The sequence below is a fragment of the Vibrio sp. JZG120 genome, assembly GCF_053890955.1.
Genome location: NZ_JBSRRK010000001.1, coordinates 519,041 through 576,711, shown reverse-complemented (window position 1 = coordinate 576,711; position 57,671 = coordinate 519,041). Strand labels below are relative to the sequence as shown.

General features: G+C 46.4%; 51 protein-coding genes and 2 pseudogenes (2 of these 53 running past the window's edge). 20 read left to right on the top strand and 33 right to left on the bottom strand.

Going from position 1 to position 57,671, the window contains the following annotated elements; genetic code table 11:
• Window positions 1-142 (bottom strand): annotated as a pseudogene (locus ACWPOD_RS02490) (globin); it reaches 264 nt to the left of the window's first position.
• A gap of 238 nt (window positions 143-380) precedes the next feature.
• On the opposite strand from ACWPOD_RS02490, the gene ACWPOD_RS02485 reads away from it, so the two are divergent.
• Entirely contained in the window at window positions 381-1,037 is a 657-nt protein-coding gene (locus tag ACWPOD_RS02485) for an NAD(P)H-dependent oxidoreductase (RefSeq protein WP_031780265.1), read from the top strand.
• A 103-nt stretch (window positions 1,038-1,140) separates the two neighbouring features.
• Here the strand turns inward: ACWPOD_RS02485 and choV are convergent, their stop codons facing one another.
• From choV to ACWPOD_RS02415, 14 genes are all read right to left on the bottom strand, one after another.
• Window positions 1,141-2,319 carry a choline ABC transporter ATP-binding protein gene (gene choV, locus ACWPOD_RS02480; RefSeq protein ID WP_237310926.1) on the bottom strand — a complete coding sequence of 393 codons (1,179 nt, stop codon included), beginning with the start codon at window positions 2,317-2,319 and terminating at the stop codon, window positions 1,141-1,143.
• A 2-nt stretch (window positions 2,320-2,321) separates the two neighbouring features.
• Window positions 2,322-3,164: a choline ABC transporter permease subunit gene (gene choW, locus ACWPOD_RS02475; protein ID WP_005392552.1), complete on the bottom strand. Its 843-nt coding sequence runs from the start codon at window positions 3,162-3,164 to the stop codon at window positions 2,322-2,324.
• A gap of 78 nt (window positions 3,165-3,242) precedes the next feature.
• A complete protein-coding gene (locus ACWPOD_RS02470; protein WP_253644590.1) occupies window positions 3,243-4,181 on the bottom strand; it encodes a choline ABC transporter substrate-binding protein in 939 nt (312 codons plus the stop codon).
• A gap of 38 nt (window positions 4,182-4,219) precedes the next feature.
• A complete protein-coding gene (betA, locus tag ACWPOD_RS02465; RefSeq protein WP_048624935.1) occupies window positions 4,220-5,935 on the bottom strand; it encodes a choline dehydrogenase in 1,716 nt (571 codons plus the stop codon).
• Between the two features lie 180 nt (window positions 5,936-6,115).
• Complete coding sequence (gene betB / locus ACWPOD_RS02460; protein WP_256965092.1) at window positions 6,116-7,576, bottom strand: betaine-aldehyde dehydrogenase; 1,461 nt, start codon at window positions 7,574-7,576, stop codon at window positions 6,116-6,118.
• 18 nt (window positions 7,577-7,594) lie between these two features.
• Window positions 7,595-8,194 carry a transcriptional regulator BetI gene (gene betI, locus ACWPOD_RS02455; protein ID WP_005392557.1) on the bottom strand — a complete coding sequence of 200 codons (600 nt, stop codon included), beginning with the start codon at window positions 8,192-8,194 and terminating at the stop codon, window positions 7,595-7,597.
• 530 nt (window positions 8,195-8,724) lie between these two features.
• Window positions 8,725-10,746 (bottom strand): diguanylate cyclase, encoded by a 2,022-nt coding sequence (locus ACWPOD_RS02450; protein WP_395213703.1) that lies wholly within the window; start codon window positions 10,744-10,746, stop codon window positions 8,725-8,727.
• Window positions 10,747-11,202: 456 nt separating this feature from the next.
• The gene (locus tag ACWPOD_RS02445; RefSeq protein WP_005392559.1) at window positions 11,203-11,961 is read right to left on the bottom strand and encodes an SDR family oxidoreductase; all 759 of its coding nucleotides are present in this window, start codon (window positions 11,959-11,961) and stop codon (window positions 11,203-11,205) included.
• Window positions 11,962-11,970: 9 nt separating this feature from the next.
• Window positions 11,971-12,867, bottom strand: coding sequence for a 3-hydroxyisobutyrate dehydrogenase (gene mmsB / locus ACWPOD_RS02440; protein ID WP_456231532.1), 897 nt, complete (start codon window positions 12,865-12,867; stop codon window positions 11,971-11,973).
• A gap of 18 nt (window positions 12,868-12,885) precedes the next feature.
• Window positions 12,886-14,016 (bottom strand): enoyl-CoA hydratase/isomerase family protein, encoded by a 1,131-nt coding sequence (locus ACWPOD_RS02435; RefSeq protein ID WP_456231531.1) that lies wholly within the window; start codon window positions 14,014-14,016, stop codon window positions 12,886-12,888.
• Window positions 14,017-14,026: 10 nt separating this feature from the next.
• Window positions 14,027-14,803, bottom strand: a complete 777-nt coding sequence (locus tag ACWPOD_RS02430) for an enoyl-CoA hydratase (protein ID WP_456231530.1) — start codon at window positions 14,801-14,803, stop codon at window positions 14,027-14,029.
• A 49-nt stretch (window positions 14,804-14,852) separates the two neighbouring features.
• Window positions 14,853-16,007 carry an acyl-CoA dehydrogenase family protein gene (locus ACWPOD_RS02425; protein WP_005373226.1) on the bottom strand — a complete coding sequence of 385 codons (1,155 nt, stop codon included), beginning with the start codon at window positions 16,005-16,007 and terminating at the stop codon, window positions 14,853-14,855.
• A gap of 93 nt (window positions 16,008-16,100) precedes the next feature.
• Entirely contained in the window at window positions 16,101-17,594 is a 1,494-nt protein-coding gene (locus ACWPOD_RS02420) for a CoA-acylating methylmalonate-semialdehyde dehydrogenase (protein ID WP_456231529.1), read from the bottom strand.
• A gap of 70 nt (window positions 17,595-17,664) precedes the next feature.
• Window positions 17,665-18,843, bottom strand: a complete 1,179-nt coding sequence (locus ACWPOD_RS02415) for a thiolase family protein (protein ID WP_456231528.1) — start codon at window positions 18,841-18,843, stop codon at window positions 17,665-17,667.
• A gap of 209 nt (window positions 18,844-19,052) precedes the next feature.
• On the opposite strand from ACWPOD_RS02415, the gene ACWPOD_RS02410 reads away from it, so the two are divergent.
• The 6 genes from ACWPOD_RS02410 (at window position 19,053) to ACWPOD_RS02385 (ending at window position 26,190) form a co-directional block, all read left to right on the top strand.
• Complete coding sequence (locus ACWPOD_RS02410; RefSeq protein ID WP_005373242.1) at window positions 19,053-19,439, top strand: MerR family transcriptional regulator; 387 nt, start codon at window positions 19,053-19,055, stop codon at window positions 19,437-19,439.
• Window positions 19,440-19,484: 45 nt separating this feature from the next.
• Window positions 19,485-20,654 (top strand): isovaleryl-CoA dehydrogenase, encoded by a 1,170-nt coding sequence (locus ACWPOD_RS02405; protein ID WP_456231527.1) that lies wholly within the window; start codon window positions 19,485-19,487, stop codon window positions 20,652-20,654.
• A 113-nt stretch (window positions 20,655-20,767) separates the two neighbouring features.
• Complete coding sequence (locus ACWPOD_RS02400) at window positions 20,768-22,375, top strand: carboxyl transferase domain-containing protein (RefSeq protein WP_456231526.1); 1,608 nt, start codon at window positions 20,768-20,770, stop codon at window positions 22,373-22,375.
• Between the two features lie 108 nt (window positions 22,376-22,483).
• Complete coding sequence (locus ACWPOD_RS02395; RefSeq protein ID WP_456231525.1) at window positions 22,484-23,266, top strand: enoyl-CoA hydratase/isomerase family protein; 783 nt, start codon at window positions 22,484-22,486, stop codon at window positions 23,264-23,266.
• Window positions 23,259-25,307: an acetyl/propionyl/methylcrotonyl-CoA carboxylase subunit alpha gene (locus ACWPOD_RS02390; protein WP_456231524.1), complete on the top strand. Its 2,049-nt coding sequence runs from the start codon at window positions 23,259-23,261 to the stop codon at window positions 25,305-25,307. Before ACWPOD_RS02395 ends, ACWPOD_RS02390 begins: the two co-directional genes overlap by 8 nt.
• Window positions 25,288-26,190: a hydroxymethylglutaryl-CoA lyase gene (locus ACWPOD_RS02385; RefSeq protein WP_456231523.1), complete on the top strand. Its 903-nt coding sequence runs from the start codon at window positions 25,288-25,290 to the stop codon at window positions 26,188-26,190. Before ACWPOD_RS02390 ends, ACWPOD_RS02385 begins: the two co-directional genes overlap by 20 nt.
• 87 nt (window positions 26,191-26,277) lie before the next feature.
• Here the strand turns inward: ACWPOD_RS02385 and ACWPOD_RS02380 are convergent, their stop codons facing one another.
• Together ACWPOD_RS02380 and ACWPOD_RS02375 are read right to left on the bottom strand one after the other, a co-directional pair.
• A complete protein-coding gene (locus ACWPOD_RS02380; RefSeq protein WP_456231522.1) occupies window positions 26,278-28,899 on the bottom strand; it encodes an ATP-binding protein in 2,622 nt (873 codons plus the stop codon).
• A gap of 11 nt (window positions 28,900-28,910) precedes the next feature.
• Complete coding sequence (locus tag ACWPOD_RS02375) at window positions 28,911-29,747, bottom strand: phosphate/phosphite/phosphonate ABC transporter substrate-binding protein (protein WP_456231521.1); 837 nt, start codon at window positions 29,745-29,747, stop codon at window positions 28,911-28,913.
• Window positions 29,748-29,879: 132 nt separating this feature from the next.
• On the opposite strand from ACWPOD_RS02375, the gene ACWPOD_RS02370 reads away from it, so the two are divergent.
• The gene (locus ACWPOD_RS02370; protein WP_104972442.1) at window positions 29,880-30,200 is read left to right on the top strand and encodes a DUF1840 domain-containing protein; all 321 of its coding nucleotides are present in this window, start codon (window positions 29,880-29,882) and stop codon (window positions 30,198-30,200) included.
• Between the two features lie 248 nt (window positions 30,201-30,448).
• On the top strand, window positions 30,449-30,997 hold the full coding sequence (locus ACWPOD_RS02365) for a sugar O-acetyltransferase (protein ID WP_456231520.1): 549 nt from the start codon (window positions 30,449-30,451) through the stop codon (window positions 30,995-30,997).
• Between the two features lie 9 nt (window positions 30,998-31,006).
• Here the strand turns inward: ACWPOD_RS02365 and ACWPOD_RS02360 are convergent, their stop codons facing one another.
• The gene (locus ACWPOD_RS02360) at window positions 31,007-32,422 is read right to left on the bottom strand and encodes an aminotransferase-like domain-containing protein (RefSeq protein ID WP_455722162.1); all 1,416 of its coding nucleotides are present in this window, start codon (window positions 32,420-32,422) and stop codon (window positions 31,007-31,009) included.
• Window positions 32,423-32,576: 154 nt separating this feature from the next.
• On the opposite strand from ACWPOD_RS02360, the gene ACWPOD_RS02355 reads away from it, so the two are divergent.
• From ACWPOD_RS02355 to ACWPOD_RS02345, 3 genes are read left to right on the top strand one after another with little or no spacing between them, the layout of a single operon-like run.
• Window positions 32,577-33,941, top strand: a complete 1,365-nt coding sequence (locus ACWPOD_RS02355) for a cytochrome ubiquinol oxidase subunit I (protein WP_045545446.1) — start codon at window positions 32,577-32,579, stop codon at window positions 33,939-33,941.
• A gap of 28 nt (window positions 33,942-33,969) precedes the next feature.
• Complete coding sequence (cydB, locus tag ACWPOD_RS02350) at window positions 33,970-34,977, top strand: cytochrome d ubiquinol oxidase subunit II (protein WP_150916824.1); 1,008 nt, start codon at window positions 33,970-33,972, stop codon at window positions 34,975-34,977.
• A gap of 20 nt (window positions 34,978-34,997) precedes the next feature.
• Window positions 34,998-35,126, top strand: coding sequence for a DUF2474 domain-containing protein (locus tag ACWPOD_RS02345; RefSeq protein ID WP_150916826.1), 129 nt, complete (start codon window positions 34,998-35,000; stop codon window positions 35,124-35,126).
• 70 nt (window positions 35,127-35,196) lie between these two features.
• Here ACWPOD_RS02345 and ACWPOD_RS02340 read toward each other — a convergent pair whose 3' ends face one another.
• The 4 genes from ACWPOD_RS02340 to ACWPOD_RS02325 form a co-directional block, all read right to left on the bottom strand.
• Window positions 35,197-35,952: a PhzF family phenazine biosynthesis protein gene (locus ACWPOD_RS02340; protein ID WP_456231519.1), complete on the bottom strand. Its 756-nt coding sequence runs from the start codon at window positions 35,950-35,952 to the stop codon at window positions 35,197-35,199.
• A 112-nt stretch (window positions 35,953-36,064) separates the two neighbouring features.
• Window positions 36,065-36,133 carry a hypothetical protein gene (locus ACWPOD_RS02335; protein ID WP_318652618.1) on the bottom strand — a complete coding sequence of 23 codons (69 nt, stop codon included), beginning with the start codon at window positions 36,131-36,133 and terminating at the stop codon, window positions 36,065-36,067.
• A 219-nt stretch (window positions 36,134-36,352) separates the two neighbouring features.
• On the bottom strand, window positions 36,353-37,009 hold the full coding sequence (hxpB, locus tag ACWPOD_RS02330) for a hexitol phosphatase HxpB (protein ID WP_456231518.1): 657 nt from the start codon (window positions 37,007-37,009) through the stop codon (window positions 36,353-36,355).
• A gap of 129 nt (window positions 37,010-37,138) precedes the next feature.
• Entirely contained in the window at window positions 37,139-38,020 is an 882-nt protein-coding gene (locus ACWPOD_RS02325) for a LysR family transcriptional regulator (RefSeq protein WP_048624919.1), read from the bottom strand.
• Between the two features lie 97 nt (window positions 38,021-38,117).
• Here ACWPOD_RS02325 and budA point away from each other — a divergent pair, with 97 nt between their 5' ends.
• From budA to ACWPOD_RS02310, 3 genes are read left to right on the top strand one after another with little or no spacing between them, the layout of a single operon-like run.
• On the top strand, window positions 38,118-38,903 hold the full coding sequence (gene budA / locus ACWPOD_RS02320; protein WP_456231517.1) for an acetolactate decarboxylase: 786 nt from the start codon (window positions 38,118-38,120) through the stop codon (window positions 38,901-38,903).
• Window positions 38,904-38,932: 29 nt separating this feature from the next.
• Window positions 38,933-40,636, top strand: a complete 1,704-nt coding sequence (gene alsS, locus ACWPOD_RS02315) for an acetolactate synthase AlsS (protein WP_456231516.1) — start codon at window positions 38,933-38,935, stop codon at window positions 40,634-40,636.
• Window positions 40,633-41,391 carry an SDR family NAD(P)-dependent oxidoreductase gene (locus ACWPOD_RS02310; RefSeq protein WP_005392589.1) on the top strand — a complete coding sequence of 253 codons (759 nt, stop codon included), beginning with the start codon at window positions 40,633-40,635 and terminating at the stop codon, window positions 41,389-41,391. The genes alsS and ACWPOD_RS02310 overlap by 4 nt, the downstream gene beginning before the upstream one ends.
• A gap of 89 nt (window positions 41,392-41,480) precedes the next feature.
• On the opposite strand, the gene ACWPOD_RS02305 is transcribed toward ACWPOD_RS02310, so the two are convergent.
• Both ACWPOD_RS02305 and ACWPOD_RS02300 read right to left on the bottom strand, forming a co-directional pair.
• Window positions 41,481-43,394, bottom strand: coding sequence for a BCCT family transporter (locus ACWPOD_RS02305; RefSeq protein ID WP_456231515.1), 1,914 nt, complete (start codon window positions 43,392-43,394; stop codon window positions 41,481-41,483).
• Window positions 43,395-43,544: 150 nt separating this feature from the next.
• Window positions 43,545-43,835: a hypothetical protein gene (locus ACWPOD_RS02300; RefSeq protein WP_456231514.1), complete on the bottom strand. Its 291-nt coding sequence runs from the start codon at window positions 43,833-43,835 to the stop codon at window positions 43,545-43,547.
• Here ACWPOD_RS02300 and ACWPOD_RS02295 point away from each other — a divergent pair.
• From ACWPOD_RS02295 to ACWPOD_RS02285, 3 genes and pseudogenes are all read left to right on the top strand, one after another.
• Window positions 43,820-44,044: pseudogene (locus ACWPOD_RS02295) on the top strand (molybdopterin containing oxidoreductase); the annotation flags it as partial. The gene ACWPOD_RS02300 and the pseudogene ACWPOD_RS02295 overlap by 16 nt on opposite strands.
• A gap of 43 nt (window positions 44,045-44,087) precedes the next feature.
• Entirely contained in the window at window positions 44,088-44,762 is a 675-nt protein-coding gene (locus ACWPOD_RS02290) for a c-type cytochrome (protein ID WP_253651040.1), read from the top strand.
• A gap of 117 nt (window positions 44,763-44,879) precedes the next feature.
• Window positions 44,880-45,362: a hypothetical protein gene (locus tag ACWPOD_RS02285; RefSeq protein ID WP_456231513.1), complete on the top strand. Its 483-nt coding sequence runs from the start codon at window positions 44,880-44,882 to the stop codon at window positions 45,360-45,362.
• On the opposite strand, the gene ACWPOD_RS02280 is transcribed toward ACWPOD_RS02285, so the two are convergent.
• The 9 genes from ACWPOD_RS02280 to ACWPOD_RS02240 form a co-directional block, all read right to left on the bottom strand.
• Window positions 45,359-45,955, bottom strand: a complete 597-nt coding sequence (locus ACWPOD_RS02280) for a methyltransferase domain-containing protein (protein ID WP_456231512.1) — start codon at window positions 45,953-45,955, stop codon at window positions 45,359-45,361. The two genes, ACWPOD_RS02285 and ACWPOD_RS02280, sit on opposite strands and share 4 nt — an antisense overlap.
• Window positions 45,956-46,079: 124 nt before the next feature.
• The gene (locus tag ACWPOD_RS02275) at window positions 46,080-47,282 is read right to left on the bottom strand and encodes a phenylacetate--CoA ligase family protein (RefSeq protein ID WP_456231511.1); all 1,203 of its coding nucleotides are present in this window, start codon (window positions 47,280-47,282) and stop codon (window positions 46,080-46,082) included.
• Window positions 47,283-47,291: 9 nt separating this feature from the next.
• Window positions 47,292-48,113 carry an ABC transporter ATP-binding protein gene (locus ACWPOD_RS02270; RefSeq protein ID WP_005392594.1) on the bottom strand — a complete coding sequence of 274 codons (822 nt, stop codon included), beginning with the start codon at window positions 48,111-48,113 and terminating at the stop codon, window positions 47,292-47,294.
• A gap of 80 nt (window positions 48,114-48,193) precedes the next feature.
• Window positions 48,194-49,438, bottom strand: a complete 1,245-nt coding sequence (locus tag ACWPOD_RS02265) for an ABC transporter substrate-binding protein (RefSeq protein ID WP_006741059.1) — start codon at window positions 49,436-49,438, stop codon at window positions 48,194-48,196.
• 45 nt (window positions 49,439-49,483) lie between these two features.
• The gene (locus tag ACWPOD_RS02260; RefSeq protein WP_104973556.1) at window positions 49,484-50,551 is read right to left on the bottom strand and encodes a branched-chain amino acid ABC transporter permease; all 1,068 of its coding nucleotides are present in this window, start codon (window positions 50,549-50,551) and stop codon (window positions 49,484-49,486) included.
• 11 nt (window positions 50,552-50,562) lie between these two features.
• The gene (locus ACWPOD_RS02255; protein ID WP_005392598.1) at window positions 50,563-51,456 is read right to left on the bottom strand and encodes a branched-chain amino acid ABC transporter permease; all 894 of its coding nucleotides are present in this window, start codon (window positions 51,454-51,456) and stop codon (window positions 50,563-50,565) included.
• Window positions 51,456-53,408 (bottom strand): AMP-binding protein, encoded by a 1,953-nt coding sequence (locus ACWPOD_RS02250; protein ID WP_456231510.1) that lies wholly within the window; start codon window positions 53,406-53,408, stop codon window positions 51,456-51,458. Before ACWPOD_RS02250 ends, ACWPOD_RS02255 begins: the two co-directional genes overlap by 1 nt.
• A complete protein-coding gene (locus ACWPOD_RS02245; RefSeq protein WP_005392600.1) occupies window positions 53,408-54,208 on the bottom strand; it encodes an ABC transporter ATP-binding protein in 801 nt (266 codons plus the stop codon). Before ACWPOD_RS02245 ends, ACWPOD_RS02250 begins: the two co-directional genes overlap by 1 nt.
• A gap of 241 nt (window positions 54,209-54,449) precedes the next feature.
• Window positions 54,450-56,087 (bottom strand): electron transfer flavoprotein-ubiquinone oxidoreductase, encoded by a 1,638-nt coding sequence (locus ACWPOD_RS02240; protein WP_256950470.1) that lies wholly within the window; start codon window positions 56,085-56,087, stop codon window positions 54,450-54,452.
• Window positions 56,088-56,243: 156 nt separating this feature from the next.
• Here ACWPOD_RS02240 and ACWPOD_RS02235 point away from each other — a divergent pair, with 156 nt between their 5' ends.
• Complete coding sequence (locus ACWPOD_RS02235) at window positions 56,244-56,996, top strand: electron transfer flavoprotein subunit beta/FixA family protein (RefSeq protein ID WP_005392602.1); 753 nt, start codon at window positions 56,244-56,246, stop codon at window positions 56,994-56,996.
• Window positions 56,993-57,671 carry the 5' portion of an electron transfer flavoprotein subunit alpha/FixB family protein gene (locus ACWPOD_RS02230; protein ID WP_005392603.1) on the top strand. The gene runs 248 nt beyond the window's last position, so the window shows 679 of its 927 coding nt (coding positions 1-679); it begins with the start codon at window positions 56,993-56,995; the stop codon falls past the right edge of the window. The genes ACWPOD_RS02235 and ACWPOD_RS02230 overlap by 4 nt, the downstream gene beginning before the upstream one ends.

Genomic DNA, 57,671 nt, shown 5'->3' with positions numbered 1-57,671 from the left:
CCTGTTGGTGCATGTCGACACCATCAAACTTTTGTCTGAAGCTTGTACTTTTTGACCATAAATTCTTGTAAAACAAGTCGAAAAAGCCTTGGTTCGCGATACAACGTTCATAACTATCGTTGAAAACTTGAATCACGTTCATGTTGCTCTCCATCACTCTCTTAATATGAGTGTAATTTAATAATCATCAAAAGCATCTAAATGATGATGCCCAACCCTATGAAGCACGCCAATTTTCAATAAAAAGTAAAAAGTGATTCAAATAAACACCCTCTTATCAATAAAAAAATATCCCGTATTATGAATCCATATTCGAGGTACGCATGGTTGTCGATGCTAAGCGCATCCTCATTTGTCACAAAAATAAAAAGGATACAAACGTGTCTCATCAAATCATTACTGATCTAAACAGCCGCTACACTGCTAAAAAATACGACGAAACCAAACGCGTTTCTCAAGAAGACATGGCAATCATCAAAGAAGCACTCCGTCTTTCAGCGTCTTCGATTAACTCGCAACCTTGGAAATTCATCGTGATTGAAAGTGATGAGGCCAAGCAACGTTTCCACGATACATTTGCAAATATGCACCAATTTAACCAGCCACATGCTAAAGCCGCGTCACATACGATTCTTTTTGCGTACGATCCAAACTTCACCAAAGAGAAGTTCGCGAAACGTGTGGATGCCGAAGTAACGTCTGGCCACCTACCGGCGGAAATGTACAACAACTTTATGGGCGCCTACGCTTTTGCCGATGCAAATACGGATGAAAATGGCTTTAACGGGAACTGGACAAAAGCACAAGTCTATTTAGCGCTAGGCAATCTACTACACACCTTGGCTCGTCTGGGTATTGACTCAACTCCGATGGAAGGCGTAGATCCAACACTGATTGGAGAAGTATTCAAAGAAGAATTAGAAGGCCATGTCTGTGAAGTTGCACTGGCGATTGGCTACCACAAAGACGGGGAAGATTATAATCATGGTCTACCAAAAGCTCGCCTTGCGATGGATGATGTAATTACGACTCTATAATCGGCCGTTTCCTTAGCTTAACTATTTATATCATTGTTTAAACCAAAAAGAGCCGCACTAATATGCGGCTCTTTTTTAGCTTGGCTCCAACTCTACTCTAACTTTACGCCACTTGCTCAGACTTAAAATTACCAAGCAATGCATCGTAAAGCTCGTGGTCGCTTAACACACCAACTAACTGGTTGTCCTCCACCATAAGCAGAGGCTGATTGCTGCGCTGCTTAAGCTCAATCGCTTCTCGCATACTGATTTCCGGGCTAACCTGAACCAGCGAATTTTCGTTTACCTCATCAAGGTTCGAAGAATCGCTCTTCCATTGAACCAACGACTTATCTGTACCCGCTAAGCTTAAGCCTTTGCTCTCTTGGGTCACCCAAATATCTTTGTCAGGGCAAATTAGAACACGCTCATCTTCACGAACTAAGTCGTCACGCATCAAAGAGCGTCCCTTAAGTACGTTCAATGGATTAGTGTGGGCAACAAAGTCAGCCACATAATCGTTTTCTGGAGCAAGAATGATCTGTTCTGGCTTGCCGTGTTGAATCAACTTTCCTGATTCCATAATGGCGATGTTGTTACCGATTTTAAGCGCTTCATCCAAGTCGTGGCTCACAAAAAGAATGGTTTTGTTTAGCTTTTCTTGAAGCAGAATCAATTCATCTTGAAGCTGAGCACGAATCAATGGGTCAAGCGCTGAAAACGGCTCATCCATTAACAAGATATCTGTGTCCATCGCGAACGCTCGCGCTAGGCCAACACGCTGCTGCATACCACCAGAGAGCTCGTGCGGGAATTTCGTTTCCCACTCAGACAAACCGACCATTTCGAGCTGTTCACGCGCTTTTTTACGGCGCTCTGCTTTGCCAATGCCTTGCATTTCTAGACCAAACGCAACGTTATCTAATACCGTTAACCATGGCATCAATGCAAACTTCTGAAACACCATGGATACGCGGTGAGTACGAAGGTGGCGCAACTTCTGTTCGTCACAGTTAGAGAGCTCAACCATGTCGTCGCCGTCTTTAATTTTCAGAGAGCCACGAGAAATTTCGTTCAACCCGTTAACTGTTCGCAGCAAACTTGATTTACCCGAGCCTGAAAGCCCCATCAAAACACAGATCTCACCCTGTTTCACGTTCAGCGAAACATTATCAACCCCAACCACTTGGCCAGTTTCGTCGATGATTTCTTGTCGAGACTTGCCTTGGTCTAGTAGTGCTAACGCTTGTGACTGCTGCTGACCAAAAACCACATCAAGATTTTGAATAGTAATTGCGTCCATGATTAAGCCTCCTTCTGGTTTGGTGCTTTACACAAGCGGTCAAGAATGATGGCGACGAGTACAATCGCTAAACCCGCTTCAAAACCTTGCGAGATGTTTACGGTATTCAGTGCACGTACGACTGGCTTACCAAGTCCATCTGCACCAACAAGAGCCGCAATAACTACCATAGAAAGAGACAACATAATACATTGTGTAACACCGGCCATAATACTTGGTAATGCCGCAGGTAACTCTACCTTAAACAGCAACTTCATGCGGCTTGCACCAAATGCTTTGCCCGCTTCAAGTAGCTCCTCCGGCACTTTAATAATACCGAGGTACGTCAATCGAATTGGCGCAGCGATAGCGAAAATGATGGTCGAGATTAGGCCAGGGACAATACCTAAGCCAAACAGAACCAAGGTTGGAATTAGGTAAACGAATGTCGGCACGGTCTGCATCAAATCGAGGATTGGTCTCAACAAGGTATATAACCAAGGACGGTGTGCCGCCATAATGCCCAACGGCACGCCAATTAATACGGAAATCGTTGTCGCTGCAAACACAAGGACAAAGGTTTCCAGCATTTCTTGCCAGTAACCAAGGTTGAGAATTGCGAGCAAGGCCAACACGATGAATACAACTAGCGGAATGCTGCGGTGTAAGAACCAAGCAATTGCCGCCGTCATAATGATTGGCGCTGCAGGTGGCATCCATTTAAAAATGTCCACCACGAAAAGAATGATCGTTTCAAGTGTAATAGAGATTGCATCGAAGAAACCCGATGCATTGATGGTTAACCAATCGACGCCAGTTTCCATCCATTGGCCCAACGGTAGTTTGTTGTCCGTAATAAAATTCAAAATAAAACCTTTGTGTTAATGAAGCGGGCATGACTGCCCACTTTCTTTTTCAAAAAAACGCGCTTAAAAACTGCTTAATTAAGCGTTAGTTTTTAAATAGTTTGTAATTGCTGTTACTGCGTTTTGACCATCCACCGTCTTAACGCCTTCTAGCCACGCTTCAATTTGTTCTTGGTTTGCGTTCAACCATGCTTGCGCTGCTTTCGACGGTTTCTGCTTCTGGTTGAGAATCGCTTCCATCAATTCGTTTTCCATTTCTAGGTTGAATTCTAGGTTTTTCACTAGCTGACCTACATTTGGACACTCAGCAAGGTAGTTTTTACGTACGTTTGTGTACACATTCGCGCCGCCGTAGTTAGGGCCGAAGAAGTCGTCACCACCCGCTAGGTATTCCATTTCAACGTTGCTGTTCATTGGGTGCGGGGCCCAACCTAGGTACACAATCCATTGGTTGCGGCGCGCAGCACGTGATACTTGAGACACCATGCCAGCTTCACTGGATTCAACTAGGCTGAAGTCTTTTAGGCCGAATGCGTTGCTATCAATCATTGACTGAATTAAGCGGTTACCATCGTTACCTGGTTCAATGCCGTAAATGCGGTCTTTAAATTTGTCGGCATGTTTTACTAGGTCAGCGAAGTTGGTCACGCCTGCGTCATAAACGTATTTTGGAACCGCGAGTGTGTATTTTGCGCCGACGAGGTTCGCTCGTACGGTTTCAACGGTACCTGCATCACGGTATTTCGCGATGTCACCTTCCATCGTTGGCATCCAGTTACCTAGGAAAATGTCGATATCGCCATTGGCCATAGAAGAGTAAGTAACAGGTACCGATAGTAGATCGGTCTTCGTTTTGTACCCCAACCCTTTTAGCAGCTCAGATGTCACAGCGGTGGTCGCCGTAATGTCGGTCCAACCTACATCTGCAAAACGTACCGTTTCACATTGGTTGGCATAAGCGCCTGTTGCTAAAGTACTTAGTGCGATTGTTGAGAAGATTTTTGTCATCTTAGACATATTGAATTCCTTGTAATGATTACTGACTTTTTTCGTTTTTATGAGATCGAATCGAGATCTCTTTTTGGCGGATGCATTCGTTGCATCTCTTGCCAGTTCGGTGCAATCCAAACTGGTGCGTTGTTCGACGTTTCCAGGGCGTTATCCAAAATCATGTCCGCGGCGCGTTCTGCCACCATAATAGTTGGCGCATTTAAATTACCGTTCGGAATGGTTGGGAAAATAGAAGAGTCCACCACACGCAAGCCTTGAATACCGCGTACTTGGCATCGCTCATTCAAAACCGCTAATGGGTCATTGTCTGCGCCCATTTTGCAGGTACAAGATGGATGGTAAGCACTCTCGACATTCTGCTTCACCCATTCATCAATTTGTTCATCCGTTGTGATATTCAGACCCGGCTGGATCTCATCACCACGAAACTCATCCATGGCTGGCTGATTGAGGATCTCGCGAGTAAGGCGAATACAATCACGCCAATCCTGCTTATCTTGTTCAGTGGAAATGTAGTTAAACTCAATCTTCGGCTTATCATTCGGATTCGCAGATACAACTTCGACCGAGCCGCGACTTTCGGGCTTGTTAGGTCCAACGTGCACTTGGAAACCATGACCGTCAAAAGCAGCTTGTCCGTCATAACGCATTGCCGCTGGCAAAAAGTGATATTGAATATTTGGCCACTTTAGTCCCTCACGAGAACGAATAAACGCACATGATTCAAAGTGGTTAGTAGCCCCAAGGCCTTTGCGAGTTAATATCCACTCAGTGCCAATCAAGCCCTTGCTCACCAAACCTAATTTGCTGTTGAGCGTGATAGGTTGCTTACAGTGATATTGGAAGTACACTTCTAAGTGATCTTGCAGGTTTTTACCTACCCCTTCCAACGGATGTTTCACCTCAATGCCTGCTTTTTCTAATACTTCTTTAGGGCCAATGCCTGAAAGCTGCAATAGCTGAACTGAGCCAACCGAACCCGCACTCGAAATCACTTCATGATTCGCAAAACATTGCTGAACTGAACCTGACTTTTCGAATTCAACACCTACCGCTTTCTTGCCTTCTGCGCCTGTTTCTTCTAGTAAAACGCGATGAACCGTCACTCGCTTCATTAGGGTGAAGTTTTTGCGTTTTTTAGCACGGCTTAAGTATGCATTAGAGGTTGAAGCGCGTACGCCTTTGTCAACGGTCATATGCATTGGGCCAAAGCCTTCTTGCTGATAACCGTTGTAATCTTTTGTTTCTGGGTAGCCAGCTTCTTTGCCTGCATCAATAAAAGCTTGATACAGCGGATTGAGCTTCATATCGTTGCCATTACATGTGCCGACTGGACCGTTATCGCCTCGGTATTCATCAGCACCACCAATCCAAGACTCTGCCTTACGGAAATAAGGCAAACACGATTGATAATTCCAGCCTTTCGCGCCTTCCTCTTCCCACTGGTCAAAGTCACAAGCGTGTCCACGAACGTAAACCATGCCGTTGATAGACGAACTACCGCCCAGAACTTTTCCGCGAGGACAATGAAGTTGGCGACCATCCAATCCTTGCTCTTCAACTGTCTCAAACTGCCACGCGTATTTTTCAGTGTTCATCGGGTAAGAAAGCGCCGTCGGCATTTGGATAAAAATACTTTTATCCGACCCACCCGCTTCGAGTAATAGGACCGAATATTGACCACTTTCACTTAAGCGATCCGCTAACACACAGCCGGCCGAACCCGCACCGACGATGATATAATCGTAGTGTTGTTGCATTTGATTCTCCTAGGAGTTAATACTAATCACCGTAGATAAGTGAACGAAATTAGCGTAGGAAAAATGCTTGAGAACAAGGCGGAAATTTTCGATAAGTAGTTAGCCTACAATCAAAATTGACAACGCAGTTATCGAGCATTTTAACAAGCTAAAGTGGTCAGTTATCTACTACGATTGGTATCATTTGTAAGGGCTTTCGAAGTCGCTTAGCTGAACCAGAACACTCTTCGTTTGCGTGTAATGTTTAAGGGTTTCGACACCGTTTTCACGGCCAACACCTGATTGTTTGTAGCCACCAACTGGCATTTCCGCAGGTGAGTCGCCCCATGTATTCACCCAACAAATACCCGCTTGAATTTGATGAATCACGCGGTGGGCACGAGATAGGTTTTGAGTAAATACGCCTGCAGCCAAGCCATAATCGGTGCCATTTGCACGCGCAATCACTTCCGACTCATCACGGAATTTTAGCACTGACATTACCGGACCAAAGATTTCTTGCTGAACGTGGCTCATGTCATCATCGCAATCGACAAATACGGTTGGAGCAACAAAGTTACCATTGGCTAAGCCATTCTCTGTTACTTTGTAACCACCAGTCAGTAACGTCGCGCCACTCGCTTTCGCGGCTTCAATCGCTTCTAGTACTTTCGATTCATGATCTTTAGAGATCAGCGCGCCAATTTGCGTGTTCTCATCAAGCGGATCGCCGACAACTAACAACTCAGTTCGAGCTTTAAGTTGTGTAATAAAGTCATCATAAATGCCTTCATGAACAAACACGCGTGTACCGTGCGTACAAACTTCACCTTGCGTATAGAAGTTCGCCACCATGGCCGCAGAAACGGCATCGTTTAACTTCGCATCATCAAAAATAATCAGTGGAGACTTACCACCCAGCTCCATCGTTACTTGTTTTAGTGTCTTAGCGCTGTCACTCATGACGACTTTACCGGTGCCTGATTCGCCCGTGAACGATACTTTTGCGATGTCAGGATGCGCCGTTAGCATCTGCCCTACTCGGTAATCCCCTTGTACGACATTAAATACGCCATCTGGCATGCCCGCTTCTGAATAAATTTCTGCTAGCTTAAGCGCTGTTAATGGTGTTTCTTCTGATGGTTTGAAGATCATAGCGTTGCCCGCAGCCAGTGCTGGCGCCGATTTCCACATCGCAATTTGAATTGGATAATTCCAAGCGCCAATACCTGCGCAAATGCCCAATGGCTCGCGACGTGTGTAGAAAAACTGGTCTTCGCTGAGTGGCTGCTGCTCACCTTGCAAGCTTGGAGCAAGACCCGCATAGTACTCAAGAACATCGGCACCTGTTGTTATATCAACCGCAACAGCTTCTTGAATTGGCTTACCAGTATCTGCCACTTCCAATACCGCCAGCTCGTCATTACGCTCACGTAAAATGGCAACGGCTTTGTGTAAAATACGGCTGCGCTCGATCGCAGTCATTGCTGACCATGCAGCAAAACCTTTCTTTGCCGACTCAATCGCCGCTTCGAGATCGTCTTGGTTCGCTTGTTTAATGTTGGCCAATGGCTCACCATTCGCCGGATTGTAAGTGGTGAAGTGCTCATCTGAACACCCGTTGTACATCGCACCATTGATATAGTGTGCTTTCATTTCCATTTTGAAGACCTGTGACTTTTATATTTTTTCAGAATAAAACGTAAGTTGTTTGTCGAGATAGTCGTTGATGATGATTCTCGCTCTTTCTGCATCAATGCCTTGCGGGTTGAGCGTTCCGCGCAGCCAAATACCATCGATAAGTGACGCAATACCATGAGCAACCAGTTCGGCCTGCTCTGCATTTAATAATGCTTTGAGTTCTTTTCTTAGGTGGGACAATAAACGTCGTTCATTGACACGCTGCAAACGCTTAAGCTGCTCGTCATGCATTGAGTACGACCAGAACGCTAGCCAAGTCTTCGCAACTTGGTTTTCTGCCTGATAGCCGACAAAGTTACCGTCAATGATGGCATTAATTCTTTGGTGATGAGCATCGCTTGGCAGCTCACGTAACTTCTGTGTGATAGTGGACGAAAGCTGACGCAAGATCTCTCGCATCGTTTCCTCCAACAACCCATGCTTACCACCAAAATAGTGATTGATAATTCCCGTTGATACACCTGCTTCTTTACTGATCAACGAAATACTCGCAGCGTGTAAACCGACTCTATCAATCACTGACATTGTCGCTTTCACCAGCTGTGGTTTTCTGATTTCAGGCATCCCCACCTTTGGCATTTTGCGTCCTTGTTATTTTTAATTGAACGGTTAGTTAAATATAAAATGCCTGAAAATTAGTTCGAACTCAAATCATTTTTTAAGAAAAAGGTTATTAACAAAGGAAGGAAAGTTGATGGTGTACGCAAAATTTCTATGCAATAACTTGTCGTAAAAGTCAAAGATGTGTTTAAAAATCCAAACAAAAACACAAACAAACCAATAACTTATTGAAGAATCAATTTTTAACACACCTTTCAGAGAATTGTTTTTCGTGCCACAAAAATCCACACCAGAAAAATTTTACATCGACCACTAATCATTTCACCTGTATCGGCTTTGTTTGTATAAAAAACAGACATACTCGTGTGTTATAGCTTCGTATACACAAGTGACATTAGTACTTTGAAAATGGGGGAGATAAAACGAGTAGAAAATACTGAACGCTATGAGTATGTAATTCGATACTCTTAAGCTAAGCGATTTTGAAGTAATCAGTAGGAAGGATGAGTTCAGGCTCACCGTTTGATGAGCCTGCATTCTTGATTTTATTAGGTCAGCTTGCGCCCTTTCACGCAGTTACGTCCATCCGCTTTAGCTTGATAAAGTAATTTATCTGCCTGATCACAGAGTGATTTAAAATTCATCTCACTATCTTCAGTCGTCACAACACCAAAACTACAGGTCACTCTCACTTCTTCATTCTGTTCCGTGACGAACCCATGTAAGGATAAAGCGCTACGTAATCGTTCAGCGGTAATGAGAGAGTCTTCATGATCGGTATTGGGCATCACAACAACAAACTCCTCACCACCAAAGCGTGCAACAATGTCATTTTCACGCACCGTCTCTTCTAGCACTTTGGCAACGCCTGTTAGTACGGCATCACCGAACACATGCCCATAGGTATCATTCACCTGTTTAAAATAATCTACATCGATTAGCGCTAAACTTACCGGCCCCGACTGCGGCTTCTTTGGCACCATTTTCTGTTTATCGAGTTTGCTATCCACCCATTTGTTTAAAGCTAGGTAGCCGTACTTAACTTGCTCGACTTGCTCAGACACAAAATGCTGCACCTTTTCTTGCTTAGATTGAGGCGTCGGCTTTTCTTTGCGTTCACGTTTCGTCTCTACGGGTTTAGTGAACCAATCTTCTAAAAAACGGCGATTGAATAACCCTGTCAACGTATCTGTCTTTGCTAGGCGGCGCATTCTTAAACGTGATCGATTCACAACAAGGAATACCACTGCCATCATAAAGAGAACACCAATGAGTGCTAGTAGCGCTTCACCCAATAGATAAAAGGTACGACGGTTATTTTCCAGTTCCATACGCTGCAACACGTTGTTCCAGTTGAGATCTTCGTTCTCATATTCAAGTCGTTCCAACTCAAATAACGTCTGCTGGCGCTCAAGATTTTCAACTTCTCTTTGGTTGCTAAATTGGATGAATTTATCGTGATAGTTGCCGTAAGTTTTATACGCTAATTTAAAGTCATTGCTTCCCGCGTAGGCCATGGCAGCCACTTTGAGTAGTTCCATTTGCTGTTGCTTAACATATCGGCTCTCGATAATTTCCGGCAACATAGGCGCGATCATCGCTAGAAGTGTCTCAAACTGCTTCTGTTCTAGCATATATTCGGCTTGCAACAGCTTAAATGTCGCTAAGTAGGCGCTAGAGGTTTCTCTATATTGTAAGTTCTCCGCCAGCTTTAAGTGGCGAACCATCTTATTTTCTTGGTTCGTCTCACGGTATAAAGCAGCAAGCTCGAGGTTAACTCGAAACCTAAAGCGCCCGTCACCGATGATTTGCGCGAGCTTTAGCGCTCTCTGATACGATACAATCGCCTCTTCGTATTGGAACTGTGCCTTATGAAGCTTTGCTATCGTTAAGACGCTCAGCAGCTCATTGAACGACATGCGTCTATCCCTAAAATAACGGTACGCTTGTTCCAACAATGCTTCTGAACGGTCATAGCCCTGAATTTTGACCAGTACGTCACCAAGTTCTAGCGCCGCCCGTTCGACCAATCCTTGAACGCCAGAGGACTCAGCCGCATCCATTGACGACATAATTGCGGCATAGGATTTTTTAAACTCGCCCTGCTCATCGTAGTAACGTCCTTTTAGCAACAGGATCTCCGACTCGAGCTGCTTATCGCCATTTTCACGCGATGTTTCCAACAAGCTATCCAACGAAGACAGCGCGGTATCGATATCGCTCTTTCCGACCATAGTTCGCATCAGAATCAACTTAAACAAGAGATACTCATGGCTTTGTGGACGCACAAGTTCCAACCCTTTTTGTGCGACGTTTTGGCTCTCTTCCGCGCGCCCAAGTAGCTCTAGAACCGTGGACTTTGCAAGCCAATAACGTACCAGTAGCTCTGTTGGTTGATTTTGTAGTAGAGAGTCTTCTTCTAACGCCTCAATCAAAGCTAAAGAGCTCTGAGGTAATGCGTAAATTTGATTTTCAATGCCTTCTAGCGACTGTAAAAACTTACCTTCTTGTTCAACCTTTTCTGCGGATGCCTGAATAGAAAGACACAGACACCCCAATAGTAGTGGCATCGTCCTAAGCGAATGAAATAGTGACATTATTGCTCTTCCCTAATGGGTAGTTACTTCAGTGTAATAGAGAATTCTGGTTATTTTATTATTAAGGTAGCTGAAGGTTATTCAGCCAGCCTCATATTCCCATGTATTTTGCGCTGAATAATAAATCACCATCTTTAGATGTCGAAATGGTTTTCGGTCACAATATAATCAATAAGAGTATTTTTCATACCCCAAGAAGCAAAATCTCATCGATGAGACAAAAAATTGTCTTGATTGTGAATTAATGCATTTACATAAAAATTAACACGAGAGCACTTATTCACACCAAAAATACAAAAGAGTTGTAAATGTAATCGGTACAGCAGCCGTTACTAAAACATCCATTAATAATTATCGATAGAAACAATATAAGAAAGGAGGAAGGAAGCGGACAATCAAGCTCGCTCCCCTTTTTAATATGAGGAGGGGCTACATTCGCATTCCGCCATCGACTTCGAATACTCTTCCAGTCACGAACTCGTTGGTTAACACATATTTGATGGTCGATGAAATTTCGTCCGCAAGCCCTAAGCGTCCGACAGGAATCATTTTCACTAAACGCTCCATCGCTTCAGGTTTTATTTGGTCCGTCATGGCAGTCTTGATGACACCCGGAGCAATCGCTACTGAGCGAATTCCGAAACGCCCTAACTCTTTCGCCCACACCGTCGCCATGGTGGCTACCGCCGCTTTGGATGCAGAATAGTTAGTTTGACCAATGTTCCCAGCACGCGCGACGCTAGAGATGTTGATCAACACACCTTTACTGTCGGTGTTCAGCATTACCTTGCTCGCTTCGCGGCCACACAGAAAAGTACCTGTCACATTCACATCCATAACAGACTGAAATTGTTCCAGCGACATCGCATTAACCTGACCATCTTTAACTTTGATGAACATACCATCGCGCATAATGCCTGCGTTATTGATCACGCCATTGAGCTGTTTGAAATCCGCTTCAATTTGCGTAAAAGCAGCGCACACTTCTTGTTCTTCCGTCACGTTCGCTACATAAAAACGAGTGGTGACGCCGAAAGATTCACACTCCGCTTTCGTTTCAGCCAGTTGGTCTGAATTGAGGTCGATAAGCGCAAGGTGAACACCGCTTTCCGCTAGCGACAGCGCCATTTGTTTACCAAGCCCCTGCCCGGCCCCCGTGATCGCAATAACCTTATTTGCTAGATCCATAAGCACTCCTTAGGCCTGATTTTGCTTTTGGTAGAACTCAAACAAGCTTGAAAAATCTTTTTGTCCGTTGCCCTGACCGTTGTGAAAATTAAACAGGTTACGAGCCAAGCTGCCCATTGGCGTTGATGTTTGACTGGCAACCGCCGCTTCCATCGCAAGACCGAGATCTTTCGCCATTAACTGGCTCATAAAGCCGCCCTGATAACCATTGCTTGCAGGCGTATTTTCCATCACACCCGGGCACGGGTTGTAAAGCTCTAGCGCCCAGCTACGGCCTGAACTTTGCAGCATGATGTCTGACAACACTTTGGGATCAAGTCCGTTTTCCATGCCTAAATTGAGTGCTTCACAAGTGCCGCTCATCAAAATGCCCAACATCATGTTATTGCAGATCTTCGCCACCTGACCGGCTCCGGCATCACCTGCATGGAAAATGTTTTTACCCATGTGGCTAAGCATCACCTTGGCTTGAACAAAGTTCTCTTGTGAGCCGCCAACAATGAAAGTCAACGTACCTGCCGCTGCGCCCGCAACGCCACCAGATACCGGTGCATCAACAAAGCTGATGCCAAGCTGCAGCGCCTTTTCGCCAACCAAACGAGCGGTCGCTGGATCGATGGTCGAAGAGTCGATTAGCAGCGTTCCAGAATCTACGCTATCTAATATCCCGTCTTGACCAAGATAAACACTTTGAACGTGTTGGCTAGCAGGTAGCATGGTGACCACCACGCTCGCACCTTGAACGGCTTGTTTTACCGAATCTGCACTCGACGCACCAAGTGCGGTAAGTTCTGCCACAGCGTTTGGATTCAAATCAAACACTTCGACGTTCAAGCCCGCTGTGAGTAGGTTCTTAGCCATAGGCGCGCCCATGTTGCCAAGGCCAATAAATGCAATTTTATCCATGTCGTATTTCTTCCTTGTCTAGAGTGCCACAGTGGCAACCGAGGATGCGGTCAGTGGGTATTCTGCTGAATCAATTGGCGCGAAGAAGCGTTCCAAAACTTGTGGCGTTACGTCAGAAACCGTGCGATGTTGCCAAGTCGGTTGATTGGTTTTATCAATAATCAGCGCACGAACCCCTTCTCTAAAATCACCTTCTAAGCCGCAACGTAGCGTCAGGTTAAATTCCATATCAAAACACTCTTTTAAAGAGAGATTTTGATACTGCGTTAACTGCTGATAAGTGATACTGAGCGACAACGGACTGCCATAGTTCAGTGACTTCTGCGCATTGACGAACCACTTATCATCAACTTCAGCGCTGCTGATTGCGTAAACAATCGAGTCTAAATCACCCGAACAGAGCTGCTCAATCAAGCCCGCATATGGCATCAACATCCCTTCGCTTGACTCGTTCACTTGTACCAAACTCAGCGTAGTGGCGATTTTTTCGTTGATGTTTGCTTCACCTTTCCAACTTACCGATGCAAGCAGCTCCAACAGTGCTTGTTTGCTTTCTGGCTTTGCAATCCATTGGCTTAATCCCAACGCTTTCATGTCTGTCGCGTTAATTTGGCAAGCCGTCAAACTCAGGAAGAGTGCCAAGTGTTTTGGCAGCTGATTTAGGAAGTACGTCGCGCCTACGTCTGGGTAAAGGCCGATCTTGATCTCTGGCATCGCAAAGCGTGTGGTCGTTTCTGCTACGCGGTGGCTTGCGCCCATAAACAAGCCCACACCGCCGCCCATCAGGTAACCATGCCCCCACGCGATGATCGGTTTTGGATAAGTATGGATAAGATGATCACAGCGATATTCGAGGTCAAAGAAGGTTTCCATGGCTGAAAACGCAGAATCAAAGTCTTGCTCTTTGTTTTCAAGTGCACGGTAAATCGCTTGAATGTCACCACCAGCACAAAACGCTTTTTCACCTTGAGCATGCAAGAATACCGCGACGATGCTGTCATCCGTTTGCCATTCATTAAGCTGTTTGTACAACTGCTCAATCATCACGTAACTCAGCGCGTTAAGGGCGGCTGGATTATCAAGCTCCAACACACCAATGACAGAGCCATCAGCGCACTCAAGTTTTGAAACATTTACTGTACCTGTCATTTGGCCTCCGCTAGCTGTTTGTCCATTGTGGCTTACGCTTTTGCAAGAAGGCGTTTACACCCTCAGTCTGATCTTGTGTATTGAACAACTGCAAGAACAGTTCACGCTCCGAGACCAATCCGGCCGCGTGAGTTTGGCTGCGTCGACCTTGAATGAGAGTTTTGCACGCAGACACGGATTTCGGCGATTGGCCAGCAACACGCTGTGCAAGTACTATCGCCGCTTCTAGTGCTTGGCCTTTCGCCACCACTTCTTCGACTAAACCAATTTTTTCCGCTCGCTCAGCCGTCACACGCTCACCACACAAGATCATTCTTTTCGCCCAGCCTTCACCAACCAATGCTGTCAGATTTTGCGTCCCGCCCGCACACGGCAACAAGCCTACCGATGCTTCAGGAAGTGCCATTTGTACTTGTTCTTCTGCGATGCGAATGTCACACGCCATCGCCACTTCCAAACCGCCGCCCATCGCGTAACCATTAATTGCTGCGATGGAAACACCATCGAACGCAGACAGCGCTTCAAAGGCTTCACCAAATGCGAACGCCATGTCTGCTGCTTGCGATTTATCGCCGGATGCAAAGTTGTTGAGATCCGCTCCAGCAGAAAAGAATTTCTCGCCTTCGCCTGTTAATACCAACGCATAAATGGAGCGATCATTACTGAGTTCAATCGCAAACTCTTTTAGCTGATTCAAAGATTCAAGCGTCCAGGTGTTTGCTGGCGGGTTACTAATCGTGAGCTTGGCAATGTGCGCTTCACGCTCTAGTTTGATTTGTGCCGTCATAATCTTTCAGTCCTTTTTAATTTCTTTAGGTAAGGCTGTGTCTCGCTGACTAAAGCAGCTCAACGCCTTCCGTTAGTAATCGTCTTGCGACGATCAGACGCATGATTTCGTTGGTACCTTCAAGGATTTGGTGAACACGAACGTCTCGGAAATGGCGCTCGACTGGATATTCTTTGATGTAGCCATAGCCACCGTGAATTTGCAGCGCCTGATCGCAGACTTTAAAGCCCACATCAGTAGCAAAGCGTTTTGCCATGGCACAGTACGCACTTTTTTCTGCGTGCTGGGCATCGAGTTTAGCGGCAGCGAGTCGCACCATTTGACGCGCAGCGACCAGCTCAGTCGCCATATCAGCAAGCTTGAACTGCAACGCTTGAAATTGCGCCAGTGAACGGCCGAACTGTTTGCGTTCGTTCATGTATTGCTTGGCTTCGTTCAGTGCTTGTTGCGCAGTACCGACGGAACAAGTAGCGATATTGATTCGACCACCATCAAGGCCAAGCATGGCGAACTTAAAGCCTTCTCCCTCTTCACCCAACAGATAGTCAGCCGGAATACGAACATTTTCGAAGGTAATCATGCGAGTTGGCTGGCAGTTCCAACCCATTTTGGCTTCTTTTTTACCGTAGCTAATGCCTTCGCAATCAGCAGGAACAACGAATGCAGAAACGCCACCCGCTCCTTCGCCGCACGAACGCGCCATCACGACAAGAACGTCCGTATCACCCGCACCAGAGATAAACACTTTTGCGCCATTCAGGACAAACTCATCGCCGTCACGCACTGCACTGGTCGTCAGTGAAGCGGCGTCAGAGCCTGCATTGGGTTCGGTTAAACAGTAGGAAGCGAGCTTTTCACCCGAAATTAGATCCGCGCTAAACTGCTGCGCCACTTCGGCTTTGGCAAAGCTGGTGATCATCCACGTCGCCATGTTGTGAATGGTCATAAACGCAGTAGTCGCGGTACAACCCATAGCCAACTGCTCGAAAATGATCGCCGCATCCAAACGAGACAATCCCAAACCACCATGCTCTGGCGGCGTATAGATGCTCAGAAAACCAAGTTCACCTGCTTGACGCAGTACGTCTTTAGGGAAATGATGGTTTTCATCCCACTCGGCCGCATGAGGCGCTAACATTTGGTCTGCAAACTGCTTTGCTACTTCGGCAAACGCGAGTTGATCTTCGTTTAATTCAAAATCCATCTTGAAGTCCTAAGGTCTAATTCGTTGCATTTGTATCCGAGCCAAGCCCACTTAAACGGTGGCGCTTGGCTAGAGGTGTCGCTAATCCAGTAATTAGCTAAGTTGAATGGTCATGTTTGGACCGCTTGGAATGTCATCTTCAAACCAACGCGCAGTGACAGTTTTCGTCTCGGTGTAGAAGCGAACCGCTTGTTTACCGTAAGCATGCAGGTCGCCGTAGAAGCTGCCTTTCCACCCCGTAAATGAGAAGAACGGCAATGGCACCGGAATCGGCACGTTGATGCCTACGTTACCCACTTCAATATTGTGTTGATACTTTCTCGCGGCTGCGCCATTCGCCGTAAAAATAGACGTACCGTTACCAAAACGATTCGCGTTGATTAGCTCAATTGCCGCATCTAAATTGTCGACTTCCATCGTCAGTAATACTGGACCAAAAATCTCTTCCTGATAAATCGACATGTCAGTAGTCACGTTAGTGAATAGCGTTGGTCCCACCCAGTTACCGTTCGGGAAGCCAGGTACTTGGCAATCTGTCCCATCCAGAACACAGTTCGCGCCAGACACTTTGCCTTCATTAATCAGATTAACCACTCGCTGCTTCGCTTGCGGGCTAATCAGTGGGCCATAACCGGCAGTTTCATCGTCCCACGCCCCTGGCTGAACTTGAGCTAACGCCTCTTTAAGCTCTGGAATCCACTCTTTGCTTTCGCCGACAAATACTGCCACCGAAATCGCCATACAGCGTTGGCCTGCGGCACCGACTGACGCGCCAACTAGGTTATTGATGACTTGCTGCTTGTTTGCATCTGGCATGATGACCATGTGGTTCTTCGCACCCGCAAATGACTGCACGCGCTTTAGGTTGTCCGTACCCGTTTTGTAGATGTACTCACCAACTGGCACTGAGCCAACAAAAGAGATCGCACGAACGACTGGATCAGTCAGAATGCGATCGACTTGCTCTTTGGTGCCGTGAACAATTTGCAAAACACCTTTTGGTGCACCTGCTTGTTCAAACAGCTCCGCCAGTTTCATTGCCGTTAGTGGCACTTGCTCTGACGGCTTCAAAATAAAGGTGTTGCCACAAGCGATCGCCATTGGGAACATCCACAATGGAATCATCGCAGGGAAGTTAAACGGAGTAATACCCGCACAAACACCGAGCGGTTGAATGTAAGAGTAACCATCAATATTGGTTGCGACGTTTTCCACCGTTTCACCCATCATTGAGCTACAAATGTTCGCCGCTTGTTCTACGACTTCAATCCCGCGCCAAATGTCACCCTTTGCATCCGCAAGAGTTTTGCCTGTCTCACTTGAAAGCAGTATCGCCAACTCATCGTGTTGCTCTTTTAGCAAGTGTTGGTAGCGCAGCATCAATCTCGCACGCTCCGGAGCGGCAACTTCTTTCCAACGCTTGAACGTTTCCGTTGCGCTAGCAATCGCCGCATTCATTTCCGATTCCGTGGCACAAGGTACTTGCGCAATCACTTCGTTGGTTGCCGGGTTAGTTACATCTAGCCATTGTTTTGAGTCGGAGATGGCAAATTCACCACCGATATACTGCTTTACTTGTTCTGTCATGATGACATCCTTGTATTTTTCAGCTTGTTACTGACTACTGTTATGTAAGTGAAACTTTGTTGAGAATGAATTAGCAGGTTTCAATCGCGATGGCGGTTGCCTCGCCGCCACCAATACAAAGCGATGCAACGCCACGTTTACCGCCTGTTTGTTTAAGAGCATGGATCAACGTCACGAGGATTCGGTTACCACTCGCACCAATTGGATGCCCCAACGCACAAGCGCCGCCGCGAGGGTTCACTTTGCTCGCGTCCAGTTCGAGTGTCTTCACCGCGTATTGAGTGACAACAGCAAAGGCTTCATTGATTTCCCAAAGGTCCACGTCTGATTTGTCCCAGCCCGTTTTTTCCAACAGCGTTTCAATCGCGAAGATGGGGGCGATGGTGAACTCATCAGGCTGTCTTGCATGCGTGCTGTACGCGACAATTTTGGCTAGAGGTTGAAGGTTTTCCAGACGGCCAAATTCACTGTCGACTAAGATCATTGCCGATGCACCATCAGAAATAGAACTTGAGTTGGCTGCCGTTACGCCGCCATCTTTAGCAAACGCAGGGCGTAAGGTAGGAATTTTAGTGACGTCGAGTTTACTCGGTTGCTCATCGTCTACAACCAAGGTGTCACCACGTCGACTTTTTACGTTAACAGGCACGATCTCTTCTTTGAACAAACCTTGCTCAATCGCTTGCTGCGCACGAGTCACCGACCGCTGCGCCCATGCATCCATACTTTCACGGCTGAATTGGTACTTTTGCGCGGTTTGTTCGGCAAAGACACCCATCAATTCGCCTTGGTAGGCATCCTGCAAACCGTCATAAAACATATGATCAAGCACTTGCTCATGGCCTAAGCGGAAACCATCACGCGCTTTCTTAAGTAGATAAGGAGAAGAGGACATGTTTTCCATACCGCCAGCGATAACCGCGTGCGCGTTACCAGATTGAATAAGATCATGTCCCAGCATGACGGTTTTCATACCCGAACCACAGACTTTGTTCAGTGTCGTACAACCGATCGATTGTGGCATTTCTGTTTTAAGACTTGCTTGTCTTGCTGGCGCTTGCCCCACGCCAGCAGGTAAAACGCATCCCATCAACACTTCGTCTATTTTTTGCACATCGAGTTGGCTTTCGGCTAGTGCACCTTGGATGGCTTTCGCACCGAGTTCCGTGACATCTGTTGAAGCTAATGCACCTTGAAAAGAGCCGATAGGCGTTCGCTTGGCGGCAACAATCCATGTTTCATTTTTCATTCCATTAACCTTTTGTTGACGTTTACGTCATAACTATACTAACATTTACGTTAACGTCAAGTTTGAGGTTATTGTTTGTTCGAGTGATTATTTTATTTCGAGTAAATTAGAGTGATATCAAGGCTCAAGAGTGGATGTTGTTTGTTTACTTTAACGTTAACGAATTGTATATTCGTATGAATGTTATACGAAAGTCGTAAGGTTAAGGAATGAACACATTTAAGATCAGCGAGCTCGCGAAAGAGTTCGACATTACTACCCGAAGTATTCGCTTCTACGAAGATTTAGGTCTCCTAACTCCAGAACGTAAAGGCAACACACGAATCTACAATGGTCGCGATCGAATTCGACTAAAACTGATTTTGCGAGGTAAGCGATTGGGCTTTTCTCTTGCAGATATCAAAGAGTTATTTGAACTCTACGATACCGATCAAAGTACTGAGCAGTTGAACTATATGATTCGGTTGATCGAAGAGAAGAAGGCAGCATTGCAACAGCAAGCAAACGACATTCAAGCGGTAATGATGGAGTTAAATGCTGCGCAGTTGCGATGCCAAAACACACTGAGATCCATGAAAGGCGAAAAAGTCACCTAACACCTCAACTCTGGGATGTAGGTGACGTAAAGGCAAGGACACGCAATGAAATCTACCTACTCTTCCCTGAACTTTGTTTATGACGAAAATACCGATTTGCTTCGCGAGCAAATCAATAGTTTTGCTGCAAGAGAAATTGCGCCGCTAGCGCAATCTATCGACCAAACTAACGACTTTCCAAACCATCTTTGGTCCAAATTAGGTGACATGGGTCTTTTAGGTGTGACCACCAGCGAACAGTTTGGTGGTGCGAACATGGGTTATCTCGCCCACGTTATCGCTATGGAAGAAATCAGCCGAGCATCCGCTTCGGTTGCATTAAGTTACGGCGCTCACTCCAATCTTTGTGTCAACCAAATCCACCGCAACGGTACACAAGCACAAAAAGAGAAATACCTACCTAAGCTCATCTCCGGTGAACATATCGGCGCCCTTGCAATGAGTGAACCCGGCGCCGGCTCTGATGTGGTCTCTATGCAGCTTAAAGCGGAACGTAAAGGCGATATTTTCCTGCTAAACGGCAACAAAATGTGGATCACAAACGGCCCTGATGCACACACCTATGTTGTCTACGCCAAAACCGACCCAAGCCAGCACTCCAAAGGCATCACGGCGTTTATTGTGGAACGCGGCTTTCCTGGATTTACTCAAGCACAAAAACTCGACAAGTTGGGTATGCGCGGCTCGAATACGTGTGAGCTGGTCTTCCAAAACTGCGAAGTCCCTGCGGAAAATATTCTCGGCGAAGAAAACCAAGGTGTGAAAGTGTTGATGAGCGGTTTGGACTACGAGCGAGTGGTGCTTGCCGGTGGCCCGCTTGGCATTATGCAAGCATGTATGGACATCGTTGTGCCTTATATCCATGACCGCAAACAATTTGGCAAATCCATCGGTGAATTCCAGCTTGTTCAAGCAAAAATCGCCGATATGTACACGCAAATGAATGCCGCAAAAGCCTACGTTTACGCCGTCGCTGCCGCTTGTGATCGTGGTGAAACCACACGTAAAGACTCTGCTGGTGCGATCCTCTACAGCGCTGAGCTGGCAACCAAGATGGCACTGGATGCGATTCAATTACTTGGCGGTAACGGCTACATCAACGAGTTTGATACGGGCCGTTTACTTCGTGATGCCAAGCTGTATGAAATCGGTGCGGGCACTTCAGAAATTCGCCGCATGCTTATTGGTCGCGAATTGTTTAACGAAAGCGCCTAATAATCAGCCCAGGCGTTCTGACTAAAAAACATTTTCTTAATCAACCCAAATCTTATTCAACCTAAATAAAGACGGGTGTTCTCACCCGTTTACCGAATGGAGATCGGCTATTTATGGCTTGTTTGACGACCAATATTAATACCCATTCAGAGCAGTATCAGGAAAACTACCGATCTATGGCGTCTCTTGTGGATCAACTCTATACCGTGACCGCGCAAATCGAAGATGGTGGCGGCGAGAAAGCAAGAGAGCATCAGCAGAAGAAAGGCAAACTTCCGGTACGCGAGCGTATTCTTGCCCTACTCGACCCTGGTTCATCCTTTCTAGAAGTTGGTCAGTTTGCTGGCTGGGATGTGTATCCAGATTACGTTCCATGCGCTGGCGTGGTTGCTGGCGTGGGTGTAATAGACGGCACCGAGTGCATGATCGTTGCCAACGACGTGACGGTAAAAGGCGGTAGTTACTACCCGCTCACGGTTAAAAAGCACTTACGCGCACAGGAAATCGCAGAGAAGTGTCAGTTGCCTTGTGTTTACTTGGTCGACTCTGGCGGTGCTAACCTACCCCGCCAAGATGAAGTCTTCCCTGATAAAGACCACTTCGGACGTATTTTCTACAACCAAGCTCGAATGTCAGCCAAGGGCATCCCGCAAATTGCAGTGGTCATGGGGCTATGTACCGCTGGCGGGGCGTACGTTCCTGCCATGTGTGATGTTTCCATCATAGTCAAAGAGCAAGGCACGATCTTCTTAGCGGGCCCTCCTCTGGTAAAAGCAGCAACAGGAGAAGAAGTCAGCGCGGAAGATCTTGGTGGCGCAGACGTTCACTGCCGTACGTCTGGCGTAGCCGACTATTATGCAGAAAATGATCACCACGCGTTAGAGCTGGCAAGACAAGCGGTCTCTCAAATCAACCACTTGAAACCCGTCCAACTCAAGCAAAAAGCGCCACAGGAACCACGCTTTACTGCGCAAGAGCTGTACGGAATCGTCGGAACCGATCTTAAAAAGCCGTTTGATGTTAAAGAGGTCATTGCCCGAATTATTGATGATTCACAATTTGATGAATTTAAAGCCTTGTTCGGTGAAACCTTGGTCTGTGGCTTTGCCCATATTCACGGCATGCCGATTGGCATTGTCGCTAACAACGGGATTCTATTCTCAGAGTCGGCGCAGAAAGGCGCGCATTTTATTGAGCTGTGCGCACAACGCAAAATTCCTCTGCTTTTCTTGCAAAACATCACTGGCTTTATGGTCGGTCAGAAGTACGAAGCAGAAGGCATCGCCAAACATGGTGCGAAAATGGTAACTGCTGTTGCGTGTGCAGACGTGCCAAAGTTTACCGTGGTTATTGGTGGTTCGTATGGCGCAGGCAACTACGGCATGTGCGGCCGAGCTTATGATCCAACCATGATGTGGATGTGGCCAAACGCGCGCATCTCCGTCATGGGCGGCGAACAAGCGGCTGGCGTAATGGCGCAAGTGACCCGCGATATCAAAACGCGCAAAGGTGAAAGCTGGAGCACTGAAGAAGAGGAAGCGTTCAAACGTCCTATCGCGCAGCAGTACCAGACTCAAAGCCATGCTTATTACGCCAGTGCTCGCCTGTGGGACGATGGGATTATTGATCCTGCAAAAACCCGTGATGTTGTGGGTATTGCTCTATCTGCTGCGCTTAATGCACCAATACCAGACAGCAAATTTGGCATCTTCCGTATGTAGTCGGATACAAAGCAAAACCCTAACTCCTCGCTATCCATCAATGATGAATAAAGTGCTGATTAGCGAGTATTGGAATATCAGACTGAAATGTCAGACAAAGGAAGTCACATGACCGGACTACTGCTTGAAAAAGACAGCAATGGCGTTGCCTGGTTGAGCCTGAATCGGCCAGAGAAACACAACGCGTTTGATGATGAATTGATTGCTTCACTTATCGAAGCTTTGGAACAACTTGAGCAAGACGACTCTCTACGCGCGTTGGTACTCACTGCGCAAGGAAAACACTTTTCTGCCGGTGCGGATCTTGGCTGGATGCAGTCAATGGCCACCAAAACAGAGAGTGAAAACCTGCAAGACGCACAGCAACTAGCAAAACTTTTGCATACGCTGGATACCTTTAGCAAACCAACCATTGCTATGGTGCACGGCGCTGCATTTGGCGGCGCACTTGGGCTTATCTGCTGCTGCGATATCGCAATCGGTACACCTGAAAGTCGCTTCTGTTTGAGTGAAGTGAAGCTCGGTTTATTACCCGCTACCATCGGACCTTACGTAATCCGAGCGATTGGACAACGACAAAGCCGACGCTACTTTTTAACCGCGGAACTGATTGATGCAGAGACTGCGCTTTCGATGAACATTCTTCATCTAATCGATCCCCAGCCAAAAGAGGCGGTCAACCGTATGGTTGAGCACCTGCTTAATAATGGCCCGCAAGCGATTCAGGCAGCAAAAGCACTCTGCTTACGTTGTGATAACCAACCTATCGACCACTCATTAATTGAATACACCAGCCAAGCCATTGCAACCGCCCGCGTGTCCAGCGAAGGACAAGAAGGACTAAGTGCATTTTTTGAAAAGCGCGCCGCCAATTGGAGGAATCATGTTTAAAAGAATACTGATCGCAAACCGCGGTGAAATTGCCTGCCGAATCATTAAAACCGCAAAACACATGGCTATCGAAACGGTTGCTGTTTATTCCGAAGCGGATCGCAGCAGCTTACATGTAAAACAGGCGGATTTTGCCGAGTTTATTGGGCCGGCTCCGGCGAGTGAATCGTATCTTGATATCGATGCGATTATCGGCACTGCAAAAAAATGGCAAGCCGATGCTATCCACCCCGGGTATGGTTTTCTTTCCGAGAACCCAAAACTAGCCAAAGCGTGCAGCGAAAATGGCATTGTTTTTATTGGCCCTTCCACCAGCGCAATTGAAGCAATGGGTTCGAAGTCGCAAGCCAAAGCCATCATGTCTGAGGCGAACGTGCCCTTGGTTCCCGGCTATCACGGCACAGACAACAGCGTTGAGCACTTATTGGCTGAAGCAGAGAAAATCGGTTATCCAGTGATGCTTAAAGCAACCCAAGGGGGCGGCGGTAAAGGCATGCGAGTGGTCAACAGCGCCGCCGAAATGCCCTTGGCCATCGACGGTGCGCAGCGTGAAGCGCTTTCAAGCTTTGGCGATAAGCAGCTTCTAATCGAAAAATGCATATTGCAGCCGCGCCACGTTGAAGTTCAGGTATTTGCTGACCAACATGGCAACTGTGTTTACCTTTCTGACCGCGACTGTTCCATTCAGCGTCGTCACCAAAAAGTAGTCGAAGAAGCGCCTGCTCCCGGTCTTAGTGATGAACTGCGTAAACAAATGGGTGAAGCGGCGGTTCAGGCAGCCCAAGCAATCGACTATGTTGGCGCTGGTACGGTTGAATTCTTACTTGATAGCCGCGGTGAGTTCTACTTCATGGAAATGAATACCCGTCTGCAAGTTGAACACCCTGTCACTGAATCAATCACCGGCGTTGATTTGGTTGAATGGCAATTCAAAGTTGCGGCTGGCGAGCACTTACCGATCTCGCAATCTGAAATCACCCACAACGGTCATTCAATCGAGCTGCGAATTTACGCCGAAGATGCAGACAACGACTTTATGCCGTCGACTGGACGCATTGATTATTTAAAAGAACCCGTATCAGACAGTAATGTGCGCCTAGCTTGTGTACGTGTTGATAGCGGTGTTACTCAAGGCGATACCATCAGCGAATACTACGATCCGATGATCAGCAAACTGATCGTTTGGGGGCAAACTCGTAATATCGCTCTAAAGCAGCTTAAGCAGGCGTTAACTCAATATCACGTGCGTGGAGTGACGACAAACATCGGTTATCTGCACAGTATTGTTTCGCAGCCAGCCTTTGCCAACATTGAGCTTAATACAGGTTTCCTCGTCACACATCAACAAAGCATAAATGAGCAGCAAAGTGTGTCAGATTCTATATGGCTAACGTTGGCGGCAGTTGCTCACTGGAATGATCTCATTTCAAAATCAGACAGCTCAACGTTACCCGCGCCAACCAAACGAGGTTTTAGACTGTCAGTTGACAACGTTTATCGATTTAACTTCACGGATGCCAATGCCAACCATCAGGTACGTTTGCAACAATCATCGCAAGATACAGGATCTCACTTCACTATCCGATGCGGCGAGGAGTTGCATCAAGTCATCCTGCTTGAAAGTGAGAGCCAGTTTATCGTCGATATCGATAGTGTGCGTTACACCTTTAATGCGCTCAACAACGAGCAAAAGACGACACTGTTTTATCTTGGTCAGCAACGTACCTTTGCTCACCAACCAAGTTTTGAATCCGCAAAAGGTCAAGACGATGAACTTAGCCCAACCGCGCCACTGAACGGTGTGATCTCGGCGGTCATGGTGAATAAGGGAGACGAAGTAGCGGCTGGCGATCCGCTGTTAGTTCTCGAAGCGATGAAAATGGAATACACCATCACCGCTCCAGTAGCAGCGATCGTTGATGAAGTGTTTTATCAACACGGAGACCAAGTTCAGCATGGTTCAATACTGCTGCATTTAGCTTCGATACCCGAAAATACTTATGTCGATAAGGAGCGCGAGTATGCTACCAGCGAAGGTTAATATCGTCGAAGTTGGTGCTCGCGACGGCCTGCAAAACGAAACGGCAGTGACGCTGGTTGATAAAATCCGTTTGATCAATCAGCTAAGCAACAGTGGCTTAAAGCACATTGAAGCAGGCTCTTTCGTCTCACCAAAATGGGTGCCTCAAATGGCCGATTCCGATCAGGTGTTTGCTGGTATCACGCAAAAGCCTGATGTGGTTTACAGTGCGCTAACGCCAAACCTAGCCGGGTTAGAACGTGCGCTGGAAAGTGGTGTAAAGCAAATTGCGGTATTTGGCTCCGCTTCGGAAGCGTTCAGCCAAAAGAATATCAACTGCAGTATTGCCGAAAGCCTCTCTCGCTTTGAGCCCGTTATCGAACTCGCACAGCAGCACAACATACCTGTGCGCGGGTACTTGTCTTGCACCATGGTTTGCCCTTACGAGGGAGTAATCAAGCCAGAGCAAACTACCAAGGTCGCAAATACACTGTTTGATATGGGATGTTATGAGATTTCGCTCGGTGACACTGTCGGTAAGGCAACGCCTAATCGTGTCATTGCCATGCTGGATTCGCTGTTAACGCAACTGCCGAAAGACGCGTTAGCCGTGCACTTCCACGATACCTACGGGCAAGCACTAGCCAATATTTACCAAGCCTTGTTAATAGGCATCAACACCATTGATAGTGCGGTTGCTGGTTTGGGCGGCTGCCCTTACGCCAAAGGAGCCAGTGGCAATGTTGCAACGGAAGATGTGCTTTATCTGTGTGAGCAACTTGGGATTGAAACGGGGATTGATCTCAACATAATCAACCAAGCAGGTTGGCAAATTTGCCGAGCCTTAGGTAAACGGCCGATGTCGAAAGTGGCGTTAGCATTGGGTGATCCAAACAGCTTGTAAATTGCTCAACCTACGATAAACAACTACAAACGAGCATGTTTAATAACATGCTCGTTTTCTTTGAGTCGATTTAATCTAACCGAAACACTAAACAGAAGCGTGCTTTTCCTCTGCAAGGGTGTGGCATCCCAACTTCGCGATCATATTAAGCAAATCACTTTTCTGAACTGGTTTTGTCAGGTAATCATCCATACCTAATGCGATACTTTTTTGTTGCTGCTCTTGCATCGCATGTGCAGAAAACGCGACGATTGGACACCAAGGAAACGCACCACTTTCCTGTAACTCACGAATGTCTTTTGTCACGCCAAAACCATCTTTGTTTGGCATAGAAATATCGGTAATCACCAAGTCCGGAGAAAGCTGTTTATAAAGTTCAACGGCTTCAACACCATCTTCCGCCAACGTCAGTTTAACACCTGTGTCTTGCAACATTTTTTCAATCAATATTCGATTGATATGGCTGTCTTCTGCGACTAATAGGTGCAGGCTAGAAAAGTCAGGGTTCTCATCTGAGGAAAGTTCTCGACGCTTTTGTGTCTTAGTAGAAAACAGAGCTTGCAGTTTATGCTGCGTGACCGGTTGCGGCAATAAACGATCCCGCTCGCACGACCATGCCTGCCCTTCCTCCATCACGCAAGGTGCAAGGAACAGTACCCGTTTGGCGGCGGATTCTGTCGCATCAAGCTCATAGAGCGCATCTCTATCTTGAGCATTGTTTACACTCGCGAGGATACGATCAAAACCATCCAATTTTTTACCCAAAGACTGCGCAGTTGACCAATCGCTGGCATGAGTAACTTCAATGCCAATCTCTTGAGCTAAATGTATCAAGTGTTGCACGCGCGGTTGATAATCATCAATCAACAATAGTCGATTTGCACTCAGCTCTATCGGATCGGAAAGAAGCTGACTTTGCTTAGGCAACTGCAAACTAAAGCTAAAACACGACCCTTTTCCAAAATCTGAATGCACACAAAGCTCGCCGTTGTACATGCTGATCAAACGTTTTGAGATTGCCAACCCCAAGCCTGTACCTTCATGGCGTCTTGTCGCGGAGGTATCGACCTGCTCAAACTTATCCATAATATGAGCCAATCGATCTTCGGGAATACCAATGCCCGTATCACTCACGGAAAAATCAAAACCGTGCTCACTTTCTCTGACTTTGAGTAGCACATGACCTTCATCCGTGAATTTCACCGCATTACCGATCAAGTTAAGCAAGATTTGATTAATCCGACCTTTATCACCGACCACGACCGTATTCATGGCCAATGGCATATCAACCAACAACTTGAGGTTCTTTTTATCCGCCTGATAAGCACACAAAGCGGTGCAGCTCTCGACGAGTGAACGCAAGTCAAACTCCTCTTCAACTAACGTCAACTTGCCCGCTTCTACTTTGCTGTAGTCAAGGATGTCGTTAATGATCGTCACAAGGTTGTTGGCAGATTTGTGCAGCAAGAGTAATAACTCCCTTGGCTCTCGACGGTTTTCGTTCTCAAGCAATATCTCGCTGATCCCCATGATCGCGTTCATTGGGGTGCGAATCTCATGGCTCATGTTCGCCAAAAATTCCGATTTGGCTTGCATCGCCTTTTTCGATTTATCTAAAGCAGACGACAGACGCCTCTCCATCCTTCGCCTGTCGGTGATGTCACGCTCTACCGCAATAAAACGTAACAGCCCGCCATCTTCATCAAACACAGGAGAGAGCTCCAACTCGACCCAATACGGGTGCTTCGACTTGGTATAGTTGAGTATTTCAACCCTAATAGGAGAGTGCTTACGGACACTTTTTGAGAGCAATGCCACCGTATTTGGGTCTGTGTCTGGCCCTTGGAGTAACTCGCCCGGCGATTTGCCAATAACTTCTTCCAACGTATATTCGGTTAGCTGTTCAAACGCAGGATTTACCCATGCAATAGTGCCGTCAGGGTGAGTAATGATGATGGTATCACGCGCATGTTCAGCAACCTCAGCAAGCTGCGATATTTTGGCCGATAACTGTTGCTGGGTGTGATGCTCTTGCTGAAGTTTAGTTTGCGCTTGCGCTAAAGAGCGTGACATTTGGTTAAACGCTTCGCCAACACGTGTAACTTCGTCATTGCCTGAAATCGAAATTTGCGAACCCGGACCTTGCTGTGAAACCTTGATTACCCCAGTACGAAGAAGATCGAGCCGCTTCATCAAATAGCTACCGAGAGCATACGAAAACATGGCCACCAGCGACATTTCAATAAAGGCGATAACCAAACTTGCATGAGTCGCAAATGAAAGAACTTGATGTACATGTTCAACATTCACACCCATTTCAACCTTACCGAAAGTCTGCTCTCCAAGAGTAATCTCTTGCGCAACATCGTAAACTCCATCGGTCACATCAAACGGTCTCACACCAGTATCAACACCGCTGTAATCCCCCTGTAGCGTCAGCTCGATGCCATCTTGGTTAACAATACGAATATAAGCCAGCTCGCGCTCACTCACGACAGAGCGAGCAAAACTGTCTAGATAGGCTAAGTCCGTCGCAATCACCGCATCTCTCGACGCCTGAGCAAATACACTCACCAAGTGTTGGCTCCCAACCTCGAGGCTAGTCTCGTTGGAACTTTCCAACCAATTAAGCCCACTAATGATGAGTACACCGAGCGCAAGGGCCTCAATAAGAGCAATGCCAAGTATCGTTTTCGAACGCAGCGTCATAGGACAACCATTTATCTTGAGATTCCCAATTGAACAACATCTTGCCAATCTTGGTCTTGTGCAAGCTGTAACCCGTCAATGTTGAGTAAAGTAAAACTCTCCTGTGCTTTTGGATCATCATTAAGTTGCGAAATTGCCTTTCGTAAGGCAAGAGTAATCTCTTCATCGACATTATTTGAAACCGCAATAGCATGAGGCGTATAACCAGCAGTTGTATAAATGATGCTAAGTTGGTCTTTTATTTCACTCGGTAAGCTCTCAAAGGTACGCTTCACGCCACCACCAGCAATGTACAAACCTTTAAGTACCCCCAAATAGACTGAGTCGTGCGAACCAACGTATTTAGGCGTAAACTTGATGCCTTTCTGCGCCAACTCTGATTGTGTGATGATAGAGGCAGCAAATGCTCGTGGAGCAGGAAAAGCGATGGTCTTTTCTTGCAGCTCATCAAGGGAAACCGGCTTCCCTCGCCTTGCTACAATAATGCCTGTAATGCGCTTATTTTTCGCTCTTGCTAACGCCGTATAACCTGGGTTTTGATTCACCAAGGTAAAGTGATATGGGTTCATGTATGCAATGTCGTAGGCTCCAGCCATCAAGCGTGCTTCGAACGTGGGAATATCACGTGCCGTGGCAAACTTAATCTCAACGCCAGCAAGATCTCCCCAACGTTGCAGTAATGGCTGCCATTGTTGCACTAGTTTGGTCGCCGACTGTTGCGGTACGACACCAAAAACAATGGAAGGTTGAGCAACGACAGAAGGTGACCATGTGAATAACACCATAAGCAACGTAAATATTCGCTTGTGAAGCCGCCAAATCAACGTCTTTAGTTGGGAGTTCAACAAAATCATCTCCTTATGTTTGTCTTTCGTTAAAGATAGATAGCTATCTGAAAGATTGCGAATTATCGGATTAAATTGCCTCGTGTCTCAGATACCATTTATACTCAAATGAACACCTACAACAGGAGCAGGTAAATGCTTATTACATTTCGTTGCCATAGCCACTCGAACGTCACTATGTTTGGCGATATTGCGATAAAGATGATCAAAATGATGGGCCATAGTGGCTCAGTACCAGGGTCTATTTCCGCTCAAGACATCCCTGATGCTCTATCTAGATTGACCTCCGGTCTCGCAGCACAAGAAGCGATAGAGAAGAACAACAGTCAAGCAATGGAAGAAGATGAGGAGCAAGAGGAACAAACGGTCAGTTTAGGACGCAGAGCATTTCCACTTATTGAGCTTTTAAAATCGGCTATTAAAGAAGAGTGCGAAGTGATGTGGGACAGCCAATAAATGCTCCAAATCAAGCTGTGGAGAGGAAAGCAACATCCAATCTATACTTTCCTCCCCTGCTAAAAGGAACTTACCCAATTCACTTCACTTCTCTATTTGAATGACTCTTAACGAGTGCTTACTCAAAACTAACCTATTGAATATAAATCAGTGATAAACATCTGATTTAATAATAAAAATCTCCTATTGACTGAAACACTCACTTATCATTGTGACCTCAACTGCAAACCATTAATGGAATGATTGTTATGTCAGAACTGACTCGGATGCGCTCTGGAGAAACCTATAATTGCCTGGATGAAGAACTAAAGCTAATGCGCGCCAAAACTGCGCAGCTTGTCTTCCAATTTAACCACGAGCCAAACCCAGGTATCCGTAGACAACTATTGGCGGAGATGGGCGTCCAATTAGAAAACAGCTCCTGTATAGAGCCACCGCTTCAACTTACCTACGGTTGCCACTTGTCCATCGGGGAAAACACCTACATCAACTGGGATGCCATTATTCTGGACAATGGGCAGGTTGAGATTGGCGCGAACGTCATGATTGGGCCTAGAGTGCAAATTTACACAGCCGCTCATTCACTGGATACACAAAGACGCTTAGCCGGAGATGAGATCGCCAAGCCGGTAAAAATCGGCAATAACGTTTGGATTGGTGGGGGCGCAATCATACTGCCAGGCGTGACCATTTGCGATGAGGCCGTCGTCGGCGCTGGCTCTGTCGTAACCAAAGATGTTGCGCCAGGCGATCGAGTTGCTGGAAATCCGGCGCGCTCCATTAAACCAAAAAACTGAAGAAAGTCGCTATTTTGCCAAATGATCGCGAATAATGTTGGCAAGCAAATTGAGAGCATGGACGTATTTGTCATTAAGCTCAAAAGAAGCGTTAAGACGAATACAGTGATCGTATTGTTCTGTCAGGCTGAACATCTTTCCCGGTGCGATGCTGATATTATCTTTTAGCGCTTCTCGATATATCTGCAAGGCGTCGATATGCTTGGGAAGCTCTAACCAAATAAAGTACCCGCCGCTTTGGCTTAACACTTTGACTTCTTCAGGTAACAGCTCATTAAGCAGATTCGTCATCTTACTTTTACGTTCAAACAGCTTTTTCCGTAACTGCTTCAAATGCGATTCATAATTGCGGCTTGTTAAATAGTGCACCAATGTCATTTGCACTGGTGCACTCGTCGCTAATGTACTCATTAGCTGTAACTTTTGTACCTCTAGCGCCCGCTTTCCCGCCGCAACCCAACCAATACGTAGCCCTGCGATTAATGATTTTGAAAACGAGGAGCACAACATGGTATTGCCCGTGTCATCAAACATTCTTAGTGGGTAAACCGAGTCATTCCCGGCATGCAGCTCGCTGTACACATCATCTTCAATCACTGGCACGTTATATCGCTGTGTCAGCTCAATCAGCTTTTGTTTTTTCTCGTTGGAAAGCGTAAAACCCAGAGGATTTTGGAAGTTCGACATCAGCCAACATGCTTTCACATCGTGTGTTTGCAGCGCTCGTTCCAATGAGTCTAGGTCAATACCCGTGACTGGGTCTGTTCTTACAGAGAGCGCTTTCAAACCTAACCGCTCTAAGGATTGCAATGCGCCATAGAATGCAGGCGACTCCACAACCACCCAATCTCCCGGTCTTGTGCAGGCTTGCAAACTGAGCGTTAACGCCTCCAGCGCGCCTGCCGTAATGACAATTTCATCGGGTGAAATTTCAATGCCTTTCGCAGCATAACGCTTCGCGATGATGGTGCGTAATTGTTCGTTTCCCGGCGGTAAGTTATCAAAGGTGGTGGAAATCGGCATATTGCGAGCGGCTGCGCTCATCGCCCGATTCACGTGATATCGTGGGTACAAACTTGGATCTGGATAGGCAAAGCCAAAATTGATCATGGATGGGTTTTTACTCGCCTGCAGCACATCAAAGATAAACTCATTGATGTCTACCTGCTCTGTCCACGAGACCGCTGCTGGCGCTTGGGGTTCATTTGAACTCTTAATATAGGGAGCAACTCGATAACCAGATCGCGGCTGTGACGTTACCCAGCCTTGAGATTCCAGAATTTGATAAGCGTGCAATACCGTCATCAAGCTCAAACCCGAGTGTTCAGATTGGCGACGCAGAGAAGGCAGCTTGTCACCCGGATGCCATATCCCCGATTTTATCTGCCTTTTAAGCTGTTCCACTAACTCTTGATACTTCGCCACACGCGAATCCCCCTCCATAAAGCTGAATTCAAAATAATAACACTTCAATATTTAATCTGTTATAGGTTTATAGTCACTGTCTGTACCTACTTCCCTCATTCCGCTCCTTTTAAAATAGCTCTCTCATAAAACTTAAAAGATCAAAGGAAGTTTAATGTTTGGCCTCGACGCATTTATGCTTGCACGGATACAGTTCGCCTTTACGGTATCCTTTCATATTATTTTCCCCGCTATCACCATAGGTCTAGCCACCTATCTCGCCGTGCTGGAAGGCTTATGGCTAAAAACACGTAATCCCGATTACCAAAAGCTCTATCACTTCTGGTCGAAAATTTTTGCGGTTAACTTTGGGATGGGCGTTGTATCTGGCCTTGTCATGGCCTATCAATTCGGCACCAACTGGAGTGGTTTCTCCGACTTCGCTGGTTCTATCACTGGCCCATTACTGACTTATGAAGTGTTAACGGCTTTCTTTCTCGAAGCTGGATTTCTTGGCGTGATGCTATTTGGTTGGCGTCGCGTCGGCGAAAAGCTGCACTTTTTTGCAACCTCGATGGTGGCGTTAGGCACGATCATTTCGACGTTCTGGATTCTCGCCTCCAACAGTTGGATGCAAACGCCACAAGGCTATGAAATTGTCGACGGACGTGTGGTGCCAACCGACTGGTTTGCTATCGTTTTCAATCCTTCATTTCCTTATCGTTTGGCGCACATGAGCGTCGCGGCTTTCGTTAGTTCCGCACTCTTTGTAGGCGCGTCAGCCGCTTGGCATTTATTGAGAGACAATCAATCGACTGCGGTAAAAACGATGTTTTCGATGTCGCTCGGGATCTTAGTGTTCCTTGCGCCACTCCAAGCCGTGATTGGCGATGTACACGGGTTAAACACTCTCAAACACCAGCCCGCCAAAATCGCTGCCATCGAAGGACATTGGGATAACAGCGATGGCAAACCAACCCCATTGATATTGTTCGGCATGCCAAACATGGAACAAGAACGCACAGACTATGCCTTAGAAATTCCTGTTCTAGGAAGTTTGATCCTACGCCACAGTTTAACTGAGCCAATCCCGGCGCTGAAAGACTTCCCGAAAGAGGAACGACCGAACTCACCTATCGTCTTTTGGTCATTTCGAATCATGGTCGGACTAGGACTTCTGATGATTTTTCAAAGCTTCTACAGCATGTGGTTACGAAAAAAGAACACGCTTTATACCTCGCGTTGGTTCCTCAAGTTTTCATTGTTTATGGGGCCATCTGGTCTTATCGCAATACTCGCTGGCTGGTTTACGACAGAGGTTGGTCGGCAACCTTGGGTCGTGTATGGCGTACAAAAAACGCGTGATGCGGTTTCTGCACACGGAGACCTACAAATGAGCATCAGCCTGCTGTGTTTCCTTGTTGTATACAGCTTGGTATTTGGTTTTGGTTATTACTACATGATCCACCAAATCAAGAAAGGCCCCGATGCAATCGAACACGATGAGCACGACATGACGACCGTTTCAGGCCGCATCTAGAATTTGTCACAAAGTGAAGGTAGAAAATATGCATTTTGATTTATCTGTGATTTGGTTCGCGATCATCGTTTTTGCCACTTTGATGTACATCATCATGGACGGCTTCGATTTGGGGATTGGAATACTGATGCCCTTCATCAAGGATGAAAAACAAAAAGACGTCATGGTCAACAGTGTCGCGCCAGTTTGGGACGGCAACGAAACTTGGATTGTGCTTGGAGGCGCATCTCTATTTGGCGCTTTTCCGATGGCTTACGCGGTAATTATTGAAGCGCTAACCATCCCTTTGACGTTGATGTTGATTGCTTTGATCTTTCGTGGCGTCGCGTTTGAGTTTCGCTTTAAAGCATTGGAAAACCACTTAAAGTTCTGGGATCGCTCTTTTATGGTCGGCTCGATTTTAACCACGTTTTTCCAAGGCATCGTTGTTGGCGCGGTAATTCAAGGCTTTGCGGTGGAAAACCGCGTTTTCGTAGGTAGCCAACTAGACTGGTTCACCCCTTTTCCTATCTTTTGTGGTTTGGGTTTAGTCGCAACGTACGCGCTACTTGGTAGCACATGGCTCATCATGAAGACGGAAGGTGAACTGCAAAACACGATGTATCGCTTCACTAACAAAACACTACTGGCGATGATCTCCGCATTAGTCATTGTGAGCGCTTGGACCCCACTTGCTTACCCTGCCATTGCGGAAAGATGGTTTTCTCTGCCGAATTTGTTCTACTTACTGCCCGTACCTGTCATTACTGGACTGGTATGTTTGAAGATTGCTGACTCCGTTAAAAAGCGTAAAGAGCGCAGCCCTTTCGTGATGGCATTGGTGATCGTGATTCTCGGGTTCGCTGGGCTTGGCATCAGTATCTGGCCAAATATCATTCCTCCTAGCATATCAATATGGGAAGCAGCGGCTCCTGCAAGCAGTCAGCGCTTTATGCTCGTTGGAGCGGTGATCATCATCCCGATAATTCTGGCTTACACCTTTTGGAGTTACTACGTCTTCTCCGGAAAAGTAAAAGAAGGCGAAGCGTACCATTAACGAATTAATGAGGAGTGAGTATGAAAATCAAAAATTGGTGTCGCCAATGGGCGTGGATGGTTGGAATTTGGATCGCTAGCGTCGCTGCATTAGGGTTAGTGTCTATGTTATTTCGCGTCATGATGACCGCTGCAGGATTAAAATCTTAGCTCGGCACTTTTAAGTCAATAAAAAATGGGGACCTCTAGCTCTTGCGTTAGGAGCTAGAGGCGTTTACATTCAAGTCCGACTTTTTACGTGTGCAGACAATACGATAGTAGATTCTGAACCACGAGCCACTTCAAAATAACCACCAGCATGAGATAGCTGACGAGCCGTCAATTTTTCTTTGCCCAGCTTTTCAAACCAATAAGGCGCTAATGAGCACTGAGCTGAGCCTGTGGCAAGATCTTCTGAAATACCGATTTTAGGTGCAAAGTAACGCAGCACATAGCCACTATCAGAGCTTTGAGCCGTCACGATGACTGCATGAAACTCATCAATTTTAACCAGCTCATCAAAGTTAGGTTTATAGTGAGCAACATCATCTTCGGACTCGAGAACAACAACCAAATCACGCGTTGTAAAAGCATCTACAGGGCGATTGGAAAAGCCTGAAATATCCAAGGGGATGGCATGAGGCTTAGCTTGCCAACTTGGCATCACGATCCTGTACATTCCACCCAGTTCCGTAACGGTAATATGACCATACTGGCTTTTTAGAATGACCTCATTCTGATGATAGTTGGAAATGATTGCAGCGCCTGCGCCCAAACTTCCGTGTCCGCATAGGTTGCTCTCTCCTGCTAGGCTAAACCAGCGAATGTGGTAGTCACTGCCAGACTGAACCACAAATGATGTGACAGGTTGAGCGACCTGATGAGTGATTTGAAGTAACTCAGAATCACTCAGCCAGTGATTTAGTTCGACAACACCACAAGGGTTACCTTGAGCCAATTCATCACAAAATACATCATATACTTGCGCTTTAATCATCCATCATCCTTGCGGTTTAACGCTGCACTAAGTTGTGAACAACGCTATCATTAACCCGAAACCAAAAAATGACAAGCCTCGGGAGTCCCTCTTAAATGCTTTGTTAGTCTTTTTATGCATCTATCTTGGCTAGTTCAACCGTAAAACCCATGTTTTGCAACCGTCTACTGTGATGACGCAGGTTTACTTTTGAAAAAATGGCAAGTGCACTTCACCTTTCTTCTTGTTTCTTAGGGGTGATTATATCGGCCTCTTCGTAGCCTTCTTTGATCAAATATGCAACGACATTAAGCTTCATTTTATCCCTCACCACTCCTACACATAAGCAACTAATATCTCATCAAAGTTCTCCATATGGTATGACATCTGTCATAAATATTACCAATCGTAATGAATAGCTTTATCCTATTAAATCCACTAAATGGCTTTCATTAAACTCTGATAGCTTTCGCAGCTTTAGACTGGCTTCATTAAACTCTTGGTAGAACTTATCAGGTTGAGGTATCACGACTGTTTTTATGTTTGCTCGTGTTGCCGCAAGCATACCCGAATAAGAGTCTTCAAAGGCAATACAGTTACTTGAATCTACACCTAGTTTATTGATTGTTGAAAGGTAGACATCTGGCTCTGGCTTGCACTTTTCTACATCGTCTGACGATGATATCGCGTCAAAGTAACTGGCAATACCGAGTTTGTTCAAAATGGTGGGAATGAGTTGATAAGGTGAATTAGTAGACAGCCCTATCTTAAATCCTTTTTCCTTAAGCAATTTGAGTGTTTCTGTAACACCCTCTAATTCGCATCCTTTTTCAATTATTAATGCCTCCACTTTATCCACAACAGCATTCTCTACTTCCTCTAGGCTCTTTTCTTGCCAAGGATTACGTTCATACCAAAACCTTGTTACTTCACCTGTCGTCATCGTTGCAGTCTGCTTTGATAATACTTCGGTCACTTGGACGCCAACTGATGAAAACACCTGCTTTTCAGCTTCCTTCCACAAAGGTTCTGAATCAATCAGCAACCCGTCCATATCAAAGACCGCAGCGTATATCATTGGCACATCCTCAGTAAGTTCTATTCGTTGAGTAAGGTTTGTCTATTCAACCAAAGCATAGCTTTGCATATAGCGAGGGAGAGTATCACATTTGCCTGGGGCTATCAGAGCCAGTTCGATAACTCATCTTTAAGCCTCAACATGACTGATGTTCGTGACTACTTTTAACGCCAGCTTATTGAGATTAGACGCCTCCCAAGCAACGACAACACGACTGGTTAGGGGGATATCATCAATCTCGGCGACTGTCGCGGAATCATCGAGATGTTCAGCCAGTGAGCGCGGAACGAGAGCAATACCTAGCCCTGCCTGCGCCATGGCAATCGTCGTACGAAGTTGCGGTGCTGCGAACTGTGGTTCGAGCCTTACTCCTGCGTCGGCAAAAAGTGTGCTCATGCCATCAAACAATGCAGGTCCAGTCTCTCGTGGAAACAGTAAAATTTTATGGCCTCTCAACTGTTTCATCTGGATACAGGGATATTTTGCCAGTTCGTGCCCCGCCGGAATCACCGCGACAAAAGGGTCGTTAAACAACACCTTGTGCTCAAAAGGCTCACTGGCGTAACAGGGTAGCCGCATGATTGCGAGATCAAGTTGTTTGCTTTTTAACTGAGCGGCAAGCTCTGGCATTGACAGTTCCGCCGCCTGTAAATGAACCCCATTCTCTTGAATACGCCCCACCCTCTCTAATACCTTAATGCAGGTTGATGTTGACGTTGCGAACCCGATTTTAACCTGCGTATTTTCACCACGGGCAATCTGTCGGGCTTTTGCTTTAGCGCGTTCCACATCAGCAAGAATATTTACCGCATCCGTATAGAAGACTTGCCCAGCATGGGTCAGTTCTACCCCTCTAGACAAGCGCTTAAATAGGTCCACACCAAGCTCGTGCTCTAACTTTTTGATTTGTTGACTTAAAGGAGGTTGCGCAATCCCTAACTGTTCAGCGGCTCGGGTAAAGTGACGAGTCTCGGCGACCGCGACAAAATACTTCAGGTAGCGAAATTCCATATATTTTCCATATCAAAATAAATCTTTTTTATATTGGATTTAGCACCTTGTAGAAGTCAATCTAAATATACTCTTCATTGCATAACTGGTCTTACTCATGCGTGGATTTTATAACCCTCTATGTGCTTGTTCGCTTGAAGTAGCGAAAGAATTTTCTGAATACCATCACGTTACCGGAGATGGTGAGATTTATCAGACTTCGTTAATGAGTGCTTTGATCGCTGGTGTTTACGAAGGCTCAACAACCATAGAAGAACTCCTGAAACATGGTGATTTTGGTTTAGGTACGTTCAATGAATTGGATGGTGAGTTGATTGCGTTTGATAAGGAAGTTTTTCAACTCAAGTCGGATGGCTCCGCAAACCCGGCAGATCTGGCGCAAAAAACGCCCTTTGCTGTCATGACTTTTTTTAAGCCTGATATCGAGCTGCCACTAACATCGCGCATGTCACGTCATGAAGTCCATAGCCTCATAGACGACATGGTTCCAAGTGACAACCTATTTTGCGCAGTGCGCATTGATGGCGTTTTCGATTCAGTTCGTACTCGCACCGTACCTAAACAAACACGCCCTTATCGGCCAATGCTTGAAGTGGTCAAAGAACAACCGACATTCCGCTTCACGCATAAGCAAGGCGTGGTCGCCGGCTTTCGCAGTCCTAAATATACGACTGGCATCAATGTACCCGGCTATCACGAACATTTTATTACCGATGACCGCCAAGGAGGTGGTCATATCCAGGATTACAGCATTTCGTCAGGATTTCTCCAGATTGGCAAAGTCTCACGGCTAGTGATTGATACCCCAGTATCGACAGACTTCCTCAACGCCAATTTGGCTCCGGAAGATATAAATACCACCATAGAAAAGGCGGAAAAGTAACAAAGTCAGGCAAATAATAAGGACAACAAATGCAATCCAAACCTTCAAATAAAAATGGAGCTCAGTTGATCGCTCAACAGCTAGAGTCTCTCGGCATTAAGTACATTTTCGGTATTCCCGGTGCAAAAATCGATCGACTGTTCGATGCGATTGAAGACACTAACATCCAAATGATTCCGGTACGTCACGAGGCTAACGGCGCGTTTATGGCGGGCGTTATGGGAAGACTAACCGGCAAAGCAGGCGTCACAATGGTTACGTCAGGTCCAGGCTGTGGAAACCTAGTTACAGGGGTGGCAACAGCAAACTCCGAAGGCGATCCGCTGATTGCTATCGGTGGCGCTGTGAAACGAACTGACCAGCAAAAACAAACACACCAGAGCATGGATACCGTCAGTATTTTTCGCTCTATAACCAAGTTCAGTGCCGAAGTGCAGCATGTGGACGCCGCAAGCGAGATCATGGCGAACGCATTTCGTATCGCAGAGTCAGGTCGTCCTGGGGCTTGCTTTTTGAGTCTCCCCCAAGATGTTTTATCCGAGCAAACCCAAACGGACATTATTGTCCCCTCGCCTTACACACAGCCTGGTTGCGCAGACATCGCAGCAATCGAAGAAGCGGTCAGTCGAATCAGTAAAGCAAAGCGCTGTGTGGTTTTACTTGGCCTTCACGCGAGCCGCAGTAAAAACGCTGCTGCTATCGCCCGATTTCTTCAAAATACGCAGCTACCCGTTGTCGGCACTTACCAAGCCGCCGGCACGGTAGACATCAATTACTATCATCACTTTGCTGGGCGTGTCGGTTTGTTTAATAACCAACCTGGCGATGTTTTACTGCGGGACGCCGATTTAATTCTCACCATCGGCTTTAGCCCAATAGAGTATGACCCTGAGCTTTGGAACAGCCACCGCAAACCAGTGATTCACCTCGATATTGAACCAGCAGAATACCAACTTAATTATCAACCTTGTGTTGAAATCGTCGGAAACATTGCGCAGTCATTAGACAAAATGGGCAGCTATATCTCTGAATATGCTCGCCTTTCCCCAACGGCACTTTCGGTACTGGAAGAGGTAGCACTGCAACGGCAAGTGATCAAGACCTATCCCAATGTCTATAACAAGCAAGGGTTTCATCCACTGGCGTTAATAAAAGCTATGCAATCTATCATCACACCAGATACCACGCTATGTCTTGATATGGGGAGCTTCCACATCTGGATCGCTCGTTACTTAAGTTGTTTTCGAGCTCGCCAAATGCTGGTGTCTAACGGCCAACAAACGATGGGCGTTGCACTGCCATGGGCCATTGGTGCCAGCCTACTAAAACCTGGTAGTAAAGTGGTATCGATATCGGGAGACGGCGGTTTTATGCAATCGAGCATGGAGTTAGAAACCGCGGTTAGACTGAACTGCAATATCGTCCATATTGTGTGGGTTGATAACGCCTACAACATGGTAGAAATGCAAGAGATCAACAAATATCAGCGCTGCTCTGGTGTGAAATTTGGACCAATTGATTTCAAGGCGTACGCCGAATCATTTGGCGCGAAAGGCTTCGCAGTGACTAGTCAACACGAATTGCTACCGACATTGAATAGAGCCATGGACGTTGAAGGACCAGCAGTGGTGGCTATCCCCGTAGATTACAGCGACAACGACAAACTGATGTTGCCGCGCACAGAGAAAAATCAAGATCCCGTTTTTGTAAGTTTCGAAGGAGAAATCGCATGAGAGGATTAAAAAATAAAGTCGCACTCGTCACTGGTTCTGCCAATGGTATTGGTTTGGCCATCGCAAAACGTCTGTATGAAGAAGGCGCAAACGTCGCTCTTGCCGATTGGAATGAAGAGCAGTTGGCAAACGCCGTTGAGGGCTTTGATAAACAGCGCGTGTCTGCGCATTCCATTGATGTTTCTGATCCAGACAAAGTCGCAGCACTGATTTCTGATGTTGTTACCCGTTTCGGTAAACTGGATATTTTAGTAAACAATGCCGGCGTACATGTCCCTGGTTCAGTGATTGAAGGTAGTGTGGAAGACTGGAAGAAGATCTCTGGTGTAAACATTGACGGCGTCGTTTATTGCGCGAAGTTTGCGTTACCTGAACTCTTAAAAACGAAAGGTTGTATGGTGAATACCGCGTCCGTTTCTGGTTTGGGTGGTGACTGGGGTGCCGCATTCTATTGCGCGAGTAAAGGCGCTGTGGTCAACCTGACTAGAGCGATGGCATTGGACCATGGTGCGGAGGGTGTAAGAATTAACGCCGTATGCCCAAGCTTAGTAAAAACCAACATGACGAACGGCTGGCCGCAGGAAATCCGCGATAAATTCAATGAGCGCATTGCGCTCGGCCGAGCAGCCGAACCTGAAGAAATTGCGTCTGTCGTGACTTTCTTGGCAAGTGATGACGCATCTTTCATTAATGGCGTAAACCTACCTGTAGACGGCGGTGCCACCGCATCAGATGGTCAACCTAAAATAGTATAAGCATTAACACTGACTGAGCAGAATCTTTAACTGTAAGATATCCACATAAAAAAGAGCCGAGTTTGTACTCGGCTCTTGTGTGTCTGTTCTTAAGCCTGCGACGTTGCTAAACCTGCCGACGCGCCACCTAATAACACATGATTAAACTCCATTCGAGATTCTTGGGCTTGTTCAGACAGTTCTTGCTTCTTCTGTTGAGCCAACTCAAGCGCTTCGGTTAGTTGCTGTAGCTCTGTTTGCATCTCTTCTGGTAAATGATGGTCCGAAAACCCAGATTCACAGCAGTGCTCTAAGGCAAATGCGCGAATTCTCTTACGCATGCTCATCAGGGCCGCCATTGCTTCGCGCTCTTCTTCAGCCGCCTGTTGAGCTAAGTCTTTAAAGCGCTCAAATTTCGCCAAAGCCATTCCCTCTGTTGACCAAGGGTCAATTTCCGGCAGTTCTTCAATGTTAATGGTTGGCTCTTCGTATTCTGCTTGATGTTTAATATCTAGACTCGCCGCGCGAACAAAGGACACCATCAACATCACCGAGATAACTAACAACGGTAAACCGCCCACGATCGCAGCGGTTTGTAATGTCGATAAACCTCCCATGAACATTAGGACGGTTGGCAGAAAAGACAAAGTAAACGCCCAGAACAAACGGTTCCAGCGCATCGGTTCTTCCGTCACATCATTTTGAACCACAGACGCAAGAATGTACGAGATAGAGTCAAACGACGTCGCCGTAAAAATGATACACAACAGTGTAAAAACACCAATAACGATTGCCCCTAACGGTAGTGTGTCTAACGTTGCAAAAATAGCCGCCGGTGCGCCCGATTCGTTGAGGATTGCGATGACATCAAGCTCACCCGTCAATTGCAACGATAAACCGTAGTTACCTAAAACAATGAAGAATAAGAAACAGCCTAAAGAACCGTAAAATATCGAACCTACGACCATCTGTTTGATCGTTCTTCCACGCGAGATACGCGCAACAAACAATCCCATGCAAGGAGCAAAGACCAACCACCATGCCCAGTAGAAAATAGTCCAGTCTTGCGGGAAGTGTGTATCTGTAAACTCACCATAACCACCAAACGGCTCCGCCCAGGTTGCCATAACAAAGAAGTTAGACAACATACGACCAATAGAGTCTAAGCCCGTTTCTAACATGAACACGGTTGGCCCAACGGCAAGTACAAAGAGTAACAAGCCCATTGCACCCCAGAAGTTAATGTTACTAAGGAATTTTATCCCCTTCTCAAGCCCTGCATACGCGGAGTAACCAAAAATCGCAGTACAGAGAAGTAATACAGCCACTTGGCTGAAGGTATTGTTTGGAAGACCGAAGATATGATGTAGACCACCGTTGATAAGAGGCGCTGCTAAGCCAAGCGTAGTCGCCGCGCCACCCAACATACCAAAAATAAACAGCACATCAATAAACTTGCCAATACCACCGTTTGCGCGCTTTTCTCCTAATACAGGCATTAACGCACTAGAGATTTTCAAAACAGGTTGTTTGCGTACATAAAAGAAGTAAGCGATAGGCAGAGCAGGAATAAGGTAAATTGACCAAGCGATCGGTCCCCAGTGAAACAGACCATAAGTCGCGGCCCAGCGAATGGCTTCTTCACTGCCTGCTTCCAACTGAAATGGTGGTGATTGATAGTAGTATGCCCACTCGATACACCCCCAATACAGAATACTTGCGCCAATACCTCCACAAAATAGCATTGCAGCCCATGAGGCGTTACCAAATTCTGGTTGCTCGTCGGCTTCACCAAGTTTGATTTGGCCAAGATCGCTGAACACGGTGTAAATCATAAAACACATTGCTGCGATACCCAGTGCGAGGTATAACACACCAAGCTTATCGGTCATGAAAAATTTGGCCGAAGCTATCCAATCCGCACCTTGTGTGGGAAATAAAATTAAAGGTATAACGACGCTGAGTAAAAGAAAGAGTGAGCCTAAGAAGGTAGGCTTATCGATGAGAGAAAATGATTTGTCCATATTATATATCCTTATGTTTTTAAAGGACATGATCTACATTTCTCACAACTTCGCCAATTCACAACACTTATCGTTACCACAAGAATAATTGTCTTTAAAATATGCATTATTTGACGCTGATTTTGTATTCATTATTTGATGCCATAGCGTTTAAATACCGCAGCTTTTCTGCCACACCATCCAGCGCTCTCTACCTTTAAAAACCTCAACACTGTTTGCCACCTCTGAGGATTCCACAAGCTTAAACGTCGGTTCTAGATAACCCTCCAACTCCCCACTTCGCAAACAAAATGGAGGGAAGCGAGAATGGTAATCATCATCTATAACGAAATAACCAATTAACAAACCGTCTCTTGGCAGCAATTTATCCACCATAGCAAAGTAATCTGGCCACTGGTCTCTCGGTAGTGCAGCGAGAAAGGATTGATTTTGGCGCAACATGGATGGATGCCGACCTCGCAGCTCCTACCAATGACGGTGCTTGGCAAACGTTCAATGCTAAGGTGAAGTGCCCTCAAGCGGGTTACTACGAAGTGTGGGCGAAAGCAACTGACGATCAAGGTGTCAGCCAGCCTTTTACCATCGCATGGAATCCGAAAGCTTACCTCAACAACACTTTCCACCGCATCGCATTGATTGTACGAAGCTAAAGAGTCAGTAGCAGAATAGTGAGAACTTAGGGGACATAACAAGGTGAGAACAAAACAACCATCAGAGCGGGTACTCCCGCTCGCTTTCACCCTTTTGGCTTTGTTGAGCGACCCTGTCCTTGCGAGTAACGACGAGTTGATTGCAGCAGGCGAGCAGCAAGCCATGGTTTGTAAAGCTTGCTATCAGTTTGAGCCGAATGGCGTAACGGTGGTTGGCCCGCCCTTATGGGGGCTAGCAGAGCGCAATATCGCCAGTTTTGAGGGCTTCAATTACAGCAACGGAATTAGACAACATCAAGGAAAATCGGACGCAGAAAAGTTGGACGCATTTTTATCCGCTCCGAATGACTTCGCGCCAGGGACCAACATGATCTTCCCTAGCGTAACAGATCCCGGTGCGCGCGCGGCTATCATTGCATGGCTTGCAACGAAAAACCCGACACCACCCAATTGGAATATGACATCATCAGGATTGGAGGTTAAATCGCCAGGTGATGGGATATTAAGGCCGGGAGAGAATATGGAGCTCGTCGCGGCAATCTGCTCAGCCTGTCATTCGTTACACATGGTCACACAACAAGGACTAAGCCGCCAACGATGGGATGAAACCTTAGACTGGATGATTGAAGAGCAAGGGATGGATGAACTGCCGGGTGATGATCGCGAAGCCATTCTGAAATACCTTTCGACCTATTATGGGGGTAACTCCCGCCTTTAAAACTAACGCTTATTGATATTTTACATACGTATTCTTTCTATGTGAGCATCCCCTCTACAAGAATAGAGTGAAGTAGCCTCTGTTATTTCACAGCACGTATCGATGAGGTTTAAGAGATTGAAGGCAGAAGAGTTTTTTGACAACCATTACCTTTCTATTTGGGTTTTTCTTGTTGGCGTGGCAGTCATTACCTTGATTATGATGGGAGGCGGCATGGCAGTAACGTTGCTGGCAATATTGATTGACCAGTCGTCTGAGCACTTAACAACTGATGCTTTCTTGGCTCTAAACTTTTCTTTTGCTGGGCTCATGACTCTACTGCTTGTTATCCCAAACATGATGATTGTTAGAGGCAAACCTAAAGCGGCAGAAATCAACTTAATCAATATTTACTTTCAGCTCCTTGTTTACGCTCTTGGCCTATTCCTTCTTGAAGATGAACATAAATTTTTTTTTGTTAGTTTTGTACTTTTTCCTATTATCGCTCTCTGGCTCATGGCATCGACCAAATATCATACATTTGTGACTTACTTTTCAGCGATTAAAAAAGAGCCAGAAAGTTTCCGCGAATACTTCTTCAAAAAGATTAAAAGCGACTAACACTTCTGCCACACTATCCAGCGCTCTCTACCTTTAAAAACCTCAACACTGTTTGCCACCACTGAGGATTCCACAAGCTTAAACTCCGGTTCTAGATAACCCTCCAACTCCCCACTTCGCAAACAAAATGGAGGGAAGCGAGAGTGGTAATCATCATCTATAACGAAATAACCAATTAACAAACCGTCTCTTGGCAGCAATTTATCCACCATAGCAAAGTAATCTGGCCACTGGTCTCTCGGTAGTGCAGCGAGAAAGGCACGCTCGTAAATCACATCAAATGAGTGCGTAGAGTCAGCGTTAAATACATCCCCCAGCACGACTTTATCTTTGTGCTTGCCTAACGTCGATTGCGCCATTTTTACTGCTTGTTGGCTGTAATCCATCGCGATCACATCATGCCCATATTGAATAAAAGAGCTGAGTTCATAAGCAGCACCACAGCCAGGGATAAATACAGATTGACCGCTATGAAGCGCGTTTTCTAGGTAAGCTTTTAGCTCTTGAGGTGTGGTTTTGGCATCCCACGGCATGGTGCCTTGGGTAAACAAATTATCCCAAAACTGTTGATTGATGGTCGGTGCCTGTTTCATTTATCGCCCTCCTGACTGTACTGGCACAAAAAGAAAGGGATACGCAGCACAATGTGGTATCCCCTCTCCTAGCCTTTGATTTTTACGTTGTTAGCTTTTTATAACTGCGGTTTACAATGACGGATTAACTGCGTAAGTCATTGATTAACGGCTGTTCGGTCTGGTTGGGCACGAACTGGACATTGCCTTTCAGTTTGGTGACAGACTGAAGTGTCGCTTGAATGTCCTCTGCTGATACATGAACATCATGACAGCAGAAAGTAATGGTATCGTTGAAGCCATCACGCTCAATTTTCAAGGAGCCTTTAATATCGTGGCGACGACAGACTTCTTGGATCTGATGCGGATAAACAAACAGGCCTTTCACTTTCACCGCTGAGTCCGCACGCCCCATCCAGCCTTTAATTCGCGCATTCGTGCGTGGCGAATCCGAGCCCCTTTCTAGGTATGCCGATAAATCTCCCGTTGCGTAGCGAATCAGCGGAAACTTCTCATCGAGCGATGTCACGACCACTTCGCCGACTTCTCCCGGTTGTACAGGAATGCCATCAGGATTAACGATTTCAACGATAATATCTTCGGCAATCACCAAGCCTTGCTCGCCTGTAACTTGATAAGCAATCAAACCAAGCTCAGCACTTGCGTAGGCTTGAGAGACTGCAATGCCTTTGTCCGAAAACGCCTGTTGCATGTCTGCAGTGACTGCTTCACCAGAGACCAGCGCTTTGGTAAAACTCGGCGACTCACCATATTTCTCTTGGTACTTTTGTAGCAACGTCAGCAAATAAGACGGCGTGCCCGTGTAACCCGTTGGCTGCAGCTGTTTAATTGCTTCAACTTGTGCTTCGGTATTCCCGACACCCGCCGGAAATACCGCACAGCCACAAGCTCTTGCGCCTCCATCCATAATAAACCCGCCAGGCGAGAAATGGTAAGAGAGCGTGTTATGCACTAAATCGCCCGCACAAAACCCAGCTGCGTGAAACGCGCGCCCCATACGCCAGAAATCCGCCTCATCCGTTTGTGCCTCATACAACGGCCCCGGAGACTGAAAAACACGCGCCATCTGACCAATCGCAACACTATTTAAACCACCAAACGGCGGTTTAAGTTGCTGCTGGTTTGGCATATTGAATTTGCGCGTAATTGGAAACTGGGTAAGCCCTTCACGATTATTCGCCAATGTAGGATCTAACTCAGAAAAATGCGCTGCATAATGTTCGCTGTTGGCTTTTGCATTTTCAATCAACGTTGGCAGACGTTGAAACAACGATTCTTCTCGTGCCTGCGGAAACAACGATTCTTTCGCATCAAATAGTTCGTTCATCATCGCTCCTTACAACCAACGCTTACGACGTTTGTAAGATTTCAGATTCTTGAAGCTCTTGCGATCTTCATCGCCGCCGCCAAGGTAGAACTCTTTCACATCTTCATTGTTTAGCAGTTCGTGCTTGCTGCCATCCAGTACGATTTTGCCTGATTCCATGATGTAACCGTAATCGGCCGCTTGAAGGGCAAAGTTGGCATTCTGCTCAACCAAAAGCATGGTAATGCCTTGATCTTTATTAATCTTGTTAATAATGCTGAACACCTCCTTCACCAACAGCGGCGAAAGCCCCATCGAAGGTTCATCCAACAAGATCATTTTTGGACGAGCCATCAGTGCACGACCAATCGCTAGCATTTGCTGCTCACCACCTGACAAATAACCCGCTAGACCGGTGCGCTCTTTAAGGCGAGGGAAATAATCAAACACCATTTCGATGTCTTGCTCGACTTCGTTGTCCGTACGCGTGTAAGCCCCTAAGCGAAGATTTTCTATTACCGTCATGTCTTCAACAATTCGGCGCCCTTCCATAACTTGGAAGATGCCCGAACGGACGATCTCTTCCGGGCTTTTGTTGTCTATGCGCTCGCCCATGAAGTTGATTTCACCGCGCGTCACTTCACCATCTTCGGTTTTCAACAAACCAGAAATAGCTTTTAACGTCGTGGATTTACCCGCACCGTTGGCGCCCAGTAAGGTCACAATCTGCCCTTTTGGAACTTCTAAGCTCACACCGCGAAGTACTAGTATTACTTCGTCGTAGACGACTTCAATGTTGTTCACTGAAAGCAGTATTTCTGCCGGTTCGATATTCGTTGCTAATTCAGCCATCAAGCTACTCCTTGCTAGGGTGAGAGTGTCCTCTCACCCATCCTTATTTTCAGTAAGCTTTGTTATTAATAAGTCGTAGATTAGTAACCTAGCCAATCGTCACGACGTGACAATGTCACTTGAGACACTTTCTTTATATCTACTGCGCCGCCGTTGTTGTTACCCATAAACACGTTCACGGTTGTTGTGCCACGGTGATCTTCCGGTTTCCAGTTCGCAGGTACACAAACACCTTCTAAGCCTTGTGGGACCCAGTTGTCATGGACATACATGCCCTTCTTGATGTTTTCACCCGTGATGCCACCGTTGTCTTTCGCCCACTCCATCGCTTCTTTCATGTAGAACGCAGAACAAATGCCGCGAATGTAGTGGTGAGTTCTAAACTCGCCAGGCTCTGATTCAGACTGCTTAGAAATCTCACGAACCAGTTTCATGCCTTCGTTATCGTCTCCCCAAAACGCCGTCATGCCAGGAAAAACATAATCTTTAAGGCCATCGCCCGCCGCTTCAAGTACTGGTTTGTCACCGCCCCAAATGTTCGCCATGTACTGGAACTCTGTACCAACCGTATTACAAGACTTCACGAGTGAGATTACCGAGCTACCGATATTGGCAATGTAACCGTAGTTGGTGCCAGACTCTTTGAGTGACAGACATTGTGCTTTGAAATCACCCGGTTTGAGTGACACAACGACTGGGTTTTGTACCTCAAAACCAAGCTCTTCAGCATATTCTGCACACGCTTCTTTTGGCGCATTCGGGAATGGGTGGTTATCGCCAATATGGGTAAATTTCGGCGCACCTTGGTTGCCCTTTGATTCCCAATCTTCTTTCGCCCACTTCACTAGTGCACGACACGCATCTGAGTACGACGCACCATAGAAGAAGTTATAAGGCGCTGGTTTCGCGGTTTTTGGGTTCTTGCCGGTTGGGTCCGTTAAGTGACCTGAATAAGAGGCAGAGAACACTGGCACTTTGTCTTTGGTCACAAACGAGATGAGTGCTTCGGTATCTGCCGTGCCCCAACCTTGTAGCGCAACCATGTCTTTACGCGCCACCCAACGTTTGTAGTTGGAAATGGCTACTGGCACTTTATACGCCATGTCTACCGTTTCAAATTCGAGCTCAGTACCGTTAATGCCACCGTTTTGGTTGATCCATCGTAATGCGTCTCGCACACCAGAACCATAAGGCTTACTCACGTAGGCTGTTGGTCCAGAAAAGTCGACCAATTGCCCGACAAATACAGAGTCTTTTGCCCAAGTGGCGGTAGTAAACAGTGCCGAAGATAGCACCAACGTTGTCGCTAAATGTCCTTTGTTCATAACTCGTTGTCCTTGTTATTGAGGTATATTCCACTTAATTCCACGTTAATATGAGAACGGATAGTGTTTCCAATATGCTCGAATCTGTTGCCAGCGATGCGATAACCCTTGAGGTTCGAAAATGAGGAACAGCATGATGACCAAGCCAATCGCCATTTCTTTGAAGTAAGCCAGGCCATCAATGAACGAAGTGTTATTGCTAAACTCAGCCAACCCCGTCACGCCAAACTCCAAAACTTCAGGCAGCAATACGATAAATATCGTACCCATCAATGTGCCTTTGACTGAACCCAAGCCACCAATGATGATCATTGCCAAAAACTGGATAGACATCATGATGGTGAAACCTTCTGCTGATACAAAACCTAGATAATGTCCGTAGAGTGCGCCCCCGATGCCCGCATAGAATGCGCATACACCAAATGAGAGCAGACGATACTTAGTTAGGTTGATGCCCATGATTTCTGCCGACAGATAGTGATCTCGTACCGAGACAAACGCGCGACCATCACGAGAACGGATCAAGTTCGATGCCCACATATACATGAAGATCAGCGCAAATAGAGCGATGTAGAAGAAACTTTCGTCGGTCGTAAACTCAAAGCCAAACAGATTGATAGGGTTTGCACCAGCACCATATGAGCCGCCACTGAACCAGTCTGCACGAGCAAAGAAGTCCTCTAAAATAAACTGCGCCGCCAACGTTGCGATAGCTAGATATAAACCTTTAATTCGGGCAGCTGGCAGACCAAACAGCATCCCTACAATCATGGTTAAGTAACCCGCGAGCGGAATCGCAAACACGACTGGAATGTTAAACTGGTTATTTAGCCAAGCCGATGCAAAGGCGCCAAAGCCAAAGAACGCACCGTGACCTAGCGAGATTTGTCCGGTAAAACCAACCAGAATGTTTAAGCCCAATGCCGCGATACCGAGGTATGCAATCTGAATAAACAGGTTTAGGAAGTAAATATCCAAGACCAGCGGTGCTGCCAGCATGGCGATGACACCTGCAATCGCAAGGCTTCTGATGGTTTTGGTTTCAAAAATTGGCGTATCACTTTTGTATGTGGTTCGAAAATCCCCACATGGGCGCATGCTAAGTTGAGCCATGTTATTTCTCCTTAAATACGCTCGATATCTTTGGTACCAAACAGGCCGTATGGCTTGAAGGCAAGAATGATTAACAGCACATAGAATGGTGCGATGTTGTACAGGTTACCCACTTGCAGGTATTGGCTATCAAAAAACTCAGCTAAGTTCTCTAGCACCCCGATGGTGATACCACCGACAATTGCGCCGACTACAGAATCTAAGCCACCTAAAATAACGGCTGGGAAAACTTTGATACCAATAATGGATAGCGCGTCAGATACGCCGTTAACGATCCCGATAACAATCCCTGCTGTTGCAGATACCATTGCCGAAATAGCCCAACTAATGGCGAACACTTTCTTGATGGAAATGCCAAGACTCTGGGCTACTTGCTGGTTAAATGCCGTTGCGCGCATTGCCAGACCCATTTTGCTAAATTTGAAGAACCAGTAGAACGCGCCCATGATGAGCATCGAGAAGATCAAACTCAGAATGTAAGCGAACTCAACGTTCAAACCACCGATATTCACCACATTTGTTTCGAACACTTGCGGATACGACACAGCCGAGACACCAAATATCCATTTCATCAATGCTTGGAAGAACATGGACAGACCGATGGTCACCATGATCACCGAGATAATCGGCTCACCAATTAACGGCCTGAGCACAATGGTTTGCACCGCAATACCGAACACCATCATGAACGCAAGCGTGAGTAAAAAGCCGATAAAAAACGGTAACTGTAGGTGTACCAATGCCGCCCAACATACCCACGCGCCAATCAACAAGAACTCACCCTGAGCAAAGTTGACCACCTGGGTCGATTTGTAAATCAATACAAAGCACATGGCGACAACGCCATACAACATGCCAACGATCACGCCATTAATGACGAGTTGCAGTAATAAATCCGTATTCACTATGCGATCCTCCGTTGTTCGCTATCCACCAGTGTTGGCTCATGTTCAATAAGCGTTTCAATCACTAGCGACGTTTGAATGCGTGTTTTGGTGCCATCCTGATAAGTGATCACCGTATCCACATCGACTTTTGGATCGTCGCTGTAGATGGTTTCAATGATGTCTCCGTATTTCTCCGCAACCACACCACGGCGCACTTTACGCGTACGAGTTAACTCGCCATCGTCGGCATCTAGCTCTTTGTAAAGTAGAATGAATTTGCTGATCTTCTGTGCATCCGGCAGTGATTCGTTCACTTTCAGTACTTCTTCACGAATCGCTTGATACACTTCTGGTTGAGCGGATAAGTTGGTGTAGTTAGTGAATGCCAAACCGCGCTGCTCTGCCCACTTCGCAACAATCGCGTAGCGAATACAGATGATGGCGGATAGCCAAGGTCGACCTTTGCCCACCACTACGGCTTCTGCAATAAACGGCGAGAACTTGAGTTTGTTTTCAATGAACTGCGGAGAGTAGCGGTCGCCATGGCTGGTTTCCGACATATCTTTCAGACGATCAATCACCACCAAGTGGCCAGAGTCTTTAAAGTAACCCGCATCGCCCGTGTGAATCCATCCGTCTTGTACGTCTTCGTCATACGCTTCTTGGTTGTTCAAGTAGCCAGTAAACATGCCCGTACTTTTCGCGATGATCTCACCCACGCCATTGCTGTCTGGGTTGATGACTTTCACTTCTGCATTATCAAACGCGACGCCGACGGAATCATAATCCACGTCATCGGCTTGGTGGACGGTGTACGCACCACACATTTCGGTTTGACCGTAAAGCTGCTTGAGTGGTACACCGATCGCTTGCAAGTAACGGAAAGTATCCGGTCCCATCGCCGCACCGCCGGTTGCCGCAGATGTCAGGTTCGAAAACCCTAAACGGTCACGCAGAGCACGCAGAAGAATCCATTCAGCCAACTTAGAGCGTTTGCCCTGCTCTAACGCTTTGTTAGCTAAGCTCATGCCCAGTTTGTACATCTTTTGCTTAAACGGTGTGGAATCCATCATTCGTGCAGACACGTCTGCCACAATGTTTTCCCACACTCGCGGCGCTAACAGTACAAAGTTTGGACCGATTTCGCGCAAGTCAGACATCATGGTTTCTTGTTCTTCCACGAAGTTAACGATTTGACGAGAAATCAACGCCTGACCAACCACATACACCTGCTCCATAATCCAAGGCAAAGGCAGAACAGAAACGTAGTTGTCGCCTGGAGAGCGCGGGTCTGCACGCAGATAAGCCGCACAGTGATCCAAGAACGTGCCGCTGTGTAGCTGAGCTAATTTTGGTTTGGAAGTCGTACCCGACGTGGTACAAAGAATCGAAAGATCGCTGCCTTTGGTTGCCGCAACCATATTGAGATATTTATCGGGATCCGCTTTGTCGATCAGTTGACCTTTTTTATAGACCTGCTCAACATCAATCAGTCGTGGGTCGTCGTACTTGCGCATTCCACGCGGGTCACAATAGATAATGAGTTCTACGCTTGGGATCTCATCACCGAGCTCAAGTAGCTTATCGCATTGCTCCTCATCTTCCGCAACCACGACTTTTGCTTTGGCATAGTTTATGAGGTACGCCACCTCTTCGTGCATGGAATCTTGATAGATGCCCAGCGAGAAACCTTTGATCGCATGTGCGGCCAACTCGCCCCATACCCATTCCGGGCGGTTATCACCCAGCAAACCAACAACGTCTTGCTCACCAACACCTAAATCTTGCAGTGCCAGAGACATCCACTTCACTCGGTTTTCATAATCTTGCCAAGTGAACTCTCGCCAAATACCAAACTCCTTTTCACGCATTGCGACTTGCTCGGGCCAGTGCTTGGCGTTGTGCTGCAATACTTTTGGAAAGGTATCTAAGCGGGTTATATCTGCCCAATCATTATGTTGCTGTGCCATTATGCACTCTCCTCTAATGTCGGTAGCTCTTCGCCTAAGTACGCTTGTTTCACATGCGGGTTGGCCATCACTTCTTCTGGCTCGCCCATAGCAATGTGTTTACCAAAATCCAACACCAATACGCGGTTAGAGATATCCATCACCACGCCCATATCGTGCTCGATCATGATGATGGTGATGTCTAACTCTTCGTTTAAATCCATGATGTAACGCGCCATGTCTTCCTTTTCTTCCAAGTTCATGCCTGCCATTGGTTCATCAAGCAGCAGTAACTTAGGTTTTAAGGCAATGGCACGAGCAAGCTCTACACGTTTACGTAAACCGTAAGAAAGTGTGCCAGCGGTGGCTTTGCGAATGTGCTGAATTTCAAGAAAATCGATTACGTCTTCTACGTATTTACGGTGCGCCATTTCTTCTTTCTGCGCGTTAGAGAACCAGTAAAGTGGCCCTGTGACGAAGTTGTTTTTCAGTAGGTGATGTCGACCAACCATAATGTTGTCGAGTACCGACATATGAGAAAAGAGTGCTAAGTTCTGGAAGGTTCTTCCCAACCCTAACTCAGCTCGTTGGCTAGGCGTTCGTTTGGTTACATCATCTCCAGCGAAGATTACAGAGCCTTTGTTTGGTGTGTATCGACCAGAGATGCAATTGAGCATTGAGGTTTTACCTGCACCGTTTGGACCAATGATTGAAAAGATTTCCTTTTCATTCACATGGAAGCTCACGTCAGTTAAAGCTTTCACCCCACCAAAAGCCAATGAAATATCGTTTACCTGCAACAGAGGCGATTCCGATACCATAGTTGATCTCCCTTTCGTTATTTAAGTGCGTTCCATTGAGCACTATTTGATCAAACCTAACTTTGATACTGGTAACCGCTTTTACACCTATGCATCAACTTTGTATTCAGTTTACGTAAACGTCAATTTAAAATCAGAATAGTGCTTGAAAGATTAAGTTGCAATCGAGTTCATCGAGAAAGATTTGAACTAACGCAAACTTTAAGTAAATAAATTGTTAATAAAAATTATTCTCAGACGACTACATATTCGGATAGTTAGGGCCACCACCACCTTCCGGCGGTGTCCAGGTAATATTTTGACTTGGATCTTTGATGTCGCAGGTCTTACAGTGGATACAGTTCGCCGCATTTATTCGTAGCTCTGGCTGCTGATCCCCTTGTACGATTTCATAAACGCCAGCCGGGCAATAGCGCTGTGCTGGCTCTGCATATAATTCAAGATTCTGCTCGATGGGAATGCGCTGGTTCGCCAAACGTAAGTGGCACGGCTGATCTTCCTCATGGAAGATATTGGATAGATAAACAGAAGAGAGGCGATCGAAACTTAAAACACCGTCAGGCTTTGGATAGACAATTTCATTGCTGTTTTCCGACAATAGCAGAGACTGATGGTCGGGCTTATCACAACGGATATGCCACTTAGCTTTGCCTTTTAACACGTTATGTTCCAACAGTGCTAAACCACCGCCCAGCCAGGATCCAAAGCGGTGAATGCCACTTGAGAAGTTACGTGCTTGATAAAGCTCTTCATACAGCCAAGACTGTTTGAAGTGTTTTCGATAGTCAGCGGTAATCTCCTGATTATCAAGGGCTTCAACTACAGCTTCAGCGGCAAGCATGCCAGATTTCATTGCGGTGTGTGTGCCTTTGATTTTTGCTCCATTTAGCGTTCCAGCATCACAGCCAATCAACAAGCCACCAGCAAACTGTTGCGTGGGAAGCGAATGAAAGCCGCCCTTGGTAATCGCTCTCGCGCCATAACTAATGCGTTTACCATTTTTGAGGTATTGCTCAATCATCGGATGATGTTTAAAACGCTGAAATTCATCGAATGGACTCAAGTGCGGGTTCTTATAATTCAAGTCAACTATCAACCCAACGGCAACTTGGTTTCCCTCTAAATGGTAGAGGTAGCTGCCACCTGTGGCTTCGTTCGCTAACGGCCAGCCTAAGCCGTGAACCACTAACCCTTGTTGATGCTGCTCTGGTGGTATTTCCCACAGCTCTTTAAAGCCGATAGCGTAATGTTGAGGCGTTTTATCTTCAGCGAGATTAAATCGATTAATCAACTGCTTACCAATATGACCCCGCGCGCCTTCAGCAAATAAAGTAAACTTCGCTCGCAGTTCAATACCAGGTTCGAAATTTCCTTTTTGTTCACCATTTTTGTCTAATCCCATATCGCCCGTGATCACGCCACAAACGCGGTTGTCTTCATCGATGATGGCTTGACTGGCGGTAAAACCTGGGTAGATCTCCACCCCTAAGTTCTCAGCCTGCAACGCCATCCATCGGCATAGACTGCCCAAACTTATAATGTAATTACCGTCGTTATGTAACGTATTAGGCACTGCCCAAGAAGGCAGTTCATGACCATTGATTTCGTTGCCCAGATAATAGGTTTTATCTTGGTTTACTTTGGTATTGAGTGGTGCGCCTTTCTCCTGCCAACCTGGAAACAGCTCATCCAAACTGCGCGTTTCAAACACCGCACCCGATAAAATATGCGCTCCAACTTCAGAGCCTTTTTCTACCACGCAAACAGTGAGGTCTTGTTCTTTTTCTGCTGCTAATTGTTTGATTCGGCATGCCGCAGACAAACCTGCGGGACCAGCGCCTACAATCAGAACATCAAATTCCATGCAGTCTCTTTCCATGATTGCATTCCTTTTTCTTTGCATGTTGCCAACTTGTTAAGCAACAATATATTTAAAGTTGACGCAAACGTAAAGGTAAATTAACATCATTTTAAAGACGTCATCACATCGTCTTCCCTGTAAACACATAGTCTTCACTGTAAAAAGGAATCTAACGTGAAAATACTAGTGCCAATCAAAAGGGTCATTGATCCCTACATTAAAGTTCGCGTGAAAGCGGACCATAGCGATGTTGAAACCAATAACGTCAAGATGACGATTAATCCATTTTGCGAAATAGCCGTTGAAGAAGCCGTACGACTAAAAGAGCAAGGTATTGCAGATGAAGTCATCGTTGTCAGTGCCGGCGGTAGCCAATGTCAGGAGCAACTACGTACTGCGCTTGCATTAGGAGCCGATCGCGCTATCCATGTCGATACTGAAGACAAAATAGAGCCATTAGTTGTCGCTAAGCTGCTCAAAGCTCTGGTTGAGCAAGAACAAGCACAGCTTGTGATTACGGGTAAACAATCCATTGATACGGACAACAACCAAGTGGCTCAGATGCTTGCAGCCCTACTTGACTGGCCTCAAGCAACTTTCGCTTCCGACGTTAAGATAGAAGATCAAAAAGTTCAGGTCGTGAGAGAAGTGGATGGCGGCTTGATGACGGTCGCTATGAACTTACCTGCAGTGATCAGTACTGACTTACGCCTGAATGAACCGCGTTTTGCCTCATTGCCTAATATCATGAAAGCTAAGCGCAAGCCGTTAGATACAATCACACCTGACAGTCTGAGTGTTGAAGTGGTATTTAGCCAAACCATTCAAGAAGTCACACCACCAGCGCAGAGAAAAGGTGGCATCAAGGTTGAATCTGTCTCAGAGCTTCTCGATAAGCTGCGTAACGAAGCGAAGGTGATTTCATGAAGAACTTAATCATAGCGGAACATGACAATAACCAATTGCATGCGGACACACTCAAAGTGGTTAATGCAGCAAAACAAGTCAGTCAAGACAATGTTTTGATCGTAGTGGGCCACCAGTGTGAAGAAGTCGCTCAGCAAGCTTGTCGCGTTGATGGTATATCAAACGTAATTTGTGTCGATGATGAGCAACTTAAGCATCAATTTGCCGAGAGTATCGCACCTATTGTGGTGAGTATTGCTGAAGGTTTTGACGCAATCTGGGCTAGCTCATCATCAAAAGGGAAAGATCTTGCACCGCGAATAGCAGCGAAGTTCGGCGTTGGGCAAATTTCCGATATTGTCCAAGTTATCGATGAAAACACTTTTATCCGCCCTATTTACGCAGGGAATGCATTTGCCAAAGTGACCACCAGCGACAAGGTTCGCGTCATCACCGTGCGCGCGTCTGCGTTTGAGCCGGTTACTTGTCACAACCAAGCTGATATCGAGCATCAGCAAGTCACCATCTCAACTCCATTGGTTGAATTGGTTTCTGTCGATAAAACCGTGTCAGAGCGTCCTGAATTAAGCGCGGCAGAGGTGGTTGTGTCAGGTGGACGCGGAGTCGGTAGCAAAGAGAACTTCGCATTGATCGAACAAGTCGCCGATAAACTGGGGGCCGCCATTGGCGCTTCTC

Bases quoted from the DNA above. Each gene is read 5' to 3' on its own strand.
- choV (WP_237310926.1), bottom strand. From the start codon at position 2,319: ATGGACGCAATTACTATTCAAAATCTTGATGTGGTTTTTGGTCAGCAG.
- ACWPOD_RS02470 (WP_253644590.1), bottom strand. From the start codon at position 4,181: ATGTCTAAGATGACAAAAATCTTCTCAACAATCGCACTAAGTACTTTA.
- betA (WP_048624935.1), bottom strand. From the start codon at position 5,935: ATGCAACAACACTACGATTATATCATCGTCGGTGCGGGTTCGGCCGGC.
- betB (WP_256965092.1), bottom strand. From the start codon at position 7,576: ATGGAAATGAAAGCACACTATATCAATGGTGCGATGTACAACGGGTGT.
- betI (WP_005392557.1), bottom strand. From the start codon at position 8,194: ATGCCAAAGGTGGGGATGCCTGAAATCAGAAAACCACAGCTGGTGAAA.
- ACWPOD_RS02450 (WP_395213703.1), bottom strand. From the start codon at position 10,746: ATGCCACTACTATTGGGGTGTCTGTGTCTTTCTATTCAGGCATCCGCA.
- ACWPOD_RS02445 (WP_005392559.1), bottom strand. From the start codon at position 11,961: ATGGATCTAGCAAATAAGGTTATTGCGATCACGGGGGCCGGGCAGGGG.
- mmsB (WP_456231532.1), bottom strand. From the start codon at position 12,867: ATGGATAAAATTGCATTTATTGGCCTTGGCAACATGGGCGCGCCTATG.
- ACWPOD_RS02435 (WP_456231531.1), bottom strand. From the start codon at position 14,016: ATGACAGGTACAGTAAATGTTTCAAAACTTGAGTGCGCTGATGGCTCT.
- ACWPOD_RS02430 (WP_456231530.1), bottom strand. From the start codon at position 14,803: ATGACGGCACAAATCAAACTAGAGCGTGAAGCGCACATTGCCAAGCTC.
- ACWPOD_RS02425 (WP_005373226.1), bottom strand. From the start codon at position 16,007: ATGGATTTTGAATTAAACGAAGATCAACTCGCGTTTGCCGAAGTAGCA.
- ACWPOD_RS02420 (WP_456231529.1), bottom strand. From the start codon at position 17,594: ATGACAGAACAAGTAAAGCAGTATATCGGTGGTGAATTTGCCATCTCC.
- ACWPOD_RS02415 (WP_456231528.1), bottom strand. From the start codon at position 18,843: ATGAAAAATGAAACATGGATTGTTGCCGCCAAGCGAACGCCTATCGGC.
- ACWPOD_RS02410 (WP_005373242.1), top strand. From the start codon at position 19,053: ATGAACACATTTAAGATCAGCGAGCTCGCGAAAGAGTTCGACATTACT.
- ACWPOD_RS02405 (WP_456231527.1), top strand. From the start codon at position 19,485: ATGAAATCTACCTACTCTTCCCTGAACTTTGTTTATGACGAAAATACC.
- ACWPOD_RS02400 (WP_456231526.1), top strand. From the start codon at position 20,768: ATGGCTTGTTTGACGACCAATATTAATACCCATTCAGAGCAGTATCAG.
- ACWPOD_RS02395 (WP_456231525.1), top strand. From the start codon at position 22,484: ATGACCGGACTACTGCTTGAAAAAGACAGCAATGGCGTTGCCTGGTTG.
- ACWPOD_RS02390 (WP_456231524.1), top strand. From the start codon at position 23,259: ATGTTTAAAAGAATACTGATCGCAAACCGCGGTGAAATTGCCTGCCGA.
- ACWPOD_RS02385 (WP_456231523.1), top strand. From the start codon at position 25,288: ATGCTACCAGCGAAGGTTAATATCGTCGAAGTTGGTGCTCGCGACGGC.
- ACWPOD_RS02380 (WP_456231522.1), bottom strand. From the start codon at position 28,899: ATGACGCTGCGTTCGAAAACGATACTTGGCATTGCTCTTATTGAGGCC.
- ACWPOD_RS02370 (WP_104972442.1), top strand. From the start codon at position 29,880: ATGCTTATTACATTTCGTTGCCATAGCCACTCGAACGTCACTATGTTT.
- ACWPOD_RS02365 (WP_456231520.1), top strand. From the start codon at position 30,449: ATGTCAGAACTGACTCGGATGCGCTCTGGAGAAACCTATAATTGCCTG.
- ACWPOD_RS02355 (WP_045545446.1), top strand. From the start codon at position 32,577: ATGTTTGGCCTCGACGCATTTATGCTTGCACGGATACAGTTCGCCTTT.
- cydB (WP_150916824.1), top strand. From the start codon at position 33,970: ATGCATTTTGATTTATCTGTGATTTGGTTCGCGATCATCGTTTTTGCC.
- ACWPOD_RS02345 (WP_150916826.1), top strand. From the start codon at position 34,998: ATGAAAATCAAAAATTGGTGTCGCCAATGGGCGTGGATGGTTGGAATT.
- ACWPOD_RS02340 (WP_456231519.1), bottom strand. From the start codon at position 35,952: ATGATTAAAGCGCAAGTATATGATGTATTTTGTGATGAATTGGCTCAA.
- hxpB (WP_456231518.1), bottom strand. From the start codon at position 37,009: ATGATATACGCTGCGGTCTTTGATATGGACGGGTTGCTGATTGATTCA.
- ACWPOD_RS02325 (WP_048624919.1), bottom strand. From the start codon at position 38,020: ATGGAATTTCGCTACCTGAAGTATTTTGTCGCGGTCGCCGAGACTCGT.
- budA (WP_456231517.1), top strand. From the start codon at position 38,118: ATGCGTGGATTTTATAACCCTCTATGTGCTTGTTCGCTTGAAGTAGCG.
- alsS (WP_456231516.1), top strand. From the start codon at position 38,933: ATGCAATCCAAACCTTCAAATAAAAATGGAGCTCAGTTGATCGCTCAA.
- ACWPOD_RS02310 (WP_005392589.1), top strand. From the start codon at position 40,633: ATGAGAGGATTAAAAAATAAAGTCGCACTCGTCACTGGTTCTGCCAAT.
- ACWPOD_RS02305 (WP_456231515.1), bottom strand. From the start codon at position 43,394: ATGGACAAATCATTTTCTCTCATCGATAAGCCTACCTTCTTAGGCTCA.
- ACWPOD_RS02300 (WP_456231514.1), bottom strand. From the start codon at position 43,835: ATGTTGCGCCAAAATCAATCCTTTCTCGCTGCACTACCGAGAGACCAG.
- ACWPOD_RS02280 (WP_456231512.1), bottom strand. From the start codon at position 45,955: ATGAAACAGGCACCGACCATCAATCAACAGTTTTGGGATAATTTGTTT.
- ACWPOD_RS02275 (WP_456231511.1), bottom strand. From the start codon at position 47,282: ATGAACGAACTATTTGATGCGAAAGAATCGTTGTTTCCGCAGGCACGA.
- ACWPOD_RS02270 (WP_005392594.1), bottom strand. From the start codon at position 48,113: ATGGCTGAATTAGCAACGAATATCGAACCGGCAGAAATACTGCTTTCA.
- ACWPOD_RS02265 (WP_006741059.1), bottom strand. From the start codon at position 49,438: ATGAACAAAGGACATTTAGCGACAACGTTGGTGCTATCTTCGGCACTG.
- ACWPOD_RS02260 (WP_104973556.1), bottom strand. From the start codon at position 50,551: ATGGCTCAACTTAGCATGCGCCCATGTGGGGATTTTCGAACCACATAC.
- ACWPOD_RS02250 (WP_456231510.1), bottom strand. From the start codon at position 53,408: ATGGCACAGCAACATAATGATTGGGCAGATATAACCCGCTTAGATACC.
- ACWPOD_RS02245 (WP_005392600.1), bottom strand. From the start codon at position 54,208: ATGGTATCGGAATCGCCTCTGTTGCAGGTAAACGATATTTCATTGGCT.
- ACWPOD_RS02240 (WP_256950470.1), bottom strand. From the start codon at position 56,087: ATGGAAAGAGACTGCATGGAATTTGATGTTCTGATTGTAGGCGCTGGT.